The following is a 53,975-nucleotide window of genomic DNA, read 5'->3' on the forward strand; positions in this document are numbered from 1 at the left end:
AGCGAGCGAGCGTTCGACACAGCCATGTGCATGGTCGTGCTGGAGCCGAGCGCTAGCGAGGCGCAGGCATGAGCATGCGCGTCGGCATCGGCAGCGATGTCCATCCCGTCGAAGCGGGCAGGCCGTGCTGGATGGCGGGTCTGCTCTTCGACGGCGACGATGGTTGCGCCGGACATTCCGATGGCGATGTCGCCGCGCACGCACTGTGTGATGCGCTGCTTTCCGCGGCCGGACTCGGCGATGTCGGCGCGGTCTTCGGCACCGGTCGGCCGGAATGGGCAGGCGTTTCGGGCGCGGCCATGCTCAAAGAAGTGCGAAGGCTCCTTGACGCGGCAGACTTCGAAATCGTCAATGCGGCGGTCCAGGTGATCGGCAATCGGCCGAAGATCGGACCGCGTCGCGCCGAGGCCCAAGAGGTACTCGGCGAGCTGCTCGGCGCCCCGGTCTCGGTGTCGGGCACCACAACCGACGGCCTCGGATTGACCGGCCGCGGCGAGGGCATTGCGGCAGTGGCTACCGCCCTGCTACAAGAGTGTCGCTGATCCAGCTTCCGCCGACCTGAGCCGCTCCGTGAACGGCCTTATCTACCAGCTAGGATCGACTTCCGTGACTCTGCGCCTTTTTGACACCGACACGCGGACCATGCGCGATTTCGCGCCACTGGTCCCCGGCCGTGCCTCGGTGTACCTCTGTGGCGCCACCGTGCAGGGGGAACCCCATATCGGCCATGTGCGCAGCGGAGTCGCATTCGACGTACTACGGCGCTGGCTACTCGCCCACGACTATGACGTGTGGTTCATCCGCAATGTCACCGATATCGAGGACAAGATCCTGACCAAGGCCGCCGAAGCGGGTCGGCCCTGGTGGGAATGGGCGTCCACGTACGAGCGCGCCTTCGACAACGCCTACCAAACCCTCGGCGTACTGCCGCCTTCGGTGGAGCCACGCGCGACCGGCCACATCACCCAGATGATCGATCTGATGCAGCGGTTGATCGAGCGCGGGCACGCCTATGCCTCGGAGGGCAACGTCTACTTCGACGTGGTCAGCTATCCGGAATACGGCAGCCTGTCCGGGCACAAACTCGATGACGTGCACCAGGGCGAGAGCGCCGGTGCGGGCAAGCGCGATCCGCGCGACTTCACGCTGTGGAAGGCCGCCAAACCCGGCGAGCCGACGTGGCCGTCGCCGTGGGGTCCCGGTCGGCCCGGCTGGCATCTGGAATGCTCCGCGATGGCCGAGTTCTACCTCGGTTCCGAATTCGATATCCATTGTGGCGGAATGGATCTGGTCTTCCCGCATCACGAGAACGAGATCGCCCAGTCCAAGGCGGCCGGTGCCGGTTTCGCGCAGTACTGGCTGCACAACGGCTGGGTGACCATGGGCGGCGAGAAGATGTCCAAGTCGCTCGGCAATGTGTTATCGGTGCCGAATGTGCTGAAAAAGGTTCGGGCCGTTGAACTTCGGTTCTACCTGGGTAGCGCGCACTACCGTTCGATGCTGGAGTACTCCGATAAGGCGCTCTACGATGCCGCGGCCTCGTATCAGCGCATCGAGGCCTTCGTGCATCGGGTGGCCGAGCGGGCCGGTGAGATCGCGGTCGGCAAGTGGACCGATGCGTTCGCTGAGGCGCTCGACGACGATCTGGCGATTCCACGGGCCTTGGCCGAGGTGCACCGCGTTGTGCACGAGGGCAATAAGGCGCTGGAGTCGGGCGCGATCGATGAGGCGGTCGAACTGGCCGGGCAGGTGCGGGCCATGCTGAATATCCTCGGCGTCTGCCCGTTCGACCCGCAGTGGTACAGCCCACAGGACAATTCCGTCGCACTGGATGCCCTGGACGTGTTGGTGCGTGCCGAACTCGACCGGCGCCAGCAGGCGCGCGCCGCGAAGGACTGGGCCAGCGCCGATGCGGCGCGGGACCGGTTGCAGGCGGCCGGAATCGAAGTGACCGATACCCCACAGGGTCCGGAATGGTCGCTGGGCGCGGCACAGCATTCGCCGGGCGCGGTACAGCGTGGAAAGGCGAACTGATGGCAGGTAATTCGCAGCGTCGAGGCGCGATCCGCAAGGGCGGCAGCAAGAAGGGTGCGGTCGTCGGCTCCGGTGGGCAGCGGCGGCGCGGTCTGGAACCGCGCGGTGCGACCCCGCCCGCCGAGGCGCGCACCAAACATCCCGCCGCCAAGCGCGCGGCGGCCAAGGCGAAGGCAGCGGCGCAAGGCAAGTCGGGTCCGCGCGGTGGCGCTCGTCCGGCCGGACGTAAGAGCGACGACAGTCCGGAGATGGTGCTCGGCCGCAATCCGGTCGTCGAATGTCTGCGTGCCGGTGTGCCCGCGACCGCGCTGTACGTTGCCGTGGGCACCGAGAACGACGACCGGCTCACCGAAAGTGTGAAGATTGCCGCAGATGCGGGCATCTCGATTCTCGAGGTGCCGCGCTCCGAGTTGGACCGGTTGAGCGCCAACGGACTGCATCAGGGTGTTGCGCTGCAGGTGCCGCCGTATCGGTATGCCCACCCGGATGATCTGGTTGCGCGGGTCCAGGATTCGGCCGAACCCGCCCTGCTGGTCGCGCTGGACAATATCTCCGATCCGCGCAATCTCGGTGCGGTGATCCGTTCGGTGGCCGCCTTCGGTGGCCAGGGTGTGCTGATTCCGCAGCGCCGCAGCGCGAGCGTGACCGCGGTGGCCTGGCGCACCAGTGCCGGTGCCGCGGCCCGGCTTCCGGTCGCGCGAGCGACGAATCTCACTCGCACACTGAAGGATTGGGCGTCCAAGGGATTCCAGATCGTCGGTCTGGACGCAGGCGGTGATACCACCATCGATGATTTCGACGGTCGCATCCCGACCGTGGTCGTGGTCGGTTCGGAGGGTAAGGGCCTGTCCCGGCTGGTTCGCGAGACCTGTGATTCGATTCTCGGCATTCCGATGGCGGGGCCGGTGGAATCGTTGAACGCGTCCGTCGCGGCGGGCGTCGTACTCTCCGAGATCGCGCGCCAGCGCCGAGTCTGAATACCGAAGCTGGTTCATCGGCAGACCTGTTCGAACCGCAACGGGCGGCCCGCGAATCAGCGATCGAGCAAATCGGCCGCCGGGGTTGAACCGCAAATCGACTCCGGCCCCGTAGAATTCGACTCGTGGTCATCCCGAATCAGGCTCCCCAGGAGACGGTCGAGCATCCGCATGCGACGGCGGTGCTTGCGCTCGGTGCGGCGAGTCTGTTCTGCTGCGGTGCGCTCGGACCGGTTGCCTGGGCGCTCGGCAGACGCGCGCTCGACCAGATCGAGGAATCCCACGGTGGTTACGGCGGACGCACCCAGGTGCTGGTCGGCTACATCCTCGGCGTTATCGGCACGATCCTCATGGTCTGCATGGCGATCGTATTCCTGCTCATCCTGATCGGCGGCCGCGCGTAGCCATGCGGGTCAATCCAGGCTTGGCCGTTGCTTATCGTCCTTGCTGTCCCAGGCGGGCCATTCCTCGCTGATGCTGCCGGTCCAATTGGGCTGGCGGCGATCCCGGAAGGCCGCCATTGCCTCACCGCCGTCGATGCTCTTGCTGACGTGCTGGTTCAGATCGGTCTCCAGTTGACCGACCATGGCCGGGCTCATGCCGAGGCTCTCCCATAGCAGCCGCTTCGACAGTGCTACCGGCAGCGGCGCCGCCCCGTTCGCGATGTCATGGGCGATGGCCAGTGCCGTCGGCAGCACCTCGCCTCCGGGCAGGCAGCCATTGGCCAGGCCCATGGCCTTGGCCTCGTCGCCGTCGAAGGTGCGACCGGTCAGCATGATGTCGGCGGCATTGGCCATGCCGACCAGCCGCGGCAGCGTCCAGTGCGCGTAGCCGTCGGCGAGTACACCGCGACGCACCTGATTGAGTCCGTAGACCGCGTCGCGTGCCATGTACCGCAGATCGCATTGCAGGGCCAGTGCGAGTCCGATGCCGACCGCATGCCCGTTCACCGCCGCGATTACCGGTTTGCGCACCCGCCACGGCGCCGGTTCGATGGTCGCACTGACCTCGCCGACCCGATTGGACAGATCCGCACCCGCGCAGAACGCGGGTGCCGTGCCGGTAATGATGACCGCGCGAATCGCATCCTCGACATCGCAACGCTGGAGTGCCGCACTCAATTCGGCGGCCATGGCCGGGGTGACGGCATTCTGCTGTGCGGGTCTATTGAGGGTGAGGACGGCGATGCCCGCGGAGACATCGACGAGCAGTTCCGAACTCATGCCACTGGATGGTAGTCGACCCGCGCGGCTGCGTGCCCGTCCCGACGAAGGCCGTTCAAGCACTGATCACCCCCATGGAGCGAGTCTTACGAGCGAGCAGTTCGCGGCCCGTCTCGCGTCCGCGCCGAAGCGCGGCCATTCAACAGAGTCGAGTCGACGAAGCGCATGCGCCGCAGGCGCGAGTCTCGACGGCACCCGCTAGCGGACTGCTTGCAGGTCGCTCGAAAGGGTCGGACGCGAGACGGGCCGTGAACACGCCGCGCCGAAGGCGCGGCAATTCAACGCAGCACATGGCGGCCGATGGCGTACTTGTGTACCTCGGTTGGGCCGTCGTAGAGGCGGAAGGCGCGCATGTCGCGGAAGATCATTTCGACGACCGTCTCATCGCTGATGCCGATGCCGCCGAGCACCTGCACGCAGCGGTCGGCGACCTTGAACAGTTCCTCGGAGACGTATGCCTTCGCGATCGAACTCTCGTGCCTGGCCTTCTCGCCCTGGTCCATCAGCCAGCAGGCATGCCAGATGGTGAGGCGGCACTGGTGCAGGGCGATCTCGTTATCGGCCAGCATGAACGAAACGCCCTCGTGGTCGCCGATCGGTTTGCCGAAGGCGGTGCGGGTCCTGGCGTATTCGACCGCGATGGACTGTGCGCGTTCGGCGGCTCCGAGCCAGCGCATGCAGTGGGTGAGCCGGGCCGGGGCCAGTCGCAACTGGGCGTAGCGCAGTGCCTGACCGGTTTCGCCGAGCAGCGCCGCCTTGGGCAGCACCAGATTCTCGAAGCGCACCACGCCATGACCGCCGACATAGTTGCGGTCCATGGTGTTCATGGTGCGTTCGATGACGATACCGGGGTGGTCGCCTTCGGTCAGGAACAGTGTCGGGCCGTCGGGCACATGCGGATTCGGTGCGACCCGCGCCATGATGATCCAGGTCTTCGCGCCGTCCGCGCCGGTGATGAGCCATTTGCGGCCGTTGATGGTGAAGTTCTCGCCGTCGAAGACGGCCTCGGTGGCCAGCTGATTCGGATCCGAACCCGCGCCGTCCGGTTCGGTCATGGCGAAGACGGTGCGGCGGTGTCCGGCGACCGCGGGGGCGAGGTGACGTTCGATCTGTTCCGGGTTGGCGATCTTGGAGAGCAGGAACATATTGCCCTCATCTGGTGCGGCGCAGTTCATGGCGACGGGGCCGAGGGTGGACCAGCCCGCCGCCTCGTAGATCACGGCCTGCTCGATATGGGTGAGGCCGCGCCCGCCGAGGTCCTCCGGGGCCTGCACTGTCAGCAGTTTTTCCGCGCGGGCCAGCTCGACGAGTTCCTGGCGCAGTTCGTCGGTCGGGCCGTGCGAGGTGAGTCGAGGGTCGCGTTCGAAGGGGACGATCTTGTCGATGACGAACTGGCGGACCCGGTCGCGTTCGGCGACGAGTTCGGCGGGAATCGTGAAGTCGATCATTGGTCACCATTCGTTCGATGGGGCGCGTGGATCGAGCATACGAAACCGGGGGTGTCCGACTGAAGGCGACTGCCATCAAACGTTGTGCACGGCCGGTTAGAGCCTTGCTGACCTGCTGATATCTGATGTCAGCGCGGGCTGATCAGGTGTCAGCGCGCTGTCGGCGCGGCGGGAGATCGTTCGGTCATTCGAGGAGCCCACTCGACGAACAACCCGATGAGGAGAAACCGCCAAGATGACCGTCGCCGCCGTCGCCCAACTGCTGATCGCTCTCGCCTTCGTCAGCATTCCGCTGGTGTGCCACGCTACGGTGCCGCCGCCCAGACCGCCGCCGATGCCGAATTGGCCCGTCAGGGTGTGCGCCCCAGGGTCCTCGCCGAGAACGGCATGCGGTTCGACGCCGGTGGCCACGAGACCTGGGCCCCGGTCGGGATCGCGCTGGTGATGACCGCGATCGCCTTCGCCCGCAAGGGTGACCCGGAACTGGCCCGTATCGACGTCCAGAGCTTCCTCGACGTAGCCGAAGCCGCCTTCCCCGCTGGGGGACCCCGTACCTGCAGAACCTGCGCCACATCATCGTCTTCGGCGGTTCGATCGTGGTCCTGATCGCTCTGTGCAACCGTCTGATCGACCGCCCACCTGCCAGGTGCTCGCCAGTTCGGCACCCGATCCGCGTGCGGCGATCCGCGCTGCCCGCGTGCGCTGTGCCCGGTAGTCCGTGCGCACTGGGCGCGCCACGCACGGCCTTGCCGGCTATTCCGTACGCGGCGAGCAATAAGTGCGCGGCACCGGCTCGGGTTGGAGAGGAGGAGTCAGCGGGTGCGGGCGGCTTGACGGCGTCGGGGCCCGATGACTCGGCAGACCAGATAGATCAGGAAGGAGATGGTGGTGACAAAGGTGGAGACCGGGACGCCCGGCGCGAGTGACAACAGGATGCCGCCCACTGCCGCCGTTTCCGCGAACAGCACCGCCAGCACCGTGGCGCGCACCGGATTCGCGGTCAACTGCGCCGCAGCGGCCGCGGGCGTGATCAGCAGCGCGAGCACCAGCAGCGCGCCCACGATCTGCACACCGAAGGCCGCGGTAATGCCGAGCATGACCGCGAACACCACCGAAAGCGCCCGCACCGGAACCCCGCGTGCGAGTGCGACCTCAGGATCCGAACTCGCGAACAACAGCGGCCGGTACACCACCGCAAGTACGGCGAGGACCAGAACTGTGCAGGTCAGCAGGAGTGCGAGCCCGTTGTATCCGACGCTGACCACCTGGCCGGTCAACAGCGAGAACTTCGACCCGGCGCGTTCGGGACCGAGCCACAGGAACAGCACCGAGAGTCCGAGTCCGAACGACAGCACCACCGCGATCACCGAATCGCGTTCTCTGGCTTTGGTTCCGAGCAAACCGAACAGCACCGCCGCCACCACCGAGCCGACGATCGCGCCCAGCCCGACTCCGATTCCGGCGAGCAATGCGGCGGCCGCCCCGGTCAGCGACAGCTCGCTGGTGCCGTGCACCGCGAATGACATCTGCCTGCTGATGATCAGTGGCCCGATCGCACCGGCCAGCAGTCCGAGCAGTGCGGCCGCGAACACCGCCTGCTGGACGAAGGAGTAGGAGAGCAGGTCGGCGGTGGTGGTGAAGTCGAACATCTTCGTGACGACATCGGAGAGCCTGTCGATCACGAACGAACCCCGCTCGTTTCGGACAGCTCATCGGAAAGTGTTGCGCCGTCGCAGTGTTGGGCCCCGGCCGCGCCGAGCGCATCCATGGTGTCGCCGGTGCCGACGACGACCAGCCGCCCGCGCACCCGCAGCACGTCGACCTCGGTCTGGTACAGCTCCGAGAGCACCGCCGAGGTCATCACCTCATCGGGCGTGCCGATCCGGAACTTGCCGTCGACCAGATACAGCACCCGATCCACCAGCGGCAGAATGGGATTGATCTCGTGTGTCACGAAAAGCACTGCGGTGTCATGGGTTCGCCTGCGTCGATCGATAAGTTCCGAAACCAACCGCTGATTCGCCAGATCGAGGCTCAATAGCGGTTCATCGCAGAGCAGCACCTTGGGATCGCCGACCAGCGCCTGCGCGACCCGCAGCCGCTGCTGTTCGCCGCCGGACATGGATTCCAGTGGCGCATAAGCGAATTTCTCCGCGCCCACATCGGCGATGGCCGCGCGAACCTTGCGCCTGCGCTCGGCTCGACGACGCAGTCCGAGGCCCCAGCGGTGTCCGTCGACGCCGAGGCCGACCAGATCGACCCCGCGCAGCTGCACACCGGCGTCAATCGTCTTCTGTTGTGGCACATAGCCGATATCCGGGTTGCCAGCGCGCGCGGGTCCGCCCGCGATAGCGGCGGTGCCGGAGCTGAGCGCGAGCTGACCGAGCAGCACCTTCAGCAGCGAGGTCTTGCCTGACCCGTTCGGCCCCAGAACCGCGACGAATTCACCGGCCGCGATCTCTAGATCCAGCCCTTGCCAAAGCCTGCGTTCGCCGAATGACAGGCTGGCGGAATCGAGTTTTACGGCAGCTGAGCGGGTATCGGACTGCCGCTCCACGCTGTCGGTGTCTTCGGTGGTCAACGCGGCTCCCATTGGACCCGTCACCCGACCGCCACCCGTCACGGAATCGCTGCTCGATGCTGGCCCACCCGTCATCAGGCCACCACCCCTCACGGAATCGCTACGCGATGCTGGCCCACCCGTCACCCGGCCACCACCCCTCACGGAATCGCTACGCGATGCTGTCATATTGATCAGGCCAGCGCCGCGGCCAGGGCCTGGGCGTTCTTGGTCTGCCACTGAATGTAATCGACACCGTCGGGCAGTGTTTCGGTCACCTCGACAATGGGCAACCCATTCGACTGCGCGAGCGCCCGCAAATCCTTGGTGATCTTGTCCTGGGTCTGGATGTTGTAGACCAGGGCGCGGACCTTCTTACCGGTCAACAGATCCTGGGTGGCGGCGACGGCGGCCGGAGCCGGATCGGTCTCCTGCTCGATCGCCTCCTGGAATTCGTGCGGGGTCAGATCTTGGGTTCCGGCGGCGACCAGCAGGTAGTGCGCCAACGGTTCGGTCTGCAGCACCGGGGTCTTGGGGTGCTCGCCCGCGATCTTGGTGGCGATGGCGGTGATCGCGGTCAGTTGGCTCTTGAATGCGGCGGCGCGGTCGGTGTAGGCGCCGGCGTGGGCGGAGTCGATTTCGCCGAGGGTGCTCGCGATCCGGTCGGCGACCGCGCTCACCGTGCCGATGTCGTAGAAGACGTGCTCGTTCTCGTCACTCTTATTGGTGCGGGATTCGAATGCGTCGACGGTGTGCTTGTCCTTGCCCTGGATCGCCTTCTCTATGAACTCGTCGTAGCCGCCGCCGTTGAAGACGACCAGATCGGCATCGCTGATCTTCGCTGATTCCACGGCCGAGGTCTCGTGCGAATGCGGATCGGCGGCGGGATCGGTGACCAGCGCCGTCACCGAGGCATCCGGGCCCGCGATCGTTGCCGCGATATTGCCCCAGACATTGGTGGATGCGACGACGCTCGGCTTATCCGAAGCCTTCGAACTACCGCACGCGGTGAGCGCCAGTGCGGTGGCGACCCCCACGGCGATACCGGCGAATCTGAGGGCAATCCGTGTGCTCACGCGGGGTACTCCTGGCAATGCGGCAGATCTGAGCGTGCTCTAGATCATAATGGAAATCGTTACCATTTGAACTGTAGCAGCAGGCCCTGCTAAAGCACGAGTCGATGTTTGCCGCATCACGCTGCGCCGGATATGGGTCGGGCCCGCGAACCGATCGGTTCGCGGGCCCGAGGTGGTCGGCTCAGACGAATGCTTCTACCGGCTTACCCAGCAACTGTGCACAGCGCAGCAGGCCCAGATGGCTGTAGGCCTGTGGATGATTGCCGAGTGAGCGTTCGGCGACCGGGTCGTACTCCTCACTGAGCAGACCCGTCGGTCCGGCGACATCGATCAGCTGCGCGAACAGCGCCTCGGCATCCGAGCGCTTACCGATCAGCAGATACGCCTCGACCAGCCAGGCCGCACACAGGTGGAAGCCCCCCTCGCCGCCGGGCAGGCCGTCGTCGTGGTGGTATCGGTACACCGTCGAACCGCTGCGCAGCTCTGCCTCGGTGGCGACGACCGTGGCCGCGAAACGTGGATCCGACGGTTCGATCAGTCCGCTCAGGCCGATGTGCAGGGTGGCCGCGTCCAGATCGGTGCCGTCATAGGCGGCGGTGTAGGACTGGACGTCATCGTTCCAGCCCTTGGTCTTCACCTCGTCGGCGATGGTCTCGCGCAATGTGATCCAGAGCGGATCGATCTGACGCTGGAACCGCTGCGCGAGGGTGATCGCCCGGTCCACGGTCAGCCAGCCCATCACCTTGGAGTACACGTGGTGGCGAGGGTTGCCGCGGATCTCCCAGATGCCGTGGTCGGGTTCCTGCCAGCGCCGCTGCACCGCGGAAACCATGGCGTGCACCAGTTCCCAGTCGGCGTCCGGCAGTGCCTTGGCCGGATCGGTCAGCCCCTTCGCCTCGCGGCCGTGCGCCAGCGATGCGATGAGATCGACGATCGGACCGAAAACATCCAGCTGCACTTGCATATTCGCGGCATTGCCGACGCGGACCGGACGCGAACCCGCATAGCCGGGCAGCTGATCGATCGATGCCTCGGGCGGCAGGGTTTCGCCGTAGAGCGTGTACAGCGGGTGCAGGCGCTCCGGCCCGGGCAGCGTCTCCAGTACCCGATGCACCCAGCCGAGGAATTCCTCGGCCTCGGTCAGCGAGCCGAGTGACACCAATGCCTGTGCGGTGAGCGAGGCATCGCGCAGCCAGCAGTAGCGGTAGTCCCAGTTGCGTACGCCGCCAATATCTTCCGGCAGCGAGGTGGTGGCGGCGGCCAGGATGGAACCCGACGGTGCGTGTACCAGCCCGCGCAGCGTGAGTGCCGAACGCTTCATCAGATCCGGCTTCAGCGGCGGCAGTTGCAATTTGGCCGCCCACTTGGACCAGTAGTCCTCGGCATCCCTGCGCCGCTCCGGCTCGCTGACCATTGCCGGCGCGAGATCCTGAGTGCCGCAGCGCATTTCCAGCACGATCGGGCCACGGGACGGATCGACGACCGCGCGCGCGGAGCTGTGCATACCGTCGGACTGGATCTGCCAGTGCACCCCGGGCGAGCGCAGCACCATCGGATCATTGGTGCCGACCACGCGCAGTCCGTTCGATTCGATTTCGATGCTGACCGGAACCTGGCCGAATTCCGGTCGGGGCGCGAAGGTTACGACCGCCTTGGCATCGCCGGTGATCACTCGGGTCAGGTCGGTGCGGGTGGGTGCCACATCGTGCGGCAGGTAGTCGACCACTTGCAGTTTGGCCCAGCGGGTTTCGACGGTCATGGTGCCGTCGACGTAGCGCTGCGACAGCGGCAGCCCAGGACGTTCCGGTTCGATGGTGAAGTGTCCGGCCTGCGGTCCGCCGAGTAGATGGGCGAAGACCGCGGCCGAATCCGGCTCCGGATGGCAGAACCAGGTGACCGTCGCGTCGGGTGTGAGCAGCGCCACCGAGCGTGGACTGGCCAGCATGCTCAGCCGCTCGATGCGCGGCGCGCTCGCACCGGCCAACCAGGTGCGTCGCTCCTCGAGCAGGTAGGCCAGCGCCCAGGACACCGCCTCTGTGCTGTCGACCCGGTATTTGGCCAGGCTCTCGCCGTCGCCGACCTTGATGCCGACATCAGGACCGGACAGCATGCGGAAAGCCTTCTCATCGGTGACATCGTCGCCGAAGAACACCGCGGCCGACGCGCCTTCCTGATGTCGGACGGTATCGAGCGCGACGCCCTTATCTGTCTGGATCACCGCGAGCTCGATAACCGATTTACCCTCGGTCACCTGCACGCCGACCCAGCAGGCCGCACCCTGGCGCACCGCCTTCAGTGCGCGTAGCCCAATTTCCGGACTCGCATTGCGAACATGCAGCGCGACGCTGGCCGGTTTGATCTCGACGCTGGCGCCGGGATTTTCCGCGGCGATCTGCGTCAGACTGGTCTGTACTTCGACCAGCAGTTGTTTGGCATCATTGTCGATGGCGTGCACGAAACCCACATCGAATTCCGAACCATGACTGCCGATTAGTTGCACCTCGACCGGAAGTCGCGACAATGCCGCGAGATCTCGCAGTGCCCGGCCGGAGATCACGGCGGCGGTCGTTCCGGTGAGACCGGCAAGCGCTCGTAGCGCGCTTACCGATTCTCGATGTGGAAAGGCCTTCGACGGGTCGGACACGATGGGTGCGATCGTCCCGTCGTAGTCCGATGCGACCAAAAGCCGTGGCACGCGCGCGACCGTCGACAGTGCACGGCGAAGTTCCAGTGGCAGATCCTGTGCGCTCACGCATCCAACCTAGTGATCGGAGGAGTTTTTTCCGGGGCACGCGTGACAATACTTTGTTGAATTTGCCGCACCGAAGCGCGCCGCGTGGCGTGCGCATGATTGCGCACGCGTCTAGCCGCCCCTTACTGGATCTGCCCAGCTGACGCGTTTTTACACAACTACCAGCGTGTGCAGGCTCACGTCAGCGGATCCGATTGATGCTGCGTGACAGGCCCGGTCGATTTGCCGGGCATGAGCTGATCGGTGCTAGCAGCTGACCTTTTCGAGTGAACCGCAAGCGATCGCTAGCGGTTGGCGCCGTTGTCGCCGAGCAGCAGATCCACGGTGAGTTCCAGCCGCTCGGTCACATCGGTTGCCGAGGCGCGTCTGGTCAGCCAGGCAACCAGATTCGACAACCAGACATCGCTTATCACCCGCGCGATCGCCAACTGACGTTCGGTGGGCTCGCCGTCGTTCATGGCCCTGGCGAATACCCGGTCCATCACCTTGCCGACCCGGTCGACCTCGGCGGCCGCCGAGGCGTCGGCGAACATGAACGCGCGCGTCATCGCCTCGGTGAGCAATGGGTCGCGCTGCATCATCCGGGTGATCTGAGTCAGCAGCAGATGCATGCGCTCGTTCGGCGTCTGGCCGGCAAGTGGTTTGCGTTTGCCCTCGATCTGCTCGAATTCCCGCGACAGCGCGGAGACGAGCAGATGCACCTTGGACGGGAAATACCGGTAGAGCGTGCCGACTGCGACATCGGCGCGTTCGGCAACCGCGCGCATCTGCACGGCGTCATAGCCGCCCTTGGAGGCCAGCGCGAGCGTCGCGTCCAGAATTCGCTTACGCCGTTCCCGCTGCGCGGCCGAGCTGAGCTCGTCCTCGCTCAGCGTCGTGACCGTCGCGGTAGCCGATGCTCGCCCCGCCGCATTCGAATCGGCTGGCTGCGATCGGGAGGGACTGGCCATTGATGAGAGTCCTTTCCTGCATTCCGGCAACGGGCATCGGTCGTCTCTTGACTTCCGCCCAGCTAGGATATTAGAACATGTTCTAGGTGTGGGAGTCACGCCGGAAAGGCGGTACGGACTGTGACCATCGCCACCACTGACGAGCATAAAGCCGTTCAGGAGTCGATGCGCGGATGGGCCGGATCGGTACGTCCGATTGCAACAATGCGGGACGAACCGACGGACTTCTGGCGCACCTATTGGCCGGGATTGGCGGACTTCGGAATTTTCCGGGTCGCCATTGCCGAAGCGGCCGGTGGCCACGGTGGATCGGTCGCCGACCTCGCGGTTTTGGTCGAGCAGGCGGCGCACGATCTGGTCGGTGGGCCGGTGCTGTCCACCGCATTGGCGAACCTGGTCACCGCCGGCGCGCTCGCCGAGGATATGCCGTGCGGGGTCGCGCTCGACTTCGTTGTCGGGGATGTCGCGAGTGAGCGTAGCGAACGAACCATCAGCACAGCGTCCGCATCCGAGGAGTTGTTGCTCACGGGTGTCTGGGAATCGGTACTCGGCGCGGCGCCGGGCACCTCGGTGTTGTTGCCGATGCAGACGCCGGATGGGTTGCGCTGGTGCGTGATCGGGCCCGAGGCCGAAGGCCTGCGCGTCGAGGTGCTCGCGCCTGCTGACCCGAGTACGCCACTGGCGCGTGTGCACTGCGCCGAAGTGCGGGTGCCTGCGGACCGGGTGTTCGAGTCGCCGCATGCGGTGGAAGATCTTCTCGCGGTTCTGGTCTCGGCCGAACTCGCCGGCGTGGCGGGCTGGTGCCTGGAGACCGCCGTCGAATACGCCAAGGTGCGTGAACAATTCGGCCGCAAGATCGGCTCGTTCCAAGCGCTCAAACACATTTGCGCGTGGATGCTCTGTCGGGCAGAGCTGATCCGTTCCGTCGCGGGCGATGCCGCGGCCGCGGTCGACGAGGGCGGTGCGGAACTACCCATCGCGGCCGCCATCGCCGCCGCGATATCGCTGGACGCCGCGGTCGAGACCGCCAAGGACTGCATTCAGGTGCTCGGTGGTATCGGTTTCACCTGGGAGCACGACGCGCACTTCTACCTGCGCCGGGCCACCGCACTGCGGCAGCTGCTCGGAGGATCGGCGCGGTGGCGGGCCAGGGTTACCGAGCTGACCCGGGCCGGTCAGCGCCGGACCACCGGTGCGGACCGGGTGTTCGCCTCTGCGGCGCGAGCGGCGGCCCCGGAGGAGGCAGCGGAGCGTAACCACGGAGGGGCCCGGGAGCGACGCGAATTGAACACAGCGGCGCGAGCGGCGGCCCCGGAGGAGGCAGCGGAGCGTAACCACGGAGGGGCCCGGGAGCGACGCGAATTGAACACAGCGGCGCGAGCGGCGGCCCCGGAGGAGGCAGCGGAGCGTAACCACGGAGGGGCCCGGGAGCGACGCGAATTGAACACAGCTGGTGTCGAGGTCGACGACAGCAATGCGAACGAGCTGGCCGCCGAGGTGGCCGCGATCGCCGCGCTGCCGGTCGATCAACAGCGCAATGCACTGGTCGACGCCGGGCTCGCCATGCCGCATTGGCCCGCACCGTACGGGCGTGGCGCGAATCCTATGACGGGCCTGGTGATTTCGGAGGAACTGCGGCGGGCGGGCGTGGAGTCGCCGGATCTGACGATCGGCGGCTGGGCCATTCCGACCTTGCTGCAGCACGGCACCCAGGAGCAGATCGACCGCTTCGCGTGGCCGACGCTGCGCGGCGAGGTGGTCTGGTGTCAGCTGTTCAGTGAGCCGGAGGCCGGTTCGGATCTGGCGGCGCTGCGCACCACCGCCAAGAAGGTCGATGGCGGCTGGGTGCTGCGCGGACAGAAGGTTTGGACGTCGCTGGGCGATCGGGCGAACTGGGCGATCTGCCTGGCCCGCACCGATCCGGATGCGCCGAAGCATCGCGGGATCAGTTACTTCCTTGTCGATATGCACAGCGCCGGACTCGAGGTGCGTCCGCTGGTGCAGATCACCGGGGAGGCGCGCTTCAGCGAGGTGTTCCTCGACGATGTGTTCGTGCCCGACGACTGCCTGGTCGGCGCGCTGAACAATGGCTGGAAGATCGCCCGCTCGACTCTGTCGACCGAACGAGTCGCCATGGGCGGCAATGGGATCGGGCCGGTGCTGGAGGAGCTCATCGCCAAACTGCCGGCCACCGGGCCGGGTGCGGAGCTATTGAACGATCGGCTCGGCGGCTTCGTCGCCGATGCGATCGCTGGATTATTGCTGGAACAGCGTGCCGCGGTTCGGATGCTGGCGGGCGGTGACCCGGGGGCGCAGAGCAGTGTGCGCAAGCTCGTCGGGGTCCGCCACCGCCAGGCGGTGGCCGAATTCGCGGTGGAGACGGCAGGTCCCACCGGTGCGCAGGACTCGGAGGTGGTAAAAGAGTTCCTGCTCACGCGCTGTTTGTCGATCGCCGGTGGAACCGAGCAGATTCTGTTGACCGTGGCCGGTGAGCGAATCCTCGGACTGCCTCGCGATACGGACAGCTAGTCGACGAACACCAACTGGGAGTAAAGCGTGGACTTCACCCGGGACGAGGGCCAGGACGCCGTGGCCGAGGTCGTCGTGAGTTTGCTGGAGCGTGAATCGACACGCGATATCGAGCTGTGGCCGAGTCTGATCGAGACCGGACTGCTCTCGCTCGCGCTGCCGGAACGCTTCGGCGGTGACGGCATGGGCCTGCCGGAGGTCTCGGTGCTATTGACCGAACTGGCCACCGAAGCGGTGGCGGTGCCCGCCCTGCCGACCCTCGGCTTCGGCCTGCTGCCGCTGCTGGCCGTATTGCCGGACAGCCTCGCCGAGCGGGTCTATTCGGAGGTTGCCAAGGGCGCGGTGCTCACCGCCGCCCTCAGCGAGCGTGCGAGCCCGTTCGTGGTCAAGCCGGAGACCACCGCGGTTTCCGATGGCGACACCGTACGCATCACCGGTCACAAGGTGGCGGTGCCGTATGCGCAGCAGGCGCGCTGGCTGTTGATTCCGACGAATTCCGGTATCGCACTGGTGGGTTCGGATTCAACCGGGCTCACCCTGACGCCGTCGCCGGTCTCCGGCGGGATTCCGGAATGCTCGGTGCGCCTGGACCAGGTCGAGATTCCGGCCGAGCAACTGCTGCCCGACGGCATCGCTGAACTGCACCGCCTGGCCATCGCATCGATCGGCGCGACCGCGGACGGACTGCTCAAAGGTGCGCTACTTCTCACCGCAGAGCACCTGCGGACCCGACGGCAGTTCAATCGGCCGCTCGCCGAATTCCAGGCGGTCGCACAGCAGATCGCCGATGTGTATGTCGTATCGCGGACCCTGCACGGCGCCGCCGTTTCGGCAAATTGGGCACTGGCACAGTCGGATTCGACACCGCCGCATCAGGAGCGCATCGATGACGACCTCGATGTGCTCGCCTACACCGTGGCCTCGGAACTGCCCGCCGCCATGCAGAAATGCCATCACCTGCACGGCGGCCTCGGGGTCGATGTGACACATCCGATGCACCGCTACTACTCGCAGGCCAAGGACATCGCCCGCTGGCTCGGCGGCGAATCGTTGCGACTCGATCGATTGGGGGCCAGATGTTCATCGACCTGACCGCGGAGCAGCGCAAGCTGCGCGATAAATTGCGCACGTACTTCGCCGATCTCGTGACTCCCGAAGAGGAGGCAGAGATGGCGGTCAACCGGCACGGTGATGCTTACCGCACGGTGGTGCGCCGGATGGGTGCCGACGGTTGGCTCGGCGTCGGGTGGCCGAAGGAGTTCGGTGGCCAGGGGTTCGGGCCGATGGAACAGCAGATCTTCTTCAATGAGGCAGTGCGCGCGGATGTTCCGTTGCCGCTGGTCACTTTGTTGACGGTCGGACCGACGCTGCAGAGCTTCGGCACCGACGAGCAGAAGGCGAAGTTCCTGCCCGGAATCCTTTCCGGCGATATCCATTTCGCGATCGGCTACTCCGAACCCGAGGCAGGCACCGACCTCGCCGCGCTGCGCACGAGTGCGGTGCGCGACGAATCCGGAGACTGGATCGTCAACGGGCAGAAGATCTTCACCACCGGTGCGCATGAGGCCGACTATGTCTGGCTGGCCTGCCGCACCGGCTCGGTCGAATCGCGGCACCGTGGCATCACGATCCTGATCGTGGACACCAAGGACCCCGGGTACTCCTGGACCCCCATCATCACCTGCGACGGTGCGCACCACACCAACGCCACCTACTTCGACAATGTCCGGGTGCCTGCCAACATGCTGGTGGGCGAGGAGAACAAGGGCTGGCGGCTGATCACCACCCAGCTCAATCACGAGCGGGTGAGCCTGGGCCCGTCCGGCAAGATCGAACAGCTCTACGACCGGGCGCGCGAATGGGCCCAGTCGCGCGGTGTCCTCGCCGAGGCCGATGTGCGCCGCTCGCTCGGCCGCATCCACGCCATGGCTCGGCTCAACGAACTGTTGAACTGGCAGGTCGCCGCGACCGTCAACGGTGACCAGGCCACCGTTATCGCCGATGCCTCGGCAACCAAGGTGTATTCCGCCGAATCGCTGCAGGAGGCGGGCCGGTTGGCCGAGGAGATCGTCGGGCATTACGGCGATCCGGCCGATCCGGACACCGCCGAACTACTGACCTGGCTGGACCGCAGAACCAAACAGAATCTGGTGGTGACCTTCGGCGGCGGCGTCAATGAGGTGATGCGCGAACTGGTCGCCTCCTCCGGGCTGAAACTGCCTCGGGTACCTCGATGAATCCGCGCCGACGCGCGGTACGCCACGACTACTAAGGAGCCGCGCGTGCCGGAAACCATGACTCCGGAAGCGATTACCGAAGCCGCCGAGAAGATCATCGCGGCGGGTGATTGCGCGCCACGCCTCGGGCGTGATCCGGTGAACCAACCGATGATCAACAACTGGGTGGAGGCGCTCGGGGATCGGAATCCGATCTACGTCGACGAGGACGCCGCGCGTGCCGCCGGACATCCCGGCACCGTGGCGCCGCCCGCCATGATCCAGGTCTGGACCATGCTCGGGCTCAATGGTTCCCGCGCGGCGGACGATCCTACGAACCAGGTCATCGAGCTGCTGGACAGCGCGGGCTTCACCTCGGTGGTCGCGACCGACTGCCAGCAGACCTACCACCGATACCTGAATGTCGGTGAGCAAGTGGCGGTGACCAGCAGGCTGTGCGATATCCGCGGCCCGAAGCGGACCGCGCTCGGTGAAGGGTGGTTCATCACCTTCCAGATCAGTTGGCAGGTGGGCGACGAGGTGGTCGCCGAAATGCTCTGGCGGATGCTGAAATTCGCGCCCGGTACCGGCACCGCCCCGAAAGCGCCCGCGGGTGAACGGGTCAAACCGCTGGTCTCCTGGGATACCGAATTCTTCTGGGAGGGCACCAAGGTCGGCGAGTTGCGGATCCAGCGGCTGCCGGACGGCACGCTGCGGCATCCGCCGATTCCGGCGCTGTGGCGGGACAAGTCGGAGCAGACCGACTATGTCGTCGCATCCGGGCGCGGTGAGGTGTTCAGTTACGTCGTACATCACGCACCGAAAGTGCCTGGGCGGCAATTGCCTTTCGTGGTCGCGCTGGTCGAATTGGAGGAGGGTGTGCGGATGCTCGGTGAATTGCGCGGCGTCGATCCGGCCGAGGTGAAGATCGGCCTGCCGGTGCAGGTCGAGTTCGAGAAGCTCGACGACGAGGCCGTGCTGCCGGTTTGGCGGGTGATCGCATGACCTACGTCGAACCGGCCACCGTGCAGGTCGGTACCGCGCTGCCCGAGTTGGTCATTGCCGCCGATCCGACCTTCGTGATCAGTACCGCCTTGGCCACCAGGGACTTTCAGGATGTGCACCACGACAGGGACAAGGCCCTCGCCCGCGGTTCCAAGGACATCTTCGTCAATATCCTGACCGATACCGGGCTGGTGCAGCGCTTCGTCACCGACTGGGCCGGACCGCGCGCCATCGTCAAATCGATCGCGCTGCGCCTGGGTGTGCCGCTGTATGCCGGTGACACCCTGACGCTTTCCGGCACCGTCTCCGCGATCCATGGCGATGACATCCATATCGATGTCGTCGGTCGCGACAGCCTCGGTGACCACATCACGGCGAAAGCCGTTATCGCACTGCGGAGGCCATGATGACCGCTGACAACACCACCGGGATTGCCGGCCGCGCCGCCATTGTCGGCATCGGCGCCACCGACTTCTCCAAGGACTCCGGCCGCAGCGAATTACGTTTGGCCGCCGAGGCGGTCACCGCGGCACTCGCCGATGCGGGTCTCACACCGGCCGATGTGGACGGCTTGACCACCTTCACCATGGATACCAACACCCAGGCGGCGGTGGCACGTGCGGTCGGTATTCCGCAGCTGAAGTTCTTCAGCCACATCGGATATGGCGGTGGTGCGGCCTGCGCCACCATCCAGCAGGCGGCCATGGCGGTCGCGACCGGCATCGCCGATGTGGTGGTCGCCTACCGTGCCTTCAACGAGCGTTCGGTATCGCGCTTCGGCCAGTTCTCCACCGCACTTGCCAGCGCGCCGACCTCATCGGGTATCGATGCGGGCTGGTCTTATCCACAGGGGTTGGGGACTCCGGCCGCGCAGGTGGCCATGGTCGCCCGCAGGTATATGCATGTGTACGGCGCGACGAGTGCGGATTTCGGCCGCGTCGCCGTCGCCGATCGCAAACATGCCGCGGTCAATCCGGCCGCCTTCTTCTACGGCAAGCCGATCACCCTGGAAGATCACCAGAATTCGCGCTGGATCGCCGAACCGCTGCATCTGCTCGACTGCTGCCAGGAATCCGACGGCGGTGTCGCGATCGTGGTCACCAGCGTCGAACGCGCCCGGGACCTGCCGCAGCGTTCGGCCGTAATCGCCGCCGCCGCACAGGGTTCCGGTGCGGACCAATATGTGATGACCAGCTACTACCGCGATGCGCTCACCGGACTACCGGAGATGGGGCTGGTCGGGGATCAGCTCTGGGAGCAGAGCGGTTTGCGCCCGGAGAATATGCAGGCCGCCATCCTCTACGACCACTTCACCCCGTTCGTCCTCATGCAGTTGGAGGAACTCGGTTTCTGCGGACGCGGCGAGGCAAAGGATTTCATCGCCGACGGCGCGATCGAGATCGGTGGTCGCCTGCCGCTCAATACCCATGGCGGACAGCTCGGCGAGGCCTATATCCACGGTATGAACGGGATTGCCGAGGCGGTCCGGCAGATCCGCGGCACTTCGGTTAATCCCGTTGCGGGCTTGGCGAATATCCTGGTCACCGCGGGTACGGGTGTTCCGACATCGGGATTGATACTCAGCGCCAACTGATTTCGGCCGTCGCGACGGGATGGTCTCCAGCGCCGCCCTCCGCGACCAGCAGAGCGTGTTTCAGTCGGTGTCGTAAGGCAACAGAGTGAAGTGGTCCGAGCCCCAGAGCGGACGAAGCTGGCGGAAGTGACGCTGGTCCAAGGTCACAATCGAGGTCGTGCGATAACGGTCTGCGAGCACGACATTGGACGCGTCCGCGATTCCGATGTAGTCCTTGGGTCCGTCGAACTTGCGGGTAATAGCCAGCGCCACGGCATGGTCCTCTGCAGTCCACTCGGCCAGCTCATACGCGCCTGTCACGACGTCTTGACCAAAGGCGCGCGCGGCGTCCGCCCCCAGGCGGGAGGAAAGCATGTAGTCAGCTTCGGCAACGATCAGGGGGGAGACGACAAGCAGATCATCGGCCTCCTCGAGGATGCGTGCGATGGCTGGCTGCTCCGGATATGCCTCGTCGAAGGCGGCGAGGACGGCACTGGTATCGACGATGAATGCGGTCACTCGCCGAAGCCTCGAGCCAACTGCTCATCGATTTCTTCGGCGTTGAGCGGTCGGTCGCTGCGGTATCCACCGGTTGTTGGGCGTGGTTTCGCCGCACTCTCATCGATCAATCGGTCGATTTGCTGGGCTAACGTCAATCCGTGTGCTGCCGCCAGACGGTGCAGCCGGTCACGCGTTGCCTTCGGCACCTTGATGGTTGTAGCAGTCATACCTCAGAGTATACCGATTGGTGCGGCAGACAGTTGTGAGGGGATTCATATGACCGATCGACATCTGGTCGATGTCCACGTTCTGCTTGTTCGTGATGGTGACGTGTTGCTCAGCAGGCGGCGCAGTGCGGACGAGTTCGATGGGCTGTGGCATCTGCCCGCGGGAAAGTTGGAGTCCGGCGAGTCCGCGACCGCTGCTGCCGCACGTGAGGCGGGGGAGGAGATCGGGGTTGTCATCGACCCGGCGGATCTGCGGCTGATTCATACCGCGCACGTGATCGGCTCCGGGCGGGAAGCCCGGCTCGGGCTGTTCTTCCATGCGCTGCGCTGGGTGGGTGCGCCGGCGAATCGTGAGCCGGATAAAAGCTATGGGCTGCAATGGTTTTCGCTCGACGCACTGCCGGAAGACTCGCTGATCCGCTATTCCGCTGCCGGAATCCGCGGGTTCACGACGGGCACGCCTTATAGCGAGTGGGGCTGGGTGAGATAGCGGGACAGCACGGCCGCGAGTTGGTCGGTGCTGTCCCGCGTACCTGCCGGAATGTGCGCCCGCGCGCCCGCGAATCTGTCGAAGACCGCGCCTTCGACCACCGCGATGAAGTCGGCGGCGGCCGCATCGGGATCGGGAAAATCCAAGGCGTGGAATAGTTCTCGCGCTCGCTCGGTCGAGAAAAGGCTGTGTGTGAGCCGCCGATGCAATTGCGGATCGCCGAGCAGATCGATGATCAGCGCATGCCGGACGATCAGGTGATTGCGACGGTCGACGAGTAGGCGGTCGAGCCAACCGGCTATGACCTTCGCGATGTCATCGGGGTCGAGGGATGGCGACGGGGCGAGTTCGGCGGCGGCGAAGTCGTCGCGGGAGCGGGTGGTGATCCGGTCCGCGATCGCCTCGATAAGCGCGCGTTTGGTGCGGAAGTAATAGGAGGCCGACCCGCCGGGTAGCCCGAGGGCGGTATCGAGGGCGCGGTGGGTGAGCGCTCGAATGCCCTGGGTGGCAATCACATCTATGGCGGCATCGACGAGTGCCGCGCGTCGGTCGGCTGTGGACATGATCACCTTCTCTGGCGGCCGCATCTCCTGATCCTCTACAACTGTAGAGGATCAGGAGGGTGCCATGGAAGACAGCGTCACACTCGATGCCGACCAACTCCGGGCTCGGGCGCGCTTGCTCGAACTACTCGACCGGCACGGCAGGCCGATAAAGCGGCATCGCGGCATCTACCTGCACGGCAGACCCGGTCGCGGCAAGACAATGCTGATGGACGGCTTCTTCGCGAGCGCAGCGTCGAACCGCAAGCGCCGCTTCCACTTCCACAATTTCTTCGCCCAATTGCATGTCGCGGCACACGAATCGGGCTCCATCGACAAGGCCATCGACCACCTGCTTGGCCATGCCGAACTGGTCTGCTTCGACGAATTCCACGTTCACGATATCGGCGACGCCATGTTGATCGCCCGCATGCTCGACGCCCTGTTCGCCCGCCGCATCGTCCTGGTGGTGACTTCGAACTACCCGCCCGAGCAGCTGCTGCCCAACCCGCTGTTCCACGACCGCTTTCTACCGACCATCGCGCGCATCCGCGCGCATCTGGATACCGTCTCGGTCGACGGTCCACTCGATTACCGCACCCGCGCCGCGCACGGCGGCGCTGGGTTCGCCTCGGGGTGTTACCGCATCGGCGACGCTGGGGACGTCGACACCGCGCGGGTTGCTATCTCGGGCACCCGTGAGATCTACGCCAGCGTCATCGACGGCTCGGCCATTACCTTCGACTTCGCGGCCCTGTGCGGCACCGCCACCGCCGCCTCGGATTACGTCGAACTCGCACGCCGCTTTCGCCGCTGGACCTTGCGCGGCGTCCCAGCTCTGCGCGAGGTCCCACCCGACTGGGCGATGCGCTTGGTCAATCTGGTCGACGTGCTCTACGACGCCGATCTCGAACTGACCGTCGAGGCCCGCACCTCGCTGTCGGACCTGGTGGCCGACGTCCCCGCCGTCCCCGACCTGGCACGGACCGCAAGCCGCCTCAGTGAACTCCGTCAGCCCGAATCCGTCACGCTCGGCTAGCTGCGCACCCACGTAAGTGCACGGCTGGTTACGGATAAAAAGGAGGCGATCCTAAGTATTCGATTCACTCCCGAGCGGACCGCTCGGCATGTAACTATGTGCCTGTTCAGAGCTGTACTCAGATGTGGTGGTAGCAGGTGGCCAGGGCGGGAGCGCCGATATCGCGCGTGATCGTGCTGATCACGCTACTGGCGTGTGCCGCGATCGCGCTGCGCGGCCACATCCCCGGGGCCCACGATTCCGGCGATCACCGCGCGGTGCCATCGGCGATTTCGGTTGTATTGATGCCGGTACTGCTCACGGTATCGGTGGTGATCCTGATCGCCGGGGTAATTGCCAGCCAGCATCGACTGCCGTTGGCTATGCCGGAGGTGGATCGTGATTCCGAGCGCAGGCATGGACTGCTCGGCCGCACCGGCCTGCTGGTGCTGGCCGCGCTGGCGGTCGTCTCCTTGATCATCGCGGCGGCGTCGGCTGTCTTCTTCGTCGGATTCGGCCGCGAGGGTGAGCCGGCGCCGTCGTCGCCGCGCGCCAGCACCACCCACACCCCGCAGGAGGCGGTCACCGCCCCCGCGACCCCCGACAGTGCACCCACGCAGCATCTCACCGGTACGGCGCTACTGGTGGCCATGGTCGCCGCCGTCGTGCTGGTCGGCGGGGCAATGATCGGACTCATCGTGGTCGCTTTGGCAGGGCGGCGCAGGCCGCGCGCGGTGCCGGTCCCGGTGCCCCCGGCCGCGCCGACGGTCGCGGGTTCGCTGGCCAGGGCGGCCGAGATGGGCCTGGCCGCGATGAATGTGCCGGGCCAGGATCCGCGTGAGGCCATCATCGCCTGTTATGTCGCGATGGAGCGCGGACTGTCCTTCGATCGCGCGGCCGCACCACTGGCTTCGGATACCCCGATGGAGGTGCTGGCCAGGGCCTTCGAGCGCGGCGCACTGCACGACGCGTCGGCCCGAGAATTGGTCGCGCTGTTCGAGGAGGCCAGGTTCAGTCCGCATTCGATGCTGGAATGGCAGCGGATGCGGGCCGAACAGTTGCTGCGTATCGTACTGGCCGATCTGCAGGGGGAGACGGTATGAACCGCGCGATCGTGACCGGTGCGCTGATCCTCATCGTGCTGATCGAGCTCATCACTCTGGGCAAGGCCCGCGGTGCGCTGCTCATCGCCGCCGGAGTTCCGGTGGCGCTGGCCATGATTCAGCTCGTCTGGTCGTTGACCGGCCGCTCGGCCGTGGAAACCGACGCCGGAACCGACGATATCGATAACGGTCCGGCGGAGATGCTGCGGCACTGGCATGCCAGAGCGGAGATGCTCGCCGATCGCGCGGACGGCACCCGAGCCGACTGGGATCGGCATCTGCGTCCGCTGCTGGCCAAGGAGTTCGAGTTGTCCACCGGCCTGCGGGTCGCCAAGAACCGCAAGGCGACCGAGGCCGCCGGAATATTGCAGTTCGGCCCGGAGCTGTGGCGCTGGGTCGACCCGGCCAACTCGGCACTGCGCGATCAGACGACTCCCGCGCCGGGGCGGTCGGCGCTGGACGAAATCCTGCGCCGCCTGCAGAAGATGTAACCGACCCGGGGCATGCCAAATTGAATACCGTCTTAGGAGAATGGGTTTGAGCAAGTGCGAGTAGACATATGACCGTGCCGATGGACGCGACCATCCAGCGCAGCGAGGCGGTGCTCCGGGAACTTTCTCGGGTGATCGTCGGCAAGCGGGATGAGTTGCAGCTGATCATGATCGCCGTACTCTCCGGCGGTCACATCCTGATCGAGGATCTGCCCGGACTCGGCAAGACGCTCATCGCCAGGTCCTTCGCAGCCGCGCTCGGCCTGGAATTCACCCGCGTGCAATTCACGCCCGACCTGCTCCCCGCCGACCTGCTCGGCTCCACCATCTACGACATGTCCTCGGGCCGCTTCAATTTCCGGCGCGGACCGGTCTTCACCAATGTGCTGCTGGCCGATGAGATCAACCGCACCCCACCGAAGACCCAGGCCGCGCTGCTCGAGGCGATGGCCGAGGGCCAGGTCAGCATCGACGGCGAAACCTTCCAGCTGCCGCAGCCTTTCATCGTGCTCGCCACCGATAACCCGATCGAATACGAGGGCACCTATCCGCTGCCGGAAGCGCAGCTGGACCGGTTCGCCATGCAGCTGCGGCTGGGCTATCTGTCCGAGAACGACGAGCGCCAGATGATCCGCCGCCGCTTGGAGCGCGGTTCGGCGACACCACAGGTGGTGCAGGTGGTGGATGCGAACGGACTGCTCGAGATGCGGCAGTCGGTCGAATTCGTCACAGTGCATCCGGATGTGGTCAGTTATGTGGTCGCGCTGGCTGGTGCGACGCGTGCGCATCCGCAGGTCGAGGTGGGTGCGAGTCCGCGCGCCGAACTCGATCTGGTGCAGATGTCACGGGCCCGGGCGCTATTGCTCGGACGCGACTATGTGATTCCGGAAGACGTCAAGGCGCTCGCGGTTGTGGCCATGGCCCACCGCATCACCTTGCGTCCCGAGATGTGGGTGCGAAGGATCCGCGGCGAGGACGTGATCACCGAATTGCTGCGCCGTCTGCCGGTTCCGCGCGCATCGGTGACATGACCCGGCGGGAAAGGGTATGACCCAGCCGGATACCGGCCCCGTCATCCAGGGGATCGCGGCGGCGAACGCGGCAGCGTCGCGACCGCCGACCCGCGACGAGCCGATTGCCGGCGGTGCGCGGCATCGGGATGCGAGCGCCGCTGTCGAGGCCGAATTGCGCTGGCGTCCAGCGCCATTGGTGTTCATGCTGGCGGTGAGCGCGGCCGTGGCGCTGCTACTGGCCGTGGTGCTCGGGCGCTGGCAGTTGGTCGTCTTCGCGGCTCCGCTGCTCGGCGTGCTCGCCACCGCGCCGTGGCAGCAGTCCAAGACCCGCATCCAGGTGGACGGCGGCGGCACGCTGCGCTGTTTCGAGACGGAGGAGGTCGTGACGACGATCGGTGCCTTCGTAGAATCGGGTCACGCGTTGCTTCGGTTGAAGCCGGAGAAGGTCGCGGGACTCGGGATCGACATCGAGGAGGCGATCGATTCCGGGACGGCGCCCGCCGGGCTGCGGCTGGCCCTGACGGCGGATCGCTGGGGTCGCTATCCGCTATCGGTGCGGGTCACCGCGCTGAGCCCGGCGGGACTGTCCGTGGCCGCAGCGGTGTTGCCCGCCGGGCAATTGTTCGTCTACCCGATCACCGATCCGCAGCGAATGAAGTTGCCGCGCACCGAACTTCCCGAACGGCTCGGCACCCACCTCACCCGCAAGCACGGTCCGGGCGTGGAGTATGCCGATATCCGCGCCTACGCGCCCGGTGATCAGCTCCGCATCGTGAACTGGCCGGTGAGTGCGCGGCGCGGGCGACTATACGTCACCGAGCGGTTGACCAACCGATCCGCGGATGTGGTTGTGCTGGTGGATACTTCGCAGCAGGCGCCGGGTCCGGCCACCGATTCGCTCGAGCTGTCGGTGCGCGGTGCGGCGCAGGTGGTGCAGTCGACACTGCAGGCCGGTGACCGGACCGCAGTGGTCTGCCTCGGTCAGGCGCCGCGCTGGCTGCGCCCGGATATCGGGCGGCGGCAGTTCTATCGGATCGTGGATACCGTGCTGGATGTCGGCGATGAGCACATTCCGACCACCGGCACCTTGGCGCCGCATGCTGCCGTGCCGCTGGGTGCGATCATCGTCGCCTTCTCCACATTGCTGGACACCCAGTTCGCGCTGGCGTTGATCGATCTGCGCAAGCGTGGACATGTGGTCGTGGTCGTCGATGTCCTGCGCGGCACGCCCTTCCACGAAAATCTCGATCCGACCCTGGCTCGGATGTGGAATCTGGAGCGCGCCTCGATGTATCGGGATATGGGAACCGTCGGCGTCGATATCGTGGCCTGGACCGAAGACGCGCGACTGGATCAGGTCATGCGATTGATCCCCGACCATCGCCGAACCGTGAGGGTGCGCCGATGATTCGATTCCTCGCCATTCTGTCCGGGGTCCTACTGGTTACCTCGGTGACGTTGATGACGCCATGGGCCGGGATTCCGGCGGTGGCGCTGGTGGTAGCGGGCTGGTGGTTCCGGCTGCCCGCGGTCGGCGCGGTGCTGCTCGCGATCGGGGTGCTTGCCGCCGCGGACACTGGTGTACTGGCCGCCGCCGCAACAGGTTTGGTGGCCACGACTTATCTGCTGAATACCGCGACCGTCTCCGCGCCGGTTGGAGTTGTGCCGACCACGGTCCCGTCCGTCACCGGTGCGGTGGCATTTTCCGCAGTGGCTGTCGGCGCGGCGCTGCTCCCGTTGCACTTGGCATGGGTCCCGATCGCCGCCCCAATCCTGGTGACCCTGCTATACGCCCTGGTAATCCAGGGCGTCGCGATCAAACGGGCACGCAGCAACGAGACCGCGACCGCGCCCAGTTGAAGCCATGGTCGCAATCGAGCGGCCTAGGCTTATTCGCATCGAGGCCTACCTGTGCCCCCTTACTTCCACCAACGCCTGGTGATCAGACCTCCAGTGCTCAGGTGAAGCGCAGGCTGACGTCGGCGAGGACGGGGGCGTCGGCGCGGTCAGCGACGGTGGCGCTGATGATGAGCTCGCCGTCGGTGCGCCAGATTCGGGTGCGGATGGTTTCGCCCGGGTAGAGGACACCGGCGAAGCGGGCGCGGAAGCCGGTGACGCGGCTCGCGTCCGAATCGAGCACGGTGTCGGTGACGGTTTTGCAGACGATGCCGTAGGTGCACAGGCCGTGCAGGATCGGGTTGGGGAAGCCTGCGGCGCGGGCGAATTCGGGATCCGAGTGCAACGGGTTGCGGTCGCCACACATGCGGTACAGCAGGGCCTGCTGCGGGAGGGTGCGTGTGGTGACGTCGAAATCCGGTGCGCGATCGGGGAGTTCGGCCTTGGTGCTCGGGCCGCGTTCGCCGCCGAAGCCGCCCTCACCCTTGGCGAAAATGGATGAGCGTGCGGTCCAGAGCGGTTCGCCGTCGGAGCCGGTGATCGTATGCTCCTGCACCACGACAGCGGCGGAACCTTTATCCCAGAGTTCGGTGATGTGCCTGGTGATGGTGGCCTTGCCCGCGGCCGGAATCGGGCGGTGCACTTCGATCTCCTGGTGGCCGTGCACGACCTTCGCCAGATCGATATCTATCCCGGGGAACTGCACCTTCGGCGGTTCGGTGTCGTGGAAAGTGGGTGCCACAGTCGCGAAGGTCGGGAGCACCTGTGGGTTGCGGTCGTCGACGTAGCGTAGTTCGGACGGATCCGTCCAGCGCGCTCCCGCCCCGAGGCCCAGGTGGTACAGCTGTACCTCGGTCGGCGTCCAGGCGAACTCCCCGCTCGGGAGTTCCGCACCGAGTGCGATTTTCGGGTCGATGGGCATCGCGTCCTCCTTGTGAATGCTTGTGTACAGGTCGCCCGCGCCATGCGGGCGACCTGTCGTGGGCGTATCCCCAGCGATCCGAGGCTCTTGTGGCAGCTGCCTCGGATCGATCGTGCGGCGGCTGTGTCGCGGCGGACAAGGTGGCGTCCGCTCGGTGAGACGCCTTGCCTACGCTTCGGCGGTGGCCTTGACCGACTGCTGCTTCTTGCGCTCGGCGATATCCAGCACCGCCAGGTAGCCGAAGGTGATCGCGGGGCCGATGGTCGCGCCCGGGCCCGCGTACGTGTGCCCCATTACGGGGGTCGCGCTATTGCCGGAGGCGTACAGACCCTCGATCACGGTGCCGTCCTCGCGCAGGACCCGTCCGGCTGTATCGGCGACCAGGCCGCCCTTGGTGCCGAGGTCGCCCGGCACGATCTTGGCCCCGTAGAACGGACCCTGGACGAGCCCGGCAAGGCACGGGTTCGGCTTCACGGTCGGATCGCCGTAGTACCGGTCGTAGTGGCTGTTGCCGCGGCCGAAATCCTCGTCCTTTCCGGTCTCGGCGAACTTGTTGAACCGCTCGACGGTCGATGTCAGATTCTCGGCCGGCACGCCGATCTTGGTGGCCAACTCCGCGAGGCTATCGGCCTTGACAATCAGGTCGTTTTCCATCCAGCGGGACGGAAACCGCTGACCAGGCTGCAGTCCGGCGAAGATGTAGCGGTTCCGGTAGCGCTGGTCGAACACCAGCCATGCGGGGATGTTCTCGCCCGGACCCTCACCCTGCCCATATTCGCCGCCGTACATGGTGTGCACAGCCTCGACGTAAGGAGCGGACTCATTTCCGAATCGCTTACCGTCGGCGTTGACCATGATGGTGCCGGGCAGATTTCGCTCGGCCAGCGCGAACCACGGCTTTCCGCCCTTGAAGATGGTCGGCCCCCACCAGGAATCCTCCATGAAGTCGACCGCGCCGCCGACTTCCATCCCCGCATTGATGCCGTCGCCGGTATTCGCGGCCGCGCCCGTGGTCCACTCGGTGGTGATGGGCTGGCGCTGGTATTTGGTGCGCATTTCGGCGTTGTGCTCGAAACCCCCGCTGCCGAGCACCACACCGTATTTGGCGGTGAACCGCACGGTCTCGCCGTTGTGCTCGGCCTCGACGCCGGAGACCACGCCGTTCTCCACAATGAGCTTGGTCAGCGGAGTGTTCAGCAGCAGCGGCACATTCGCGTCGATGAGCCCCTTGCGCATGGCAGCGATAATCGCCTGCCCCATGCCGAGGATATGCTTACCGGTCCACTTGGCGAAGTAGGTGCGCGCGCCGACTCGCATGGCCCGCATGATGCCCTTGGGATGGCGACGGATCAGGTTGAGCCGGACGAAGTCGGCCTGCATGACGACGACATTGAGCGGGGCCTTGGCATACGGCGGCTCCAGGTTGAACCGCTCTTCGCCGAGGATCTTGGCATTGAACGGCGCGGGCTCGCACGAGCGGCCCTGGCCGAGGCCGCCGGGGGCCTCCGGATAGTAGTCGGAGTAGCCGGGCACCCACTTCATCTTCAGTGGGGTGTGGTCGAGGACGAAGTCGAAGGCCTCCGCACCGCGGTCGATGTAGGTGTCGATCCGGTCCTTCGGCACCACGTCGCCGACGATGCTGTGCAGGTAGGTGCGGGCGTCCTCGCGGTCATCGGGACGGCCGGAGGCTTTGAGCGCTTTGTTGCCGGGGATCCACACGCCACCCCCGGAGCGTGCGGTCGACCCGCCGTAGTGCGCGGCTTTCTCAATGATCACCGCGCTCAGCCCATGGTGGGCGGCGGCGAGGGCGGCGGTCATCCCGGCGGCACCGCTGCCGACCACCACCACATCGTATTCCCGATCAGTCATGTAGAACACGTTATAGAATGGGACCGCATTTGGTCTATGTTGAGTGGCAGAAGACGCGCTCGACGTTCCATTCGTCGAGAAAACTTGTTTCAGTTTCTGACCGGAGTGGTGTACATGGGCAGTGTGGTTTCGAGCGACCTGCAAGCAGTCGCTAGCGGCGTTGTTTCGAGCGACCTGCAAGCAGTCGCTAGCGGCGTTGTTTCGAGCGACCTGCGAGCAATCGGCAGCGGCGAATGGGACCTGACCGCCGACGTAGTCGTCGTCGGCTATGGTGCGGCGGGGGCCGCGGCCGCGCTGGAAGCGACCGAGGCGGGTGCGCAGGTGCTGGTGCTGGAGCGTTTCGCCGGTGGTGGAGCGTCGGCGTTGTCCGGCGGCATCATTTACGCGGGCGGCGGCACCTCGGTGCAGCACGAGGCCGGGGTGCGCGATACGCCGGAGCAAATGCTGGCCTATCTCGAGCGTGAGGTCGGTACGGCGGTTACGCCCGAGACGCTGCGGCGGTTCGTGGACGAGAGTCCGGCGATGATCGAATGGCTGAAGGGCCACGGTGTGCCGTTCGAGGCGTCGCTGTGTCCGTACAAGACGTCGTATCCGAATGACAGCTACTACCTCTATTACTCCGGTAGTGAGGTCTCCGGTTACGGTCGCGAGGTCGCGACGCCCGCGCAGCGCGGACATCGGGTCAAGGGCAAGGGCACGTCCGGGAAGAAGCTCACCGGTCCGCTCGCCGCATCGGCGTCGCGGCGCGGGGTTCGCGTCGAAACCCTCACGCAGGCCACGCGATTGATCACAGATGAAAACGGCACTGTTATCGGCGTCGAATGTGAGTCACTGCGTGACGCTCCCGGGCGGATCAGGGATCGCTACACCCGGTTGGCGCAAATAGCTGCCAAGCCGGGCATTTACTATCCGCCGCTGCGCAAGGCGATGGAGCGGCAGCTCGCGAAGCTGGATCGTCGTTATCGCACGAGAATTCGGATTCAGGCCCGTCGCGGTGTGGTGCTCAGCGCGGGCGGGTTCATCGCGAATCGGGAGATGCTGCGGGAGTACGGGCCGCAATACCGCGGCGGACTCGCGCTCGGCACCACCGGTGATGACGGCAGCGGCATCCGGATGGCCGAACAGGTCGGTGCCGCGACGGATCGGATGGGCAATATCTCGGCGTGGCGATTCATCTTGCCGCCCAGTGCTTTTACCGGTTCGGTGCTGGTCGATGCGGAGGGTCGTCGGGTCATCGATGAGACCCGCTACGGTGCCGCGGTCGGCCACGCACTGATCACCGAACACGGCGGCAAGGGTTGGCTGCTCGCCGACGACGGACTCATGCGCACCGCGATCTCACAGATTCGGACGCAGTCGGCCTGGTTCCAGCGCGGACAATTCGAGGCCATGCGGCGGAATGCTGTGCGCGGCGCAACTTTGGATGTCGTTGCGGCGAAGGCCGGTATCAATGCCGACGGGTTGCGCGCCACCGTCGCCGAGCACAATGCCGCGATCGCGAACGGTTCGCCCGATCCGGTCGGCAAGCCCGCCGAATTCACCAAAACGGTGGGGGCCGGGCCGTTCTGGTTGTTGGATGTGGGAATCAAACCGAGCGTTGTCAATCCGTGCCCGATGCTCACCCTCGGCGGAGTCGTCGTCGACGAGGACACCGGAGCGGTGAAATCCACTGCCGGAACCGATATTTCCGGCCTTTACGCGGCCGGGCGGACGGCCGTCGGTATCTGCTCGGACTCCTATGTCAGTGGATTGTCCCTGGCCGACTGCATTTTCTCCGGTCGGCGTGCGGGCAGATTCGCGGCAGGCGCCGAAGTGCTTTCGCGGGCAGCGGTGCCCGAAGCGACAACAGTGGAAGGAAACTAGCGTGCTGTCCGACGCGGTACGAATCGAATTGGCCGATGAACTCGAGGCCGCCGAGCGCGATCGGGTCGGCATCGACCCGCTGATCGCCAGGCATCCGGATATCGATGTCGTCGACGCCTACGAGATCCAGCTGATCAATATCCGGCGCAAACTCGATAACGGCGCGAAGGTGGTCGGGCACAAGGTCGGACTGTCATCGCTGGCCATGCAGCAGATGATGGGTGTGGATGAACCCGATTACGGTCATCTGCTCGCGGATATGGAGGTCTTCGAGGATGTTCCGGTCGAGACTTCGCGCTATCTGATTCCGCGAGTCGAGGTCGAGGTCGGTTTTATCCTCGGCGCGGATCTGCCCGGCGAAGATTGCACCGAGGCCGATGTGCTCGCCGCGACGGTCGCCTATGCGCCGTCCATCGAGCTGATCGATTCGCGGATCAAGGATTGGAAGATCGGGCTGGCCGACACCATTTCCGATAACGCATCCTCGGCCGGTTTCGTGCTGGGTGCGGCGCGAGTCGCGCCGAAAGACCTGGATATCAGGGCCATTGACGCCGTGCTCACCCGAAATGGTGAGGTGGTCGCGCAGGGCCGCAGCGATGCGGTGCTCGGCGATCCGGTGATCGCGGTGGCCTGGTTGGCGCGCAAGGTCGCCAGTTTCGGGGTGCGGTTGCAGGCGGGCGACATTGTGCTGCCCGGTTCCTGCACCCGTGCCATCGATGCCCGCGCGGGTGATTCGTTCCACGCCGAGTTCGTCGGACTCGGTTCTGTCCGTTTGCAATTCAAATAGGAGGCTTGCCGTGTCCGAAACGGGGACCGTCACCGCCGCGATCGTCGGATCCGGCAATATCAGCACCGATCTGCTGTACAAACTGCTGCGCTCCACCACCGTGGAACCGAAGTGGATGATCGGAATCGACCCGGAGAGCGAGGGTTTGAAGCGCGCCCGCGGGCTCGGGCTGGAAACCTCGCACGAGGGCGTGGACTGGTTGCTCGCGCAGTCGGAACTGCCGGATCTGGTATTCGAGGCGACCTCGGCATATGTGCATCGGGCGGCCGCGCCGAAGTACGCCGAGGCCGGAATTCGCGCAGTCGATCTCACACCCGCCGCGGTCGGGCCCGCCGTGGTGCCGCCGGTGAATCTGGTCGGGGCGAATCTCGATGCGCCGAACGTCAATATGATCACCTGCGGTGGTCAGGCCACCATTCCGATCGTCGCTGCGGTTTCGCGCGTGGTGCCGGTGGCCTACGCCGAAATCGTCGCGTCGGTATCGTCGGTGTCCGCCGGACCGGGCACCCGCGCCAATATCGATGAATTCACCAAGACCACCTCGCGTGGTGTGGAGACCATCGGTGGTGCGCAGCGCGGTAAGGCCATCATCATTCTGAACCCGGCCGAACCGCCGATGATCATGCGCGACACCATCTTCTGCGCCATTCCCGAGGGTGCCGATACCGATGCGATCGCGGATTCCGTCCATCGGATGGTCGCCGATATCCAGAAGTACGTGCCCGGCTACCGGTTGCTGAACGACCCGCAATTCGACCCGCCGTCAGTGGTTTCCGGTGGAATGGCGAAGGTATCGGTCTTCGTCGAGGTCGAGGGTGCGGGCGATTTCCTGCCGCCGTACGCGGGCAACCTCGACATCATGACCGCAGCCGCCACCCAGGTCGGCGAGGTCATGGCACAGCAGATTCTGTCGGCCCGGGTGTAAAGGAGCTCAACCATGGCATATTCCGCAGAACTCGACATCCGCGTCACCGATACGTCGCTGCGTGACGGTTCGCATCACAAGCGCCACCAGTTCACCGCCGACGATGTGCGCAATATCGTGACCGCGCTCGATGGCGCCGGTGTGCCGGTCATCGAGGTGACACACGGCGACGGCCTGGGCGGCTCGTCGTTCAACTACGGCTTCTCGCACACTCCCGAGCAGGAACTGGTCAAGATTGCCGCGGAAACGGCGAAGCAAGCCAAGATCGCGGTGCTCATGCTGCCTGGCGTGGGCGTCAAGGAGGACATCAAGATCTCGCAGGACAACGGTGCGTCGATCTGCCGCATCGCCACGCACTGCACCGAGGCGGACGTATCGATCCAGCACTTCGGGCTCGCACGCGAGCTGGGTCTGGAAACCGTCGGCTTCCTGATGATGTCGCATACCCAGCCGCCGGAGGCGCTGGCCAAGCAGGCGCGCATCATGGCCGATGCCGGATGCCAGTGCGTCTACGTGGTGGACTCCGCGGGTGCGCTTGTGCTCGAACAGGTTTCGGACCGGGTGGCGGCGCTGGTCGCGGAACTCGGTGAGGACGCCCAGGTCGGCTTCCACGGGCACGAGAACCTGGATCTGGCGGTCGCCAACTCGATCTATGCGGTTCGTGCCGGTGCGAAGCAAATCGACGGCAGCGCAAGGCGATTCGGTGCAGGTGCCGGTAATACGCCGGTCGAGGCGTTCGTCGGTGTCTGCGACAAGCTCGGTGTCAAGACCGGTATCGATTTCTTCGCGATCGCCGATGCTGCCGAGGATGTGGTGCGGCCTGTCATGCCGCAGGAATGTCTGCTGGACCGCCAGTCTCTGATGATGGGCTATGCGGGTGTGTACTCCAGCTTCCTGAAGCATGCCGAGCGTCAGGCCGAGCGTTATGGGGTTTCGGCGGCTGAAATGCTGGTGCGTGCGGGCAAGCGCAAACTCGTTGGCGGCCAAGAGGATCAGCTGATCGATATCGCGCTCGAACTTCAGCGTGAGGCGTCTGTGTCCGCCTGATAGTTCTCCGCGAAGGCCGTGACCGGTTCGGTCGCGGCCTTTCGCGTTTACGGGCAGCGGCTCGACCCGTTCGATCTGGTCCGTCGCTGTGACGGCGCGATCGGACGTTGGGTGTATTCGGCAACAGGCTCTATCGGTTCTGCGAGGACCCACTGGATATGCGGCAGGTGAACATTCGAATTCGGGGGTCGCGGATGGGTAGGGGAATCGGCGATCATGATTCGTGATCTGTCCGCATTGCAATGCCAACCTGTTGCGCAAGGAGCGCGGCGGTCGGCGCTGTTCGACGTGTAAGCGGGCATTCGCGCTCGAACCGAAGGAAAGTCCGCTCGGGCTGCACGATATCCGGATCCGCAAGCTCGCCGAGCGGCTTCCTCGCAGAGGAATTGCCGGACAGCGCCTCCTGCACATCGCTCCCATAATGCACTCGGTGTCAGCTGCGATTCGATCAGCACCAGTCCGCTGGCCGCACACCACCATCAGCACCTCGTCCCGTCGTCGCATGCCTGGTGCGTCCCTCGCATATCCAGCTGCGCAGTGCCTGTTGCCGATTGTGGCGGATTTCGGCCTGACACAAGTCGTGCCGCTATTTCAACGGCCGCCCCGCAATCATGCTCAGCCGGAAGTGATTTGATCGCCCGAGTGTGGCGATGATGTGACGGAATGACGGCCCGGCGGCGCATTCGGCAACCGCCTCTGCAACCTGTGCGTGCTGGCCATGCGTGTGCGACAGCCGATTCGGGGTTCGAGGTGCCGATTTAATTCGGTTGCGATCGTGTGGGGGCGTGCCTACCTTGAGTACATCGCAGTTCAGGGGAAGGACCCGGTAATGACCACCAAGGCGAAATTCGAGGAGCGCACGCGCTCGTTCGATGCTGCCCTGGAAAGTGCTCTGTTCCAGAGTATTCGGTCCGATACAGCGTGCGGCCCATGACATGGATCTCTAGTGTCACAGGGTCGCACCGGGCGAATGCCGGGGAGCGGCCCTTCTTCATTTCCGGCGCAGTTGCTCTGCTGGAATGGGCAACCTGACTTTCATTCAGGGACCACGTCGGTTCGATTCCGATCTGCGTCACACCCGTTTAGCTCAATGGTTGAGAGCGCCTTTCTGATACGGAGGAGATGGGAGTTCAATTCTCTCAACGGGTATCCCTGGCCTCGTGCTCTGTTGGTTGAGCACTCTGATTGTCGATCAGAACGACGCGGGTTCGATTCCCGTCGAGGTCGCGATGCGCCTGTAGCTCAGCTGGTAGAGCTGCGGACTCTTAATCCGAAGGTCGTAGGTTCGATCCCTACCGGGCGCACGACCAGGAAAGTCAACCAGACGGGCGTCTGGGATCGCTTGCTAAGCGAATCGAGGCCCAACGGCCTTGGGGATCGTGCCCTCGTCTTTCCGCCACCCTCACCTCGGAAAGTCATGCGGACCGGCGTCCGTCACCGTCTTGAAAACGGCTGGTCCCATGCGAATGGGATGGGGATCGACACCTCGGCTTTCCATCACCTGTTCGGCGCGCGCATACCGTCCAGCGTGACATCCAACATGTGATCGGCGGCCTCGGGCACCGTTTCGCAGGCGACCCCGATCCCGTGGCCGAATCTGAGCAGATCGCGCGGCTCGATATCGCGACGGATATCGCCCGAATCCTGTGCCGCCTGCAGCAGCGCGGCCGCCGCGTCGGAGATCATCGATCGACATAGGGTGAAGGTTGGTGAACCCTTGTCCATACCGGCCTTCATGGTGGTCGCCAGGCTGCGGTTGGCCATCACCCAGTATACCTGTTCGCGCAGCCACGTTTCGAAAGCCGCGGCGGCAGAATGGGTTTCGAGCAGATCGTGGGCACGGGCGCTCAATTGCTCGATGCTGGAACGGTATACGGCTTCGATCAGCACCTCGCGGCTCGGAAAGTGCCGGTAGAGCGTGCCGATACCGACACCGGCGCGGCGGGCGATCTCTTCCAGCGGGGTGTCCGGGCCTTGTTCGGCGAATGCCTGCTGAGCGGATGTCACGATCCGCTCATAGTTGCGCCGTGCGTCCGCGCGCATCGGCCGTCCTGTCGACGGTGCTGCCATATTCCCTCCACTGGAAAACGGAAGGACCCTCCAGATAGGCTTGCGTAAGTGGAGGAACCCTCCATATGATAGCTCTATCGGAAGCGGAGGCTCCCTCCGTTTGAGTCCCATTCGATGGAGCGTTCTTTGTCCACCACCATGTCCGCGGACACCCGTGTGCCCGCAATCTCCAGCGCCGGTCGGCTGCGACCCGGCATTGTGCTGGTCACGCTGCTGACCTGCCAATTGATGATCATCCTCGACATCACGGTGATGAATGTGGCGCTGCCGCGCATCCGCACCGACCTGCACTTCAGCGCGACCAACCTGTCCTGGGTGATGAACGCCTACACCCTGGTCTTCGGCGGTCTGCTGCTGCTCGGCGGCCGCGCGGGCGATCTGTTCGGCCGCCGCAACCTGTTCATCGCCGGCACTGCCCTGTTCACGCTGGCCTCGCTGGCTGGCGGGCTGGCACCGTCGGCCACCTGGCTGCTCATCGCCCGTGTTGTGCAGGGCATCGGCGGGGCGATGGCCGGTCCAAGCACCCTCGCGCTGCTGACCACCACATTCAGTGAACCCAAGGCCCGGATGCGCGTGCTCGCGCTGTTCTCCGGCATGTCCAGTGCGGGTTTCGCGATCGGTCTCATCGTCGGCGGCCTGCTGACGGAATGGCTGAGCTGGCGCTCGGCGCTGTTCATCAATGTGCCTTTCGGCCTGGCTGTCGTAGTGCTCGCCCTGCGCTACTTGCCGGACGCTGGGTCGGATTTGCGGCGTTCGCGGGTCTCTCCGTGGTTACGCTCCGCTGCCGCCTCCGCGCCCGACGCTCGCGCCGCCGGGGGGCAACCCGCCCGCCTCGACCTGCCCGGCGCGGTCACCTCGACGGGCGGTGTGGCCGCGTTGGTCTACGGCTTCATCAGCGCCGCATCACACGGCTGGAGCGATGCGGGCACCGATATCTGGCTGGCTGTCGGCGCGGCACTGATCGCCGCGTTCCTGACCATCGAGGCGCGCACGGCCCAGCCCCTGCTGCCGCTGCGGCTGTTCGTCGATCGCAATCGCGCCGCGGCCTACGCCAATATGTTCCTCGGTCCGATGGCCGGTATGTCGATGTTCTTCTTCCTCACCCAGTATCTCCAGGAAGTGCGCGGATTGAGTGCGCTGGCAACAGGTTTCGCATTTATGCCGACCGCGCTGATGATGTTCACCATGATCCGGCTGATCCCGCGGCTGCTGCCGCGCTTCGGTCCGAAACCGGTGACGGTAATCGGCACGCTGCTGATGGCGGCCGGATTGGTCCTGCTGACCCGGCTGACGGTCGACACCGCATACTTCCCGATGCTGTTCATCGCAATGATTCTGATAGGAAGCGGTATCGGCCTCGCCTTTTCGCCGCTCAATGTGATCATCATGTCGAGCGTTGCACCGACCGAGGCCGGTGCCGCGGGCGGCGCGCTGCAGACGCTGCAGCAGACCGGTGCCTCCCTCGGCCTCGCCATTCTGGTCACCATCTTCGGCACCGCCGCCCGTGATGCCGGAGGTTCGGCACACCACGCACTGGTCAGCGGCATTACCACCGCCTTCGCCGGTGCCGTGGTCATCGCCGCCCTCACCTTCGTGGTCGCTCTAACCTTCCGTAGCACTCGCGCCGCGGAATGAAATATGGCCCCACCCGGTCGATTCCGGGCGGGGCCATATTTTCTACAACCAGGTGTCCAGCGTAGTCGTGGTGAGGAAATGCTCCAGGTCGTGCCGCCAGGGAGCCGGGACGGTCTTATCCGGTTCGATGGCGGTGTACTGGCCGCGATAGAACAACAGCGGCCTGCCGGAGGTGGTCGACTCCGACAGGGCCAGCACTCGGCCGATCACGATGTAGTGATCGCCGCCGTCGACGACGCTGTCCACCTTGCACTGGATGGTGGCCAAGGCGTCGTCCAGGAGCGGGAGCTCCAGGTCCGAAGTGTGCCAGTTGGTTTCGGCGAACTTATCGGGTTCGCGGGAACCGAAGCGGGCACACAGTTGCTGCTGTTCCTCGGCAAGGACGTTCACACAGAAGCCGCCGGATTGTTCGATGGCCGCCCAGGACCGGGAGGTCTTGGTCGGGCAGAACAGCACCAGGGGCGGGTCCAGGGACAGGGCGGCGAAGGATTGGCAGGCGAACCCGATCGGGGCGCTGTCGGTATCGAAGGTGGTTATCACCGTGATGCCGGTGCAGAACTGCCCCAATACATTTCGGAACTGCCGCCCGTCGATCGCGGGATATTCGTCGGTCGTCATCGTCGCTGCCGCTCGCTCACGGCTGCCGCTGTCCAACCGTGAAGTCGTGACCCCACAGGCTGACCGCGGTGGATTCCCGTGCGATCCAGTCGGCGTCGTCGACTTCCAAACCTTCACAACCGAATTCGACGTCGAATCCGCCCGGTGTCTTCATATAGAAGGACAGCATCTTGTCGTTGACGTGCCGACCCAGCGTCGCCGACATCTTCACCTTCTTGCGCAGTGCGCGATCCAGGCAGAGCCCGACGTCGTCGGAGCCCTCCACCTCGAGCATCAGGTGCACGATGCCGCTCGGGGTGGGCATGGGCAGGAAGGCCAGTGAATGGTGGCGCGGGTTGCAGCCGAAGAAGCGTAACCAGGCCGGTTCACCGTCGGCGGGCCGCCCGACCATCTGCGGTGGCAGCCGCATCGAATCGCGCAGCCGGAAGCCGAGCACATCGCGGTAGAAGGTCAGCGCCGCCGCATCGTCGGAGGTACTGAGCACCACATGGCCGAGTCCCTGTTCGCCCGTGACGAATCGGTGTCCGTATGGGCTGACCACGCGCCGATGTTCCAGTGCCGCACCGTGAAACGCCTCGAGGGTATTGCCCGAGGGATCCTCGAACGAGATCAACTCGTAGACCCGGCGATCGGCCTTCTCCTGTGCGGTGCCCTCCTTGAACGGCACTCCGGCGGCGTCCAGTCGGTCCCGAATATCTTGCAGCTCAGCGGCATTGGCCGTCTCCCAGCCGGAGACCTGTAGCTGATCCTTCTCGCCCGGCGAGATGACGAGCCGAGCCGGGAAGTCGTCCATGCGCAGATACAGGGCCTCGGGGTTGCTGCCCTTGCCCTCGATCATGCCGAGCACCTTGAGCCCGTATTCACGCCAGGCGGCCATATCGGTGGCCTCGATGCGCAGATACGCCAGTGATCGAATGCCCATCACTTCTCCTTCACACCGGCAAGGAAATCCGTTGCCAGCCGGTTGAATTCGTCGAATTTCTCCAGCTGGGCCCAGTGCCCGCAACCGCCGAAGACGTGCAGCTGCACCCGTGGAATCATCTTCGTCGCGACCAGTGCGCCGTCGAGTGGATTCACCCGATCTTCCCGGCCCCAGATGAGCAGCACCGGCTGGCGCAGCTTATAGGCGTCGCGCCAGATCATGCCCTGCTCGAAATCGGCTCCGGCGAAGGACTTTCCCATCGCCCTGGTCGCGGCCAGCGCCTCGGGCGTGCTCGCCGAGGCGAAGCGCTCATCGATCAGTTCGTCGGTGATCAGCGACTGATCGAAGACCATGATCCGCAAGAATGCCTCCAGGTTCGCCCTGGTCGGCTCATAATTGAACTTCGCGAGGTTCTTCACACCCTCGGTCGGATCCGGTGCGAACAGGTTGACACTCAACCCACCCGGACCCATCAGTACCAGCTTGCCTGCCCGACCCGGATAGTCCAGCGCGAAGCGCACCGCGGTACCGCCGCCGAGCGAATTGCCCAGCAGGTGCACGCGTCCGGTGATCTCCAGCGCATCCAGCAGATCCTTCAGCGCGGAGGCGCTGTGCACGAAATACTGCGGATGCTCGGTGGGCTTATCCGAGAGCCCGAAGCCCGGCTGATCCACGGCGAGCACATGGAACTCGCGTGCCAGCACCGGGATATTGCGGGCGAAGTTGGACCACGAGGAGGCGCCGGGCCCGCCGCCGTGCAGCAGCACGATCGTCGGGCCGTTGCCCACTCCAGCCTCGTGATAGTGCAGGCGCAGATCGGGCCGCACCTGCGCGTATCGCGAGGTCGATTCGTAGGTGAGTTCGGTCGTCGCAGTCACAGCTGCGCCTCGCCGGCGCTCGGTTCCGCTGCGACTGCTAGTGCTGTGTTCATGGTGCCCTCGCTGCGCTCGGCCACGACTAGACCATGCCGTCGGTAACCGGAAGCCCGAATTCGTGCGTGCCGTACATGACATAGGCGCGCTCGGGATCGTTGGCCGCGTGTACCCGCCCGGCGTGCGCGTCACGCCAGAAGCGTTGCAGCGGAGTGCCGTTCGCGAGTGCGGTGGCGCCGGAGGCCTCGAAGAGCTTATCGATCGAAGCGATCGCCCGGCCGGTCGCGCGCACCTGGTCCCGGCGGGCCCGCACACGCAGATCGAATGGAATCTCCTTGCCCGCCGCCAGCAGTGCGTATTCGTCGGCGACATTGCCCGACAGCTGACGCCAAGCCGCATCGATATCGCTGGATGCCTCGGCGACGCGCACCTTGGTGAACGGATCGTCCTTGGCCTTCTCGCCGGCGTAGGCCGCGCGCACCCGCTTACCCTGATGCTCGACATGAGCGGCGTACGCGCCGTAGGCCATGCCGACGATCGGTGTGGAGATTGTCGTGGGATGGATTGTGCCCCAAGGCATCTTGTACACCGGGTCGGTGTTCTGTTCCAGGCCGGGGGATTTCAGCTCGCTCATCGCCCGGAAACTCAGGAACCGATGCTTCGGCACGAAAACATCCTCCACCACAACGGTATTGGATCCGGTGCCGCGCAGGCCGACCACATTCCACACATCATCGATGCGGTAGTCGGTGCGCGGGATCAGGAAGCTGCCGAAGTCGACCGGCTTACCGTCCTTGATCACCGGACCGCCGAGCACCGCCCAGGTAGCGTGATCCGAGCCCGAGGACCAGGCCCACGCGCCCTTGACGAGATAGCCGCCGTCGACGACCGTGCCCGCGCCCATCGGAGCGTACGACGAGGAGATCCGGACCTCGTTGTCCTCGCCCCACACATCCTCCTGCGCCTGCTGGTCGAACAATGCGAGGTGCCAGTTGTGCACGCCGACGATGCCCGCCACCCAGCCGGTGGAGCCGCACGCGCTGGCGAGCTTGCGAACCGTGTCGTAGAACACGACTGGGTCGGCCGCGTGGCCACCCCACTGCTTGGGCTGCAGCAGGCGGAAGAAGCCGGTCTCCTGCAGTGCCTTCATCGATTCGTCGGGGATGCGCCGCAGGTCCTCGGCCTCCTGCGCGCGCTCGCGCAGCGTCGGCAACAGTGCTTCGACCCGTTCGGTCACTTCTTGCGTCATCGCGGGACCTGCTCCTGCCTGGTCGGATTGGTAACCGGTACTCATTTGCCTCTGAGACTAGAACAGGTTCTTATTTCTGTCGAGAACGGGTGACCATAAGGGGCATTCGTCACCGATTCGCAGGTGGTCGACGGAATCGCTGGCGTGGAACGCGACATTTTTGTAACGTGTTCTAGTACAGAAGGAGGAGGAATCGCGATGGCAGTTACCCCACAGGGGAGCGGTGCGAAGGGAAGGGGGATGGCAGGAGGCGCAGCCGACGGGGTGGGTAAGCACCGCGAGCTCGATGTCGGCTCCGCGCCCACCCGATATGCGCGGGGATGGCATTGCCTCGGATTGGCGAAGTCGTTCCGCGACGGCAAGCCGCATGCGGTCGAGGTGTTCGGAACCAAGCTCGTCGTCTGGGTCGACAGCAATGACGAACTCCGGGTGCTGGACGCCTACTGCAGGCATATGGGTGGCGACCTGACCATGGGTGAGGTCAAGGACGGCGATATCGCCTGCCCGTTCCACGACTGGCGCTGGTCCGGTACCAGTGGCAAATGCACCGCGATTCCCTATGCGCGGCGCGTGCCGCCGCTGGCACGGACCCGCAAATGGACCACGCTCGAGCGCAACGGCCAGTTGTTCGTCTGGCACGACGTCGAGGGCAGCCAGCCGCCGCCGGAGGTGACCATTCCGCACATCGTCGGCCCGTACACCGACGCGGACGGCAACCCGAGCGAACAGCTCGACAGCGGGTGGACCGAATGGACCTGGAACTCCCTGCTGATCGAGGGCGCGAACTGCCGCGAGATCATCGACAACGTGGTGGATATGGCTCACTTCTTCTATATCCACTTCGCCTTCCCGACGTACTTCAAGAATGTCTTCGAGGGGCATATCGCCACCCAGTTCCTGGAGACCAAGGGTCGTCCCGATATCGGCATGGCCTCCAAGTACGGCGGCGACACCCTGCTGAAGTCGGAGGCGTCGTATTTCGGGCCCTCTTACATGATCAACCCGCTGGTCAATATCTACAGCGGATACGAGGTGAAGAGCGTCCTGATCAACTGCCACTACCCGGTGACGCAGGATTCGTTCGTGCTGCAGTGGGGTGTCTCGCTGGAGAAGCCGAAGGGCGTCGACGGTGAGGTGGCCGATAAGTTGGCCGCGAAGATGACCGAAGGCATCAGCGTCGGATTCCTGCAGGATGTCGAGATCTGGAAGCACAAGTCCAAGGTCGACAATCCGCTGCTGTGCGAGGAGGACGGTCCGGTCTACCAGCTGCGTCGCTGGTACGACCAGTTCTATGTGGATCTGGCCGATGTGACCGACAAGATGACCCAGCGCTTCGAATTCGAGGTGGATACCACCAAGGCGAATGAGGCGTGGGAGGCGGAGGTCGCCGAGAATCTGCGGCGCAAGCGGGAAACGGAAGCGGAAGCAGGAGTCTGATGGCGCCAACCTGGGCGAAAGCACCCGACTTCGCCGACCAACCGGCGCGGCGGGCCGAAGTGCAGGCCCAGACCGTCGTCGACAAACAGCGCTATCTGGAGGAGGGACTGACACCGCTGCGGTGTCAGTCCTGCCAGAGCGAGGTGCTGGTGCGCAAGAGTTCCTCGCACCAGACCTCGGTGCAGTGGACCGAGAATCCGGCCGCGCGCTGCCCGGTTTTCGCCCGACTGAGCGCGGAGGGTCACGGGCCGGGGCGTCCGGAAACCTGTGCGCAACTGGAGAAGACGATCAAATGGGCCGTCGACGAGGGTGTGTTGGAAGTCCGCGAGTAGCCGGGTGTGCCGCTCGCCGAATCAGTCGAGTCGGAAATCCGCGAAGTCGAATCCCGGCGCGACTATGCAGCTGACCAGCACGTACTCATTACCTGCCGGCCGCGCGGCCTGACTGACCCCGCCCGGCACCACGGCCTGCAATACCTGCCCGTGCTCGACATCGGGCCCGAGGACAAGCTCCTCGCCCCCGATGTCGAGCACCAGCGGCCCACCCCGATGCCACAACCACAGCTCATCCGAGCGCACCGTATGCGGTGCTGACCGCTCACCGGGCATCAGCAAAAAGTAGATCCCGGTCGCACTCGCCCGCTGCCCCGGATACCCCTGCGGCGTGAATTCCACCGCACTACGCCAGGTTTGCCGATACCATCCACCCTCCGGATGCGGTTCCAGATCGAGTGCGACGGCAAGCGGCGGTCGTTTATCGGTCATTCCCCGACTATGCCCGATCGGCCTACTCCCGGGACCCGGTCACTAGATGCGGCGAGGGCGCGATAATCGATGGTTTCGTCGATCGGGACGGCATTCGTATGTGCTCGACGGTCTACTGCCTGGTCGGCAGCAGACCGCACGGAGTAGCAGAACTCCAAACTCGACGCAGACAGCCGGTCGCTGGGTCAGAAGAGGGTGGGTTCGCCGAAGCCGGGGGTGCGTTCGATTTCCAGGAGGCGTTGTTTGGTCGTGATGCCGCCAGGGGCGGAGAAGCCGGTGAGGGTGTGGTCGGCGGCCAAGACTCGGTGGCAGGGGATGATCAGGGGGATCGGGTTGCGCCCGAGGGCCTGTCCGACGGCTTGGGCCGCACCCGGTGCGCCGATGCGGTCGGCGACCTGGCCGTAGCTGAGGGTGTGGCCCGGATCGATGGCGCGGGTCACTTCGTAGACGGCACGGTGGAATTCCGGAATTCCATTGGTGCTCACCGGAATCCAGCGCAGATTGTCGAGTTCGCCAGCGAGGTGGGCCTGGATGCGGACGATGGCATCGGCTATCGGGCCGGTTGGTTCGACCTCCGGAATTTCCTCGGAGTCCGGAATTCGGCTGCTGCGACGCATGATCCGGGTCCGCGTCGTGGCAGGGCTCGCCTCCGGCAGTCCGAATCGGAATACGGAGTCCTCGGTCCAGGCGATCGCGCAGGTGCCGATCGCGGTTTCGAACAGCGCCGACCCGGTGACCGGGCGAGCGGAAGCACTCATACGGTCAGTGTGCACTTCGGGTCCGACATCCTCGAGCAGTCAAGTCCAGTTCTCAAAAACTGGCCTGGACGCCACCGATGGTCGGCTTCACTGCTCCGCAACTCGCGTTCGAGATCCGGCGCTGCGGATGCGCGAGGGCCGAAGCATCCGGATCCGGCACATCATTGCGTCCGTAGATCGCCGCGAGATCCGCGTATTGGCGCTGGTTTTCGTAGTAAGACGGCGACCGGTCGGTCAGTGGTCCCGGCGCGTGGAACCGTTCGAGGCGGAAGGCCTCGCTCGGGCGTCGCGGTGCGAACCGATGGATGAGATAGCCGAAGGCGGCGACGACGAGCAGGGCGGCGAGGGCGGTCATAGAAGTCAGCGTGCGCGCACTGGCCTTGCCATTAAATATCCACTTGGCTAATACTGGACTTTATGTCGACGAGAGTTATCGGTGCCGCCAGCATTGCCCGCGATCTGGGCAGTTGGCGCAGTGCGGATGAGAACGGCGAACCGGGGGAGCGCCGGTCGACGCGTCCGGCCTATCTGGCTCTCGCCGAAGGTATCCGCCTGCTCATCCACGACGGCCGCGCACCGCTCGGCGTCGCATTGCCCAGCGAGCGCGACCTCGCCGCGACCCTCGGCGTCAGTCGCACGACCATTACCTCCACCTACAGCCTGCTGCGCGAACATGGCTATCTGATCAGCCGCCAGGGCTCACGCAGCACCGTCGCCCTCCCACGCGACGTGCAGCACGACGGCACCAAACCGGCCCGCAGCATTCTCGCGATGATGGCGCAACCGGAACTGCCGACCATCGATATGACCTATGCCGCCATGGCTGCGCCGCTCGAGATGCAAGAGGCGTACTCCGTTGCACTGCAAGGCCTTCCGGCCTACCTCGGCACGCACGGCATGGATCCGGTCGGTGTGCTCGCGCTGCGCGAGGCACTGGCCCGCCGCTACACCGAGCGCGGCCTGCCCACCGAACCCGACCAGATCCTGGTCACCCTGGGTGCCCAGCACGGCCTGCGCCTGCTGCTCAATGTGCTCACCGCGCCCGCGGCCCGCGTGCTCATCGACCACCCGACCTACCCGAATGCCATCGAGGCGATCCGCGATGTCGGCGCCCGCCCGGTGCCGGTGCCGCTGCGTCCCGAAACCCCGGAGTCCGGCTGGGATCTCGACGGAATCCGCAGTGCCGCACGGCAAACCGCGGCCACCCTGGCCTACCTGGTGCCGGACTTCAACAACCCGACCGGCCTGCTGCTCGACGCCGACGGCCGCTCCGAACTGACCGCCATCGCCCGCGAAACCCGGATGACCGTGGTGATCGACGAGTCGATGGTGGACCTGAGTCTGACTGACCGGACCGCGCCCCCGCCGGTCGCGGCCTTTGCCAAGGGCAGCGAGATCATCACCATCGGCTCGGCCTCGAAATCCTTCTGGGGTGGTCTGCGCGTCGGCTGGATACGCACAAACCAAACACTGATCACGAAGCTGCTCGGCATCCGCTCCACCGTTGACCTCGGCACGCCCGTCATGGATCAGTTGGCCACCATCCACCTGCTGGAGAATGCCGGCACCATCCTCACTCGCCGTCGCGACCAACTGCGCGCCCAGCGTGCGGCCCTGCTCGCCACGCTCGGCGAAGAGCTCCCGGACTGGCGCACGATTGTCGGCGACGGCGGCATGTCGGTCTGGGCGCAGCTACCGGCTCCGGTCTCGACGGCACTGGCCGCAACCGCCCCCAACCACGGTGTATTGCTCGCCGCCGGACCGAGATTCGGTGTCCAGGGTGCCTTCGAACGCTTCATCCGACTGCCCTTCACCCACCCCGAGCCGGAACTGCGCCTGGCGGTGAAGTCCATCGCCGCCGCCTACGAAGCCCTCACTCCCCGCGCCGCCGACCCCCTCCAGCCCCTCACCTGTTACTGATAACCGCTCGCATAGCGAATGGCTATCTCGCGCAAGGTATACGGTAGGCGAGGTAGTGACCGGGAGCCGAGCGGTGATGTGGGGCATGATCGACGGTATGGGACCTGATGCGGGACCGAGTGTTCCTGAGAATGTTGATGACTTCCGTGTGCTTGCGCGTGCACGGTTGGGCGAGTTCCCGCATACCGAGGTAGCCGATGCGCCGGGTATTCGTCGGGCGGCGGTGTTGTTGTGCGTGGTGGCCGTGGACGGTCCGACGTCGGTGCTGGTCATCAAACGCGCGTATCGCGGGCGCAATGCCGGGCAATGGGCGCTCCCGGGTGGTCGGGTCGACGACGGGGAAACCGTTGAGCAGGCGGCGCTACGCGAGTTGCACGAGGAACTCGGACTGTCCGCAAGCTCGGCCGATCTACTCGGCAGGCTCGACGACTTCCCCGCAGCATCGGGCTTCGTCATCACTCCGATCGTGGCGGCTCTCACCGACGCATCCGGACTGCGGCCCAGTCCGGACGAGGTCCACTCGGTTCATCAAGTGCATCTCGCCCGGCTCGCCGCCGACGATGTCCCACATTGGGTCCATCCCAAAGATGCTGTGCGACAAAAGGATCTGCGCGTCGATGCTCCTTCGGTCGCCTACGACGGCCCTGGTCTGCTACAGATGCGCCTCGCCGAAAACATGACCATCCACGCACCGACCGGTGCGATGCTCTGGCAGTTCCGCGAAGTCGTACTACTCGGCCGGGCTGCCGACGCCGCCCGCATCGCACACTTCGCCCAGCCCGAGTGGACCCGCAACTAGCGTAGACGCTCCGCCCCTCCTGCCCCGGGCGTGCACGTATCTCGCGGTGCGCACGAATTCCCGTGGCGCGCACGAATTCCCGTGGCGCGCACGAATTCGCTGGCGAAAATATGCGCGGCGCGTGAATCAGTGCGCGGGAGCAGTTGGAGTGCGCCGCGGAGGGCGCTGGCGACGAGGTGTCAGTCCGCCCAGATGGATTCGATCGGCGTCGCCTCGCTTGGCGGCGGGGTGGGCGTACTTGCGGGGGTGCGGGAGAAGCGGGGAGCCGGCGCATGCTGGACGACACCGTCGATCTCGATCAACCCGGTGCGCGCGACAATGTGCGGATTCTGTTCTGCCTCAGTGAAGGTCAACACCGGTGTCGTGCACGCATCGGTGCCGTCGAAGATCGCGGCCCACTCGTCCCGGGTCTTGGTCTTGAACTTCTCCGTGAACAGCTTCTTCAGCTGATCCTGACCATTCGGATCGAGCTGCGCCGGAAGACCTTCGGGATCGATTTCCAAGCCCTGCAACAGTTCCGCGTAGAACTGTGGCTCGATCGCCCCGACCGCCATGTACTTTTCGTCCGAGGTTTCGTAGGTGTCGTAGAACGACATCCCGGTATCGAGCAGGTTGGTGCCACGCTCATCCGACCACAGGCCCACACCGCGCATACCCCAGATCATGTGCGAAAGGGCAAGTGCCCCATCGATCATCGCCGAATCGATGACCTGCCCCTTACCGGAACTCTGTCGCTCGATCAGGGCCGCGAGAATGCCGAATACCAGGAACATCGAGCCGCCACCGAAGTCGCCGACCATATTCAGCGGCGGCACCGGACGCTCGCCCTTGCGGCCGATGGCGTGCAGCACACCGGTCAGCGAAATGTAGTTGATGTCGTGTCCGGCGCGATCGGCCAGCGGGCCGTGCTGACCCCAGCCGGTCATCCGGCCGTAGACCAACCGCGGGTTGCGCGCGAGCACGGCATCCGGGCCGAGGCCCATGCGCTCGGTGACGCCGGGTCGGAAGCCCTCGAGCAGCACGTCGGCCTTCTCGGTGAGTGTGAGCACCTTCTCGATATCCGCCGGATCCTTCAGGTTCGCCTCGACGATGGTGCGCCCGCGCCACTGCGGGCGCTCCATGAAGCCGGGCAGCATATTGGGGCGCTGGACCCGCACCACATCGGCGCCGAGGTCGGCCAGCAGCAGCGCCGCATGCGGACCGGGGCCGATACCAGCCAGCTCGATGACCCTGATGCCCGCGAGCGGGCCCTGCTTGGCGGTGGTTGGTGTGCTCACGCCCTACCTCGGTTCGTCGTTGATCCAGCGCTCCCCGGGAGCGACCCGAGGCTGTATTGACAGTATGACAATAACGCCGAAGCTATACCCGAGACGGGTTCGCGAGCCCCAAGGTGGAGTTGAGTCGATAAGCCCCACCGCGGCCGTGGAATACCGCCATCAGCAGTGCGCCGACCAAAGCTGCGCCGATACCCGCGTAAGCATGTGCGGGCAGGTCAGCCCAGTATCCGATCACGGCCGCGAGCGCGAGTCCGAACGTGCCCGCCACCGCATTGCGCAGTGGATCGTTACCCCACACATTCGGAAATTGTTCGCCGATCATGCCTTTGACGAAATGCGGTACCGCATTCGCGCCGAACAGTCCGGCGAGTGCGGACAACAGAATTGTGTGCCACATGATGATCCTCTTTCGGTCAACGGTTGTAGACCGAAAGCTAGCATGGCAGTTGACTTGGGTCAACGTCCGTAGACTGAGCCCATGAACTCCCGCCCTCGCAGCCGCGCCGAGCAACGGCAGAGCACACAATCCCGGATCCTTGATGCGGCCAAGCGGCTGTTCGCGGAGGTCGGCTACGACCGGGCCACCATCCGTGCCATCGCCGCCGAGGCGCAGGCCGATCCCGGACTGGTGATGCGCTATTTCGGGTCGAAAGACAATCTCTTCGCCCAGGCCTCCGGTTTCGAACAGGAAGACCTGGTCACCGGCACGCCCGAAGAGGCGGCCGAGCAACTGCTAGCAGCGCTCGAAAACAAACTCGCCCAGCACCCCACCGACGCACTCGCCGCGATCCGTTCCATGTTCACCCATCCCGACGCCGCCGCCGAAGTACAGCTCGCCATGGTGTCCCGGCAGCGGCAAGCCGCCCAGCACCTCACCGACGACGACGCGGACCTGCGTGCCGGGCTGATCGGCGCGATCACCATCGGCACCGTCATCGGTCGACACCTACTCCAGCTGGACGGACTACGCGACGCTCCGCCCGAGCGCATCACCGCCCTGCTCCGCGAAGCCTTCCACGACATCGCCTGCGGCCCAACGGCAGCAACTCCCGAGCCGTGATCGAAACAACACTTGAACCCGACGTAACGTCAGGTTTTAGCGTGGGTGGTGCACGTCGACAGGAGGGCGCGTTGACCGAGCGGGTATGGCGGGTCGGAGAGTTGGCCCGGGAGACCGGCGTGACGGTGCGGACGCTGCACCATTACGACCGGCTCGCGCTATTGGTGCCGTCGTCGCGAACATCGGGCGGGCACCGGTGCTATACCCGGGACGATGTCCGGCGGCTGCATCGCATTGTGGCGTTGCGGGGCTTCGGGTTTCGGCTCGAGGACATCGCGGCCGTCCTCCGCGCAGAACCCGATCAGGACCCACGCGAGCTGGTAAGGCAGGAGTTGGCGTTGGTCGAGGACCGCATCACCCGGGCCACCGGACTGCGGGACCGCCTGCTCGATGTGCTCGACGGCCTCGACCACGCGGTCGAGCCATCGACGTCGCAATTCCTGCGATTGATCGAGGAGACCATCACGATGAACCAACCACTGACCCCGGAAGAGTTCGCCCGGCTGACGCGGCAGCGCGAAGAATATGCGCGGCAGTTGAGTTCGGAAGAGCTTGCGGCTTTGACGAAACGGCGGGAGGCGGCCTTCGCGGCGATGAGCCCGGCCGAACGCGAGCGATTGCAAGCCGCACGCGCACAGATGATTCCGCCGGGCACCGAGATCACCGGCCGAGCGATGCCTTCGAGCATCCCGGACGCGTGATTGCCGTCTTGGTCGTGGTCGCCGATGCCGCCGTGCCGAACTTGGTCCGGCGAGGTCGGTGACATGAGCTCTAGCTCAGGGCGTAATCCAAATCGCTCAGCAAATCCTCGACATCCTCGAGCCCCACCGAGATGCGGACGACGCCATCGGAGAGGCCGATGGTGGCGCGGCCTTCAGGGCCCATGGCGCGGTGGGTTGTGGTGGCGGGATGGGTGATGAGGGTTTTGGAGTCGCCGAGGTTATTGGAGATATCGACGATGCGCAGGCGGTTGAGCACCTCGAAGGCGCGCTTCTTGGCCTCGTCCTCGGATGCGTTCAGTTCGAAAGTGACCACGGTGCCGCCACCGCTCATCTGGCTGGTCGCCAGGTCGTGCTGCGGATGCGACTCGAGGTACGGGTAGCGCACCCACGAAACGGATTTGTTGCTCTCGAGGAAGCGCGCGATGCGCAGGGCGGATTCGGTCGAGTGACGCACGCGCAGCGGCATGGTCTCCAAACCCTTGAGCAGGGTCCATGCGTTGAACGGGCTCAACGCCGGACCGGTATGGCGCATAAGGGTTTTCACCGGACCGTCGATGTAGTCCTGGGCGCCGAGGATCGCACCACCGAGCACCCGGCCCTGACCATCTATGTGCTTGGTGCCCGAATACACCAGTACATCGGCACCGAGTTCGAAACCGCGCTGCAGCAGCGGCGTGGCAAAGACGTTGTCCAGCACCACTTTCGCGCCAGCGGCATGCGCGAGCTCGGTCACCCGGCGCACGTCGACCAGCGTCTGCATCGGATTGGCCGGTGTCTCGAAGAAGACGGCCTGGGTCGGCACCGAAAGCGCCTGCTCCCACTGATCCAGATCATCACCGTCGACGAAAACCGTCTCCACACCCCAGCGCGGCAGAATCTCGTTGCACACCACGAAGCACGAGCCGAACAGGCTGCGTGCGGCCACAAGTCGATCACCGGCGCCCAAAAGGGCACCGAGCGCGGTGAATACGGCGGACATACCGCTCGCGGTCGCGAAACATGCTTCGGCGCCGTCGATCAGACGCAGCCGCTCCTCGAACATGGCGACGGTCGGGTTGCCGTAGCGGGAGTAGACGAAATGCTCGATTTCGCCGGTGAATGCGGCCTCGGCCGCCTCGGCGCTCTCATAGACGAATCCGGAGGACAGATACAGCGCCTCGGCGGTTTCCTCGAATCCCGAGCGGCGCAGGCCACCTCGCACGCCGAGCGTCGCGGGACCGACACCTTCGGGCAGGGGCTTGTCGAACGCACCACCAGTGATCATGACTGCCGCCACGGCAGGCCGATGGCGCGCCAGCCGGCGCCGCCGCGATGTCCGAACTCGTCGATCGGGCCCTCGAAGCCCTCCAGCACATTGAACGACGGGGCGATACCGGCCCCGGTAGCGGCCACCGCCGCACCAATCGAACGCTGTCCGGAGCGACAGAGAAAGACGACGGGCGCCGCCGGATCGCGACCCTCCAGCGCGTTGGTCAGCTGCTCGACGAACTCACCGTTGCGGGCGCCGTTGCTGTCGACCCATTCGATCAGCACCGTCGGCCGGTCGATCGAACTCGTATCCGGCACACCGACGAAACGCCATTCGGCCTCGGTGCGCACGTCTACCAAGACGGCTTCGGGGTTGTCCTGCAATAACTCCCACGCCTGCTGTGGGGTGATGTCACCGGCATATGTCATGCGATCCTCCTGTGAATCCACGCTTGCCGCACCTGGGTTTCGGTGCGCGGCCAGGTCGTCACCCGGAGCACCCCACCGCGGAGGAGGGTTGCCGACCAGCCAGCCGGGGCTTGGCGCTGGTACTCATGACCTGAAAATGAGATTGCCTGGGCAGGTGCCGCCGTGTCAAACCCCAGTTCGCGCCGCGCATAAGTAATCAACCGCAGACGATCCAGCGGTCTTGGGAACGGGTCAGATTCCAGGTTGCCGGGGTCTCCCGGCCGTCGACCGCGATGGTCACCGTCGCCTTGGCCTTATCGCCGTCGACCATCGAATTCTCAATCTTGGTGACCTTGATCGACTTTCCGGCCGCGGCCCCGCCGAACTGCCCTGCGAGTGGCGTCTTGCTCTCGTCGAATCCTTGACAGGCCACGCCCGGCGGGGGTGTGTTGTCGGTGGTGGCGCGTGCTTCCGCGTAGCGCTGCACCGCGGCCGCGATCTTGTCCGATTCTGTGACATTTTTCTCAGCGGGCGAAAGCACCGCTCCGAGCACGATCGCGAGCAGCACGACAGCGGCGAATACGGCGGCCGCGATGAATGGCGCGATGGAGCGACGATCGGTCTGATCGACCTCGATTACGGGTTCTTCATCGGTGCCATGCTGCTCTGTCATGGGTCGATCATCCCTGGTGGACGGCGGTATCCGGCACTCGGCCCCGCGCCGGGCCCCGATACCCGCGACGCGAGGATTTGATAGATGTCCGCAGAGCGGGTAGTCACGGTAGGTGGGCCGGGGCCGCAAACACCCGGTGTACGCACCGCCGCAGGGTGCGCGCTATGCCACCGATAGAATCGCGACATTGCGGCCTGCTGTCATAGCCGAGATGGCCGCCTGTTCGCATCGGCAGATGCGATCGAGAGGGTGCGTCAAGTTAGCCTAAGCTAAGACTGACGCCGTCAATTATTTCGACCATAAGGGTGCGCGTAAGAGATGACCGAACACAGTGCTGAGTCGACTAGCGGTGCGCGCCGAGCTGCCTCCTCCGGGCCTGACGCACACACAGGGCCCCGCCCGCTTCGGATCGCGATCGTGGGCGCGGGCCCGGCCGGTATCTACGCCGCCGACGCGTTGATGAAGTCCGATGCCGAGGTGAGCATCGACCTGTACGAGCGCATGCC

The 53,975-nt window shown here is 65.3% G+C and carries 55 protein-coding genes, 4 tRNA genes and 1 riboswitch; of the genes, 34 read left to right on the forward strand and 25 right to left on the reverse strand.

Features of this window, described 5'->3' with window-relative positions; genetic code table 11:
• Window positions 1-74: 74 nt before the first annotated feature.
• The 4 genes from ispF to ACIBJI_RS32060 all read left to right on the forward strand — a co-directional run bounded on the left by ispF (window position 75) and on the right by ACIBJI_RS32060 (window position 3,415).
• Window positions 75-542 (forward strand): 2-C-methyl-D-erythritol 2,4-cyclodiphosphate synthase, encoded by a 468-nt coding sequence (gene ispF / locus ACIBJI_RS32045; protein WP_364357613.1) that lies wholly within the window; start codon window positions 75-77, stop codon window positions 540-542.
• Window positions 543-606: 64 nt separating this feature from the next.
• Window positions 607-2,034: a cysteine--tRNA ligase gene (gene cysS, locus ACIBJI_RS32050; RefSeq protein WP_397087061.1), complete on the forward strand. Its 1,428-nt coding sequence runs from the start codon at window positions 607-609 to the stop codon at window positions 2,032-2,034.
• Complete coding sequence (rlmB, locus tag ACIBJI_RS32055; RefSeq protein WP_364357582.1) at window positions 2,034-3,011, forward strand: 23S rRNA (guanosine(2251)-2'-O)-methyltransferase RlmB; 978 nt, start codon at window positions 2,034-2,036, stop codon at window positions 3,009-3,011. Before cysS ends, rlmB begins: the two co-directional genes overlap by 1 nt.
• A 125-nt stretch (window positions 3,012-3,136) precedes the next feature.
• A complete protein-coding gene (locus ACIBJI_RS32060) occupies window positions 3,137-3,415 on the forward strand; it encodes a DUF4190 domain-containing protein (RefSeq protein ID WP_364357579.1) in 279 nt (92 codons plus the stop codon).
• Window positions 3,416-3,424: 9 nt separating this feature from the next.
• On the opposite strand, the gene ACIBJI_RS32065 is transcribed toward ACIBJI_RS32060, so the two are convergent.
• The gene (locus ACIBJI_RS32065) at window positions 3,425-4,234 is read right to left on the reverse strand and encodes an enoyl-CoA hydratase-related protein (RefSeq protein ID WP_364357576.1); all 810 of its coding nucleotides are present in this window, start codon (window positions 4,232-4,234) and stop codon (window positions 3,425-3,427) included.
• A gap of 278 nt (window positions 4,235-4,512) precedes the next feature.
• Window positions 4,513-5,682: an acyl-CoA dehydrogenase family protein gene (locus ACIBJI_RS32070; protein WP_396957700.1), complete on the reverse strand. Its 1,170-nt coding sequence runs from the start codon at window positions 5,680-5,682 to the stop codon at window positions 4,513-4,515.
• Window positions 5,683-5,979: 297 nt separating this feature from the next.
• On the opposite strand from ACIBJI_RS32070, the gene ACIBJI_RS32075 reads away from it, so the two are divergent.
• Window positions 5,980-6,288, forward strand: a complete 309-nt coding sequence (locus tag ACIBJI_RS32075; RefSeq protein ID WP_396957698.1) for a hypothetical protein — start codon at window positions 5,980-5,982, stop codon at window positions 6,286-6,288.
• Window positions 6,289-6,494: 206 nt separating this feature from the next.
• On the opposite strand, the gene ACIBJI_RS32080 is transcribed toward ACIBJI_RS32075, so the two are convergent.
• From ACIBJI_RS32080 to kstR, 5 genes are all read right to left on the reverse strand, one after another.
• Window positions 6,495-7,331: a metal ABC transporter permease gene (locus tag ACIBJI_RS32080; protein WP_396958001.1), complete on the reverse strand. Its 837-nt coding sequence runs from the start codon at window positions 7,329-7,331 to the stop codon at window positions 6,495-6,497.
• Between the two features lie 29 nt (window positions 7,332-7,360).
• Window positions 7,361-8,275 carry a metal ABC transporter ATP-binding protein gene (locus ACIBJI_RS32085; RefSeq protein ID WP_364357610.1) on the reverse strand — a complete coding sequence of 305 codons (915 nt, stop codon included), beginning with the start codon at window positions 8,273-8,275 and terminating at the stop codon, window positions 7,361-7,363.
• 161 nt (window positions 8,276-8,436) lie between these two features.
• Complete coding sequence (locus ACIBJI_RS32090; protein ID WP_364357564.1) at window positions 8,437-9,318, reverse strand: metal ABC transporter solute-binding protein, Zn/Mn family; 882 nt, start codon at window positions 9,316-9,318, stop codon at window positions 8,437-8,439.
• A gap of 181 nt (window positions 9,319-9,499) precedes the next feature.
• On the reverse strand, window positions 9,500-12,070 hold the full coding sequence (gene otsB, locus ACIBJI_RS32095) for a trehalose-phosphatase (protein WP_364357561.1): 2,571 nt from the start codon (window positions 12,068-12,070) through the stop codon (window positions 9,500-9,502).
• A 284-nt stretch (window positions 12,071-12,354) separates the two neighbouring features.
• Window positions 12,355-13,020 carry a cholesterol catabolism transcriptional regulator KstR gene (kstR, locus tag ACIBJI_RS32100; protein ID WP_364357558.1) on the reverse strand — a complete coding sequence of 222 codons (666 nt, stop codon included), beginning with the start codon at window positions 13,018-13,020 and terminating at the stop codon, window positions 12,355-12,357.
• Between the two features lie 120 nt (window positions 13,021-13,140).
• Here kstR and ACIBJI_RS32105 point away from each other — a divergent pair, with 120 nt between their 5' ends.
• The 6 genes from ACIBJI_RS32105 to ACIBJI_RS32130 are packed head-to-tail and all read left to right on the forward strand — an operon-like array spanning window position 13,141 to window position 20,364.
• Complete coding sequence (locus ACIBJI_RS32105; RefSeq protein ID WP_397087063.1) at window positions 13,141-15,549, forward strand: acyl-CoA dehydrogenase family protein; 2,409 nt, start codon at window positions 13,141-13,143, stop codon at window positions 15,547-15,549.
• Window positions 15,550-15,576: 27 nt separating this feature from the next.
• Entirely contained in the window at window positions 15,577-16,641 is a 1,065-nt protein-coding gene (locus ACIBJI_RS32110) for an acyl-CoA dehydrogenase family protein (RefSeq protein ID WP_396957692.1), read from the forward strand.
• Entirely contained in the window at window positions 16,626-17,786 is a 1,161-nt protein-coding gene (locus ACIBJI_RS32115; RefSeq protein WP_397087065.1) for an acyl-CoA dehydrogenase family protein, read from the forward strand. The genes ACIBJI_RS32110 and ACIBJI_RS32115 overlap by 16 nt, the downstream gene beginning before the upstream one ends.
• A 57-nt stretch (window positions 17,787-17,843) precedes the next feature.
• A complete protein-coding gene (locus ACIBJI_RS32120) occupies window positions 17,844-18,770 on the forward strand; it encodes an OB-fold domain-containing protein (protein ID WP_364357607.1) in 927 nt (308 codons plus the stop codon).
• Complete coding sequence (locus ACIBJI_RS32125) at window positions 18,767-19,177, forward strand: MaoC family dehydratase (RefSeq protein WP_364357546.1); 411 nt, start codon at window positions 18,767-18,769, stop codon at window positions 19,175-19,177. Before ACIBJI_RS32120 ends, ACIBJI_RS32125 begins: the two co-directional genes overlap by 4 nt.
• Window positions 19,177-20,364 carry a lipid-transfer protein gene (locus ACIBJI_RS32130; RefSeq protein WP_364357543.1) on the forward strand — a complete coding sequence of 396 codons (1,188 nt, stop codon included), beginning with the start codon at window positions 19,177-19,179 and terminating at the stop codon, window positions 20,362-20,364. Before ACIBJI_RS32125 ends, ACIBJI_RS32130 begins: the two co-directional genes overlap by 1 nt.
• A gap of 60 nt (window positions 20,365-20,424) precedes the next feature.
• Here ACIBJI_RS32130 and ACIBJI_RS32135 read toward each other — a convergent pair whose 3' ends face one another.
• A complete protein-coding gene (locus ACIBJI_RS32135) occupies window positions 20,425-20,862 on the reverse strand; it encodes a PIN domain-containing protein (protein ID WP_396957687.1) in 438 nt (145 codons plus the stop codon).
• Window positions 20,859-21,071 carry a hypothetical protein gene (locus tag ACIBJI_RS32140; protein ID WP_364357537.1) on the reverse strand — a complete coding sequence of 71 codons (213 nt, stop codon included), beginning with the start codon at window positions 21,069-21,071 and terminating at the stop codon, window positions 20,859-20,861. Before ACIBJI_RS32140 ends, ACIBJI_RS32135 begins: the two co-directional genes overlap by 4 nt.
• Before the next feature lie 49 nt (window positions 21,072-21,120).
• On the opposite strand from ACIBJI_RS32140, the gene ACIBJI_RS32145 reads away from it, so the two are divergent.
• Window positions 21,121-21,561 (forward strand): NUDIX domain-containing protein, encoded by a 441-nt coding sequence (locus tag ACIBJI_RS32145; RefSeq protein ID WP_364357534.1) that lies wholly within the window; start codon window positions 21,121-21,123, stop codon window positions 21,559-21,561.
• Here the strand turns inward: ACIBJI_RS32145 and ACIBJI_RS32150 are convergent.
• Complete coding sequence (locus ACIBJI_RS32150) at window positions 21,534-22,148, reverse strand: TetR/AcrR family transcriptional regulator (protein ID WP_397087067.1); 615 nt, start codon at window positions 22,146-22,148, stop codon at window positions 21,534-21,536. The genes ACIBJI_RS32145 and ACIBJI_RS32150 overlap by 28 nt on opposite strands.
• Window positions 22,149-22,188: 40 nt before the next feature.
• On the opposite strand from ACIBJI_RS32150, the gene zapE reads away from it, so the two are divergent.
• From zapE to ACIBJI_RS32180, 6 genes are all read left to right on the forward strand, one after another.
• The gene (zapE, locus tag ACIBJI_RS32155; RefSeq protein WP_396957684.1) at window positions 22,189-23,142 is read left to right on the forward strand and encodes a cell division protein ZapE; all 954 of its coding nucleotides are present in this window, start codon (window positions 22,189-22,191) and stop codon (window positions 23,140-23,142) included.
• 137 nt (window positions 23,143-23,279) lie between these two features.
• The gene (locus ACIBJI_RS32160; RefSeq protein ID WP_396957682.1) at window positions 23,280-24,224 is read left to right on the forward strand and encodes a DUF4129 domain-containing protein; all 945 of its coding nucleotides are present in this window, start codon (window positions 23,280-23,282) and stop codon (window positions 24,222-24,224) included.
• Window positions 24,221-24,715 (forward strand): hypothetical protein, encoded by a 495-nt coding sequence (locus tag ACIBJI_RS32165; RefSeq protein ID WP_364357522.1) that lies wholly within the window; start codon window positions 24,221-24,223, stop codon window positions 24,713-24,715. The genes ACIBJI_RS32160 and ACIBJI_RS32165 overlap by 4 nt, the downstream gene beginning before the upstream one ends.
• A 68-nt stretch (window positions 24,716-24,783) precedes the next feature.
• The gene (locus tag ACIBJI_RS32170) at window positions 24,784-25,746 is read left to right on the forward strand and encodes a MoxR family ATPase (RefSeq protein WP_364357519.1); all 963 of its coding nucleotides are present in this window, start codon (window positions 24,784-24,786) and stop codon (window positions 25,744-25,746) included.
• A 184-nt stretch (window positions 25,747-25,930) separates the two neighbouring features.
• A complete protein-coding gene (locus tag ACIBJI_RS32175) occupies window positions 25,931-27,136 on the forward strand; it encodes a DUF58 domain-containing protein (RefSeq protein WP_364357604.1) in 1,206 nt (401 codons plus the stop codon).
• Window positions 27,133-27,588 carry a hypothetical protein gene (locus ACIBJI_RS32180; protein WP_364357516.1) on the forward strand — a complete coding sequence of 152 codons (456 nt, stop codon included), beginning with the start codon at window positions 27,133-27,135 and terminating at the stop codon, window positions 27,586-27,588. Before ACIBJI_RS32175 ends, ACIBJI_RS32180 begins: the two co-directional genes overlap by 4 nt.
• 97 nt (window positions 27,589-27,685) lie before the next feature.
• On the opposite strand, the gene ACIBJI_RS32185 is transcribed toward ACIBJI_RS32180, so the two are convergent.
• Together ACIBJI_RS32185 and kstD are read right to left on the reverse strand one after the other, a co-directional pair.
• Window positions 27,686-28,546, reverse strand: a complete 861-nt coding sequence (locus ACIBJI_RS32185) for a MaoC/PaaZ C-terminal domain-containing protein (RefSeq protein WP_364357513.1) — start codon at window positions 28,544-28,546, stop codon at window positions 27,686-27,688.
• Window positions 28,547-28,714: 168 nt separating this feature from the next.
• Complete coding sequence (gene kstD / locus ACIBJI_RS32190) at window positions 28,715-30,424, reverse strand: 3-oxosteroid 1-dehydrogenase (protein WP_364357510.1); 1,710 nt, start codon at window positions 30,422-30,424, stop codon at window positions 28,715-28,717.
• A gap of 105 nt (window positions 30,425-30,529) precedes the next feature.
• Between kstD and ACIBJI_RS32195 the strand changes: the two genes are divergently transcribed.
• From ACIBJI_RS32195 to ACIBJI_RS32230, 8 genes are all read left to right on the forward strand, one after another.
• A complete protein-coding gene (locus tag ACIBJI_RS32195) occupies window positions 30,530-32,278 on the forward strand; it encodes an FAD-binding protein (protein ID WP_364357507.1) in 1,749 nt (582 codons plus the stop codon).
• Between the two features lies 1 nt (window position 32,279).
• Window positions 32,280-33,065 (forward strand): 2-keto-4-pentenoate hydratase, encoded by a 786-nt coding sequence (locus tag ACIBJI_RS32200; RefSeq protein ID WP_364357504.1) that lies wholly within the window; start codon window positions 32,280-32,282, stop codon window positions 33,063-33,065.
• A gap of 10 nt (window positions 33,066-33,075) precedes the next feature.
• A complete protein-coding gene (locus ACIBJI_RS32205; protein ID WP_364357501.1) occupies window positions 33,076-33,990 on the forward strand; it encodes an acetaldehyde dehydrogenase (acetylating) in 915 nt (304 codons plus the stop codon).
• 12 nt (window positions 33,991-34,002) lie between these two features.
• Window positions 34,003-35,037, forward strand: a complete 1,035-nt coding sequence (gene dmpG, locus ACIBJI_RS32210) for a 4-hydroxy-2-oxovalerate aldolase (protein ID WP_364357498.1) — start codon at window positions 34,003-34,005, stop codon at window positions 35,035-35,037.
• A 999-nt stretch (window positions 35,038-36,036) separates the two neighbouring features.
• Window positions 36,037-36,112, forward strand: a tRNA-Glu gene (locus ACIBJI_RS32215).
• Between the two features lies 1 nt (window position 36,113).
• A tRNA-Ile gene (locus ACIBJI_RS32220) sits at window positions 36,114-36,186 on the forward strand.
• A gap of 5 nt (window positions 36,187-36,191) precedes the next feature.
• Window positions 36,192-36,264 (forward strand) — tRNA-Asp (locus ACIBJI_RS32225).
• Window positions 36,265-36,268: 4 nt separating this feature from the next.
• Window positions 36,269-36,341 (forward strand) — tRNA-Lys (locus tag ACIBJI_RS32230).
• Window positions 36,342-36,534: 193 nt separating this feature from the next.
• Here ACIBJI_RS32230 and ACIBJI_RS32235 read toward each other — a convergent pair.
• Complete coding sequence (locus ACIBJI_RS32235) at window positions 36,535-37,107, reverse strand: TetR family transcriptional regulator (RefSeq protein WP_397087070.1); 573 nt, start codon at window positions 37,105-37,107, stop codon at window positions 36,535-36,537.
• A 126-nt stretch (window positions 37,108-37,233) separates the two neighbouring features.
• Between ACIBJI_RS32235 and ACIBJI_RS32240 the strand changes: the two genes are divergently transcribed.
• Window positions 37,234-38,742, forward strand: a complete 1,509-nt coding sequence (locus ACIBJI_RS32240) for an MFS transporter (RefSeq protein WP_397087072.1) — start codon at window positions 37,234-37,236, stop codon at window positions 38,740-38,742.
• Between the two features lie 42 nt (window positions 38,743-38,784).
• On the opposite strand, the gene hsaB is transcribed toward ACIBJI_RS32240, so the two are convergent.
• The 4 genes from hsaB to hsaA form a co-directional block, all read right to left on the reverse strand.
• Window positions 38,785-39,360, reverse strand: coding sequence for a 3-hydroxy-9,10-secoandrosta-1,3,5(10)-triene-9,17-dione monooxygenase reductase subunit (gene hsaB / locus ACIBJI_RS32245; protein WP_364357489.1), 576 nt, complete (start codon window positions 39,358-39,360; stop codon window positions 38,785-38,787).
• Between the two features lie 16 nt (window positions 39,361-39,376).
• The gene (hsaC, locus tag ACIBJI_RS32250) at window positions 39,377-40,282 is read right to left on the reverse strand and encodes an iron-dependent extradiol dioxygenase HsaC (RefSeq protein ID WP_364357485.1); all 906 of its coding nucleotides are present in this window, start codon (window positions 40,280-40,282) and stop codon (window positions 39,377-39,379) included.
• Entirely contained in the window at window positions 40,282-41,160 is an 879-nt protein-coding gene (hsaD, locus tag ACIBJI_RS32255) for a 4,5:9,10-diseco-3-hydroxy-5,9,17-trioxoandrosta-1(10),2-diene-4-oate hydrolase (protein ID WP_364357482.1), read from the reverse strand. Before hsaD ends, hsaC begins: the two co-directional genes overlap by 1 nt.
• 79 nt (window positions 41,161-41,239) lie before the next feature.
• Window positions 41,240-42,403, reverse strand: coding sequence for a 3-hydroxy-9,10-secoandrosta-1,3,5(10)-triene-9,17-dione monooxygenase oxygenase subunit (gene hsaA, locus ACIBJI_RS32260; RefSeq protein WP_364357479.1), 1,164 nt, complete (start codon window positions 42,401-42,403; stop codon window positions 41,240-41,242).
• A 240-nt stretch (window positions 42,404-42,643) separates the two neighbouring features.
• Between hsaA and ACIBJI_RS32265 the strand changes: the two genes are divergently transcribed.
• Window positions 42,644-43,840 carry a Rieske 2Fe-2S domain-containing protein gene (locus ACIBJI_RS32265; protein ID WP_396957662.1) on the forward strand — a complete coding sequence of 399 codons (1,197 nt, stop codon included), beginning with the start codon at window positions 42,644-42,646 and terminating at the stop codon, window positions 43,838-43,840.
• Window positions 43,840-44,172 carry a hypothetical protein gene (locus ACIBJI_RS32270; RefSeq protein ID WP_396957660.1) on the forward strand — a complete coding sequence of 111 codons (333 nt, stop codon included), beginning with the start codon at window positions 43,840-43,842 and terminating at the stop codon, window positions 44,170-44,172. The genes ACIBJI_RS32265 and ACIBJI_RS32270 overlap by 1 nt, the downstream gene beginning before the upstream one ends.
• 21 nt (window positions 44,173-44,193) lie before the next feature.
• Here ACIBJI_RS32270 and ACIBJI_RS32275 read toward each other — a convergent pair whose 3' ends face one another.
• The 3 genes from ACIBJI_RS32275 to ACIBJI_RS32285 all read right to left on the reverse strand — a co-directional run bounded on the left by ACIBJI_RS32275 (window position 44,194) and on the right by ACIBJI_RS32285 (window position 45,717).
• Window positions 44,194-44,604 carry a cupin domain-containing protein gene (locus ACIBJI_RS32275; RefSeq protein WP_396957658.1) on the reverse strand — a complete coding sequence of 137 codons (411 nt, stop codon included), beginning with the start codon at window positions 44,602-44,604 and terminating at the stop codon, window positions 44,194-44,196.
• A 185-nt stretch (window positions 44,605-44,789) separates the two neighbouring features.
• A complete protein-coding gene (locus ACIBJI_RS32280; protein WP_396957656.1) occupies window positions 44,790-45,362 on the reverse strand; it encodes a methylated-DNA--[protein]-cysteine S-methyltransferase in 573 nt (190 codons plus the stop codon).
• Window positions 45,363-45,414: 52 nt separating this feature from the next.
• Window positions 45,415-45,717: a hypothetical protein gene (locus ACIBJI_RS32285; RefSeq protein ID WP_364357464.1), complete on the reverse strand. Its 303-nt coding sequence runs from the start codon at window positions 45,715-45,717 to the stop codon at window positions 45,415-45,417.
• Between the two features lie 62 nt (window positions 45,718-45,779).
• Here ACIBJI_RS32285 and ACIBJI_RS32290 point away from each other — a divergent pair, with 62 nt between their 5' ends.
• Both ACIBJI_RS32290 and ACIBJI_RS32295 read left to right on the forward strand, forming a co-directional pair.
• Window positions 45,780-47,282 carry a PLP-dependent aminotransferase family protein gene (locus tag ACIBJI_RS32290; RefSeq protein ID WP_396957654.1) on the forward strand — a complete coding sequence of 501 codons (1,503 nt, stop codon included), beginning with the start codon at window positions 45,780-45,782 and terminating at the stop codon, window positions 47,280-47,282.
• A gap of 55 nt (window positions 47,283-47,337) precedes the next feature.
• Complete coding sequence (locus ACIBJI_RS32295; protein ID WP_364357458.1) at window positions 47,338-48,081, forward strand: CoA pyrophosphatase; 744 nt, start codon at window positions 47,338-47,340, stop codon at window positions 48,079-48,081.
• A gap of 179 nt (window positions 48,082-48,260) precedes the next feature.
• Here ACIBJI_RS32295 and ACIBJI_RS32300 read toward each other — a convergent pair whose 3' ends face one another.
• On the reverse strand, window positions 48,261-49,358 hold the full coding sequence (locus ACIBJI_RS32300) for a CaiB/BaiF CoA transferase family protein (protein WP_396957651.1): 1,098 nt from the start codon (window positions 49,356-49,358) through the stop codon (window positions 48,261-48,263).
• An 82-nt stretch (window positions 49,359-49,440) separates the two neighbouring features.
• Window positions 49,441-49,755 carry a hypothetical protein gene (locus ACIBJI_RS32305; protein WP_364357452.1) on the reverse strand — a complete coding sequence of 105 codons (315 nt, stop codon included), beginning with the start codon at window positions 49,753-49,755 and terminating at the stop codon, window positions 49,441-49,443.
• An 81-nt stretch (window positions 49,756-49,836) separates the two neighbouring features.
• Between ACIBJI_RS32305 and ACIBJI_RS32310 the strand changes: the two genes are divergently transcribed.
• A complete protein-coding gene (locus tag ACIBJI_RS32310) occupies window positions 49,837-50,418 on the forward strand; it encodes a TetR/AcrR family transcriptional regulator (RefSeq protein ID WP_397087075.1) in 582 nt (193 codons plus the stop codon).
• A 71-nt stretch (window positions 50,419-50,489) separates the two neighbouring features.
• On the forward strand, window positions 50,490-51,119 hold the full coding sequence (locus tag ACIBJI_RS32315; protein WP_397087077.1) for a MerR family transcriptional regulator: 630 nt from the start codon (window positions 50,490-50,492) through the stop codon (window positions 51,117-51,119).
• 70 nt (window positions 51,120-51,189) lie between these two features.
• Here the strand turns inward: ACIBJI_RS32315 and ACIBJI_RS32320 are convergent, their stop codons facing one another.
• The 3 genes from ACIBJI_RS32320 to ACIBJI_RS32330 all read right to left on the reverse strand — a co-directional run bounded on the left by ACIBJI_RS32320 (window position 51,190) and on the right by ACIBJI_RS32330 (window position 53,469).
• Complete coding sequence (locus tag ACIBJI_RS32320; RefSeq protein ID WP_364357443.1) at window positions 51,190-52,404, reverse strand: O-succinylhomoserine sulfhydrylase; 1,215 nt, start codon at window positions 52,402-52,404, stop codon at window positions 51,190-51,192.
• The gene (locus ACIBJI_RS32325) at window positions 52,401-52,817 is read right to left on the reverse strand and encodes a rhodanese-like domain-containing protein (RefSeq protein WP_364357440.1); all 417 of its coding nucleotides are present in this window, start codon (window positions 52,815-52,817) and stop codon (window positions 52,401-52,403) included. Before ACIBJI_RS32325 ends, ACIBJI_RS32320 begins: the two co-directional genes overlap by 4 nt.
• Window positions 52,818-52,831: 14 nt before the next feature.
• Window positions 52,832-52,948, reverse strand: a riboswitch (SAM riboswitch).
• Window positions 52,949-53,013: 65 nt separating this feature from the next.
• The gene (locus ACIBJI_RS32330; RefSeq protein WP_364357437.1) at window positions 53,014-53,469 is read right to left on the reverse strand and encodes a hypothetical protein; all 456 of its coding nucleotides are present in this window, start codon (window positions 53,467-53,469) and stop codon (window positions 53,014-53,016) included.
• A 318-nt stretch (window positions 53,470-53,787) separates the two neighbouring features.
• Between ACIBJI_RS32330 and ACIBJI_RS32335 the strand changes: the two genes are divergently transcribed.
• A partial coding sequence (locus ACIBJI_RS32335; RefSeq protein WP_364357434.1) for an FAD/NAD(P)-binding protein occupies window positions 53,788-53,975 on the forward strand: 188 nt, incomplete at its 3' end.

The organism is Nocardia sp. NPDC050408, assembly GCF_044458905.1.
In the GTDB taxonomy this organism is placed as follows: Bacteria; Actinomycetota; Actinomycetes; order Mycobacteriales; family Mycobacteriaceae; genus Nocardia.

Bases quoted from the DNA above. Each gene is read 5' to 3' on its own strand.
- ispF (WP_364357613.1), top strand. From the start codon at position 75: ATGCGCGTCGGCATCGGCAGCGATGTCCATCCCGTCGAAGCGGGCAGG.
- rlmB (WP_364357582.1), top strand. From the start codon at position 2,034: ATGGCAGGTAATTCGCAGCGTCGAGGCGCGATCCGCAAGGGCGGCAGC.
- ACIBJI_RS32065 (WP_364357576.1), bottom strand. From the start codon at position 4,234: ATGAGTTCGGAACTGCTCGTCGATGTCTCCGCGGGCATCGCCGTCCTC.
- ACIBJI_RS32070 (WP_396957700.1), bottom strand. From the start codon at position 5,682: ATGATCGACTTCACGATTCCCGCCGAACTCGTCGCCGAACGCGACCGG.
- ACIBJI_RS32080 (WP_396958001.1), bottom strand. From the start codon at position 7,331: ATGTTCGACTTCACCACCACCGCCGACCTGCTCTCCTACTCCTTCGTC.
- ACIBJI_RS32085 (WP_364357610.1), bottom strand. From the start codon at position 8,275: ATGGGAGCCGCGTTGACCACCGAAGACACCGACAGCGTGGAGCGGCAG.
- kstR (WP_364357558.1), bottom strand. From the start codon at position 13,020: ATGGCCAGTCCCTCCCGATCGCAGCCAGCCGATTCGAATGCGGCGGGG.
- ACIBJI_RS32115 (WP_397087065.1), top strand. From the start codon at position 16,626: ATGTTCATCGACCTGACCGCGGAGCAGCGCAAGCTGCGCGATAAATTG.
- ACIBJI_RS32120 (WP_364357607.1), top strand. From the start codon at position 17,844: ATGACTCCGGAAGCGATTACCGAAGCCGCCGAGAAGATCATCGCGGCG.
- ACIBJI_RS32125 (WP_364357546.1), top strand. From the start codon at position 18,767: ATGACCTACGTCGAACCGGCCACCGTGCAGGTCGGTACCGCGCTGCCC.
- ACIBJI_RS32130 (WP_364357543.1), top strand. From the start codon at position 19,177: ATGACCGCTGACAACACCACCGGGATTGCCGGCCGCGCCGCCATTGTC.
- ACIBJI_RS32140 (WP_364357537.1), bottom strand. From the start codon at position 21,071: ATGACTGCTACAACCATCAAGGTGCCGAAGGCAACGCGTGACCGGCTG.
- ACIBJI_RS32145 (WP_364357534.1), top strand. From the start codon at position 21,121: ATGACCGATCGACATCTGGTCGATGTCCACGTTCTGCTTGTTCGTGAT.
- ACIBJI_RS32150 (WP_397087067.1), bottom strand. From the start codon at position 22,148: ATGCGGCCGCCAGAGAAGGTGATCATGTCCACAGCCGACCGACGCGCG.
- zapE (WP_396957684.1), top strand. From the start codon at position 22,189: ATGGAAGACAGCGTCACACTCGATGCCGACCAACTCCGGGCTCGGGCG.
- ACIBJI_RS32165 (WP_364357522.1), top strand. From the start codon at position 24,221: ATGAACCGCGCGATCGTGACCGGTGCGCTGATCCTCATCGTGCTGATC.
- ACIBJI_RS32170 (WP_364357519.1), top strand. From the start codon at position 24,784: ATGACCGTGCCGATGGACGCGACCATCCAGCGCAGCGAGGCGGTGCTC.
- ACIBJI_RS32175 (WP_364357604.1), top strand. From the start codon at position 25,931: ATGCTGGCGGTGAGCGCGGCCGTGGCGCTGCTACTGGCCGTGGTGCTC.
- ACIBJI_RS32180 (WP_364357516.1), top strand. From the start codon at position 27,133: ATGATTCGATTCCTCGCCATTCTGTCCGGGGTCCTACTGGTTACCTCG.
- ACIBJI_RS32185 (WP_364357513.1), bottom strand. From the start codon at position 28,546: ATGCCCATCGACCCGAAAATCGCACTCGGTGCGGAACTCCCGAGCGGG.
- ACIBJI_RS32195 (WP_364357507.1), top strand. From the start codon at position 30,530: ATGGGCAGTGTGGTTTCGAGCGACCTGCAAGCAGTCGCTAGCGGCGTT.
- dmpG (WP_364357498.1), top strand. From the start codon at position 34,003: ATGGCATATTCCGCAGAACTCGACATCCGCGTCACCGATACGTCGCTG.
- ACIBJI_RS32235 (WP_397087070.1), bottom strand. From the start codon at position 37,107: ATGGCAGCACCGTCGACAGGACGGCCGATGCGCGCGGACGCACGGCGC.
- hsaB (WP_364357489.1), bottom strand. From the start codon at position 39,360: ATGACGACCGACGAATATCCCGCGATCGACGGGCGGCAGTTCCGAAAT.
- hsaC (WP_364357485.1), bottom strand. From the start codon at position 40,282: ATGGGCATTCGATCACTGGCGTATCTGCGCATCGAGGCCACCGATATG.
- hsaA (WP_364357479.1), bottom strand. From the start codon at position 42,403: ATGACGCAAGAAGTGACCGAACGGGTCGAAGCACTGTTGCCGACGCTG.
- ACIBJI_RS32265 (WP_396957662.1), top strand. From the start codon at position 42,644: ATGGCAGGAGGCGCAGCCGACGGGGTGGGTAAGCACCGCGAGCTCGAT.
- ACIBJI_RS32270 (WP_396957660.1), top strand. From the start codon at position 43,840: ATGGCGCCAACCTGGGCGAAAGCACCCGACTTCGCCGACCAACCGGCG.
- ACIBJI_RS32275 (WP_396957658.1), bottom strand. From the start codon at position 44,604: ATGACCGATAAACGACCGCCGCTTGCCGTCGCACTCGATCTGGAACCG.
- ACIBJI_RS32280 (WP_396957656.1), bottom strand. From the start codon at position 45,362: ATGAGTGCTTCCGCTCGCCCGGTCACCGGGTCGGCGCTGTTCGAAACC.
- ACIBJI_RS32285 (WP_364357464.1), bottom strand. From the start codon at position 45,717: ATGACCGCCCTCGCCGCCCTGCTCGTCGTCGCCGCCTTCGGCTATCTC.
- ACIBJI_RS32290 (WP_396957654.1), top strand. From the start codon at position 45,780: ATGTCGACGAGAGTTATCGGTGCCGCCAGCATTGCCCGCGATCTGGGC.
- ACIBJI_RS32305 (WP_364357452.1), bottom strand. From the start codon at position 49,755: ATGTGGCACACAATTCTGTTGTCCGCACTCGCCGGACTGTTCGGCGCG.
- ACIBJI_RS32310 (WP_397087075.1), top strand. From the start codon at position 49,837: ATGAACTCCCGCCCTCGCAGCCGCGCCGAGCAACGGCAGAGCACACAA.
- ACIBJI_RS32320 (WP_364357443.1), bottom strand. From the start codon at position 52,404: ATGATCACTGGTGGTGCGTTCGACAAGCCCCTGCCCGAAGGTGTCGGT.
- ACIBJI_RS32325 (WP_364357440.1), bottom strand. From the start codon at position 52,817: ATGACATATGCCGGTGACATCACCCCACAGCAGGCGTGGGAGTTATTG.
- ACIBJI_RS32330 (WP_364357437.1), bottom strand. From the start codon at position 53,469: ATGACAGAGCAGCATGGCACCGATGAAGAACCCGTAATCGAGGTCGAT.